We start from the raw sequence: 57,671 nt of genomic DNA, 5'->3' as shown, positions 1-57,671 counted from the left end.
ACCGACTGTAATACCCACGGCGACGGCGCGGCGATGGCGCTGGCGCAGCTTGGTCGTCTTACGGGTGACAATGCCGTCTCGCTGGTGGTTTACGACGGTCTGCCGCAGGACAGCATTGTCGATATCGACGTGGCGGCAGTGATTCAGTCCACCCGTCAGGGCGTCGGGAAACAGATAGCCGACATGGTGCGGCAGCTGATTAACGGCGACGATGTATCTCAGCTCCAGGTTCTCTGGCAGCCAGCGTTTTTCCCAGGCATTACGGCCTGATCGCCTCAATTTTCTAAACCCGATCACAAATCCGAAACGTTTTGGTTCTCATCCGAAACGTTTCGGATCAACACTCAGACCATCCAGATGACAGGAGATGTCTGATGCACGATTCCATTTTACGACTTGAAAGCAAAACGGTTGATGTGGTGATAAAAACCCACCCATTCGCCGAAATTCTCTACTGGGGGCCGCATCTTCAGTACTTTTCGCCGCAGGATGTACACAGCCTCTCCCGGCCGATAGCCAACGGCAGGCTGGATGTTGATTCCCCGATCACGCTGATGGCTGAGCTGGGTCACGGGCTGTTTGGCTCACCGGGGATAGAGGGCCATCGTCAGGGACAAGACGGCTCGCCGGTATTCAAAACGATAAACGTGCAGCATCAAGGGCAAGCAGTGACGGTAACGGCGGAAGATGAGCTGGCCGGATTACGGCTGACCAGCGAAATGACGCTTGATCAGAGCGGGGTGCTGGTGGTTCGTCATGGTTTAACCAACCTTAGGGCGCTGGCATGGCAGGTTGACCGCTTTGCCGTGACGCTACCGATCGCTGAGCGAGCACATGAAGTGATGGCCTTTCATGGCCGTTGGATCCATGAATTCCAGCCGCACCGCGTGAAGCTTGAACACGACAGCTTTGTGATTGAAAACCGCCGCGGCAAAACGTCCCACGAACACTTTCCAGCGCTTATCGCTGGCACGCCGGCGTTTGGTGAAATGCAGGGCGACGTGTGGGGCGCGCATCTCGGCTGGAGTGGTAACCATCGCCTGCGCGCGGAAGCCAAAACCGATGGCCGTCGTTATCTGCAGGCCGAAGCGCTCTATCTGCCAGGAGAGATGGCGATTGAAGAAGGCGACACCCTGTGGACGCCGCGCCTGTATGCGAGTTACTCCCCGTGCGGGCTGAACGGTATGAGCCAACAGTACCACCGCTATCTGCGCGATAACATTATCCGCTTCCCGGAAAACAAACCGCGCCCGGTTCACCTCAATACCTGGGAAGGCATCTACTTCAACCACGATCCGGACTACATCATGCGCATGGCCGATGAGGCTGCGGCGCTGGGCGTGGAGCGCTTTATCATTGATGACGGCTGGTACAAGGGCCGCAGCGACGATTGCCGTGCGCTGGGCGACTGGTATCTCGATGAGGAAAAATATCCGCAAGGCCTGACGCCGGTCATCAATCACGTTAAATCCCTGGCCATGGAGTTTGGGATCTGGGTCGAGCCAGAAATGATAAGCCCTGACTCCGATTTGTATCGCGCGCACCCCGACTGGGTGCTGGCGCTGCCGGGCTACAAACAGGCGACCGGGCGTCATCAGCTGGTGCTCAACCTGAACATTCCACAAGCCTTTGATTATCTTGTGGAGCGCATGAGCTGGCTGTTGGGGGAGCACGCGGTCGACTATGTGAAATGGGATATGAACCGCGAGCTGGTGCAGCCAGGGCACAACGGCAAAGCTGCCGCCGATGCGCAAACTCGCCAGTTTTATCGCCTTTTAGACGTGCTGGGCGAGCGTTTTCCGCACATTGAGTTTGAATCCTGCTCCTCCGGCGGCGGGCGAATCGATTATGAAGTGCTGACCCGCAGCCACCGCTTTTGGGCTTCCGACAACAACGACGCGCTGGAGCGCAACACCATTCAGCGCGGTATGAGCTATTTCTTCCCGCCAGAGGTGATGGGCGCACATATCGGTCATCATAAATGCCATGCTACTTTCCGCCAGCACGCCATCGAATTCCGCGGCCTGACCGCGCTGTTCGGTCATATGGGACTGGAGTTAGACCCGCTAACCGTGGATGCCGATGAGCGCGAAGGCTACCGTCGCTATGCGGCGTTACATAAGCAGTGGCGGGAGGTTATTCATCATGGTACCCAGTGGCGTGTGGACATGCCTGATGCCAGCACTCTGGCGCAGGGCATCGTCAGTCAGGACAAAAAGCAGGGGCTCTATATCGTCAGCCAGCTGGCGATGCCGGACTACACCCTGATGATGCCGCTGCGGATGCCAGGGCTGGAGCCGGGGGCACAGTACCGTATCACGTTGCTCGATCACCCGAATATCCGCTTAACGGGCAAGGGCGGGCATACCATGCGTAAGTTGCCGGAATGGATGGAGACATCGCAAACGGCAAGCGGCGAATGGCTGATGCAGGCGGGCATTGCGCTGCCGATTCTGGATCCGGAAACCGCCATTCTGATTGGCGTGGAACGCGTGTAAAGGTGACGGGCCGGGAAACCGGCCCGAGTTGAGGATAACAATAATGAACACGACAACCTGTACTCACAAAGACAACCCTAACTTCTGGATCTTCGGGCTGTTCTTCTTTCTCTACTTTTTCATCATGGCCACCTGCTTTCCGTTCCTGCCTATCTGGCTGTCGGACATCATCGGCCTGAACAAAACCCATACCGGGATTGTGTTCTCCTGCATCTCGCTTTCCGCCATTGCTTTCCAGCCTGTACTGGGGGTGATTTCGGACAAGCTGGGGCTGAAAAAGCACCTGCTGTGGATTATCGCCGTACTTCTGTTTTTGTTCGCACCGTTCTTTCTGTACGTCTTCGCGCCTTTGCTCAAAACCAATATCTGGCTTGGCGCACTGAGCGGGGGTTTTTATATCGGGTTTGTGTTCTCGGCGGGGTCGGGGGCGATTGAGGCCTACATTGAACGCGTGAGCCGCAACAGCTTCTTCGAATACGGTAAAGCGCGCATGTTCGGCTGTCTTGGCTGGGGCTTATGCGCTTCAACAGGCGGGATTCTGTTCAGCATCGATCCTTCTTATGTGTTCTGGATGGGGTCGGCGGCCGCACTGTTGCTGATGCTGTTGCTGGTGGTCGCGAAGCCTAAACCTAACCAGACGGCACAGGTGATGAATGCGCTTGGCGCAAACCAGCCGCAAATCACGGCGAAAACCGTTTTCAATCTTTTCCGCCAACGCAGAATGTGGATGTTTATCCTTTACGTGATTGGCGTGGCCTGCGTCTATGACGTCTTCGATCAGCAGTTTGCCACCTTCTTTAAAACGTTCTTCGCGACGCCAGAAGAAGGGACGCGTGCCTTTGGTTTTGCCACCACGGCCGGGGAAATCTGTAACGCGATCATCATGTTCTGCTCGCCGTGGATTATTAACCGCATCGGTGCCAAAAACACATTGCTCATTGCCGGGCTGATTATGGCGACGCGCATCATCGGCTCGTCGTTTGCTACCACGGCGGTGGAAGTGGTTGCCCTGAAGATGCTGCACGCGCTGGAAGTGCCTTTCCTGCTGGTCGGTGCTTTCAAGTACATCACGGGCGTATTCGATACCCGTCTTTCCGCCACTATCTATCTGATTGGCTTCCAGTTTGCCAAGCAGTCCGCGGCGATATTCCTCTCCGCCTTTGCCGGCAATATGTATGACCGGATTGGTTTCCAGGAAACCTATCTGATGCTGGGCTGTTTTGTCCTGGCGATTACGGCGGTGTCGGCATTTACGCTGAGCAGCAGGAAAGAAATTGCGGCGCGCAGCAACACGGTTGAAGTGAGTTAACTCAGAACGCTGCCGCATTCGCGGCAGCGTCATCATATCAGGCCAGGTAAAACACCTCTTTCAGCGCCGAACTCAGCGGGCTGTTGTCCGGGTTCGACGGCATCACTTCCCCCATATATTTCCACCAGCGCTGGCAGACGTCGGTGCTGGCAACCGCATTCCAGCGCTCCTCCGACTCGATTTCGACCGTCGCGAACAGCAGGTTGCGGGTCTTGTCGAGGTAGATAGCGTAGTGGTGTGCGCCATGATCTTTCAGCACGGCTTCCAGCTCCGGCCAGATAGGGTTGTGGCGGCGTTCATACTCTTCATGGGTGTGCGGATGTACCTGCATCACAAAAGCTTTGCGGATCATAAGGCCTCCAGGTAGAGCTCGCGCACTTCGTCGCGGCTGGCGGTGCGCGGGTTACAGGGCGCGCATGGGTCGGCGAGGGCTTTGTCCAGCCAGCCTTCGATATCGGCTTTGGTGACGCCGAGCTGGCTGAAACCGGCAGGAATGCCGACGCGGGCGCTGAGATCGCGAATGGCCTGAATCGCGGCCATGCTGGCGGCTTCATCGCTCATGCCGCGCGTGTCGACGCCCATCGCATGTGCCACGCGAGCAAAGCGGGCCACGGCGTTCGGACGGTTAAAGTTTTCGATGATCGGCAGCAGGATGGCGTTGCAGACGCCGTGCGGCAGGTTATGCGTGGCGCCGGGCTGATGCGCCAGCGCGTGCACCAGGCCGAGTCCGGCGCTGTTAAAGGCCATGCCCGCCAGATACTGACCGAAGGCCATCTGCTCGCGGGCTTCGAGGTTGTGACCGTTATCGACCGCTTTTGGCAGCCACAGCGTAATCAGGCGAATCGCTTCCAGGGCGTTAGCGTCGGTGAGCGGGTGCGCGCCGACGGAAACGTAGGCTTCAACGGCGTGCGTCAGCGCATCCATGCCAGTGGCTGCGGTCACGGCAGCCGGAATGTCGAGCATCACGCTGGCATCATCCACGGCGATATCTGGGATAATGTTTGAGTCGATGATCACTTCTTTGACCTGACGCTCGCTGTCAATAATCACCGCGTTGCTGGTCATCTCCGCCGCCGTACCGGCGGTGGTATTGATGGCGACCAGCGGCACGCCCGCGTTTTTGACTTTGCCGACGCCGGAGTAGTTTGTAGACGGGCCAGGGTTCGCGGTGAGGATTTTCACCGCCTTGGCGGTGTCTATCGGGCTGCCGCCGCCGAAGGCGATAATGTAATCGCAGCCTGCATCCCGGTAGGCGCGAAAACCTTTCTGCACCAGCGCTTCCGTCGGGTTCGGGAACACTTCATCGAAGAGGTGATAAGACATCTGATGCTCGTCCAGCGCAGCAAAAAGGGCATTGAGCAGGCCCATTTTTACCAGCTGGCCGTCGGTGACAATCAGCGCTTTACCCCACTGCTTGCCCGCCACCAGATTCACCATATCGCCAATTGCGCCCGCGCCGTGCAGGCTGATTTTCGGCAGTGCCAACATAAAGCTCATGTTTATTCTCCTTAATTACGATGATTTTTATGCCCGGCGGCGCGGCGCTTGCACGGGCCTACGTTCAGGTAGGCCGGGTAAACGAAGTGCCACCCGGCAGTTAAATCCTTCTCCGTTGTAAAATCCGCCGCGCAATAATCGGCAGCGAAATCACCACGATCAGCATCGCGCCGATGATGATTGACATCACGATGCCCGGCACGTTGAGCAGGCTCAGGCCGAAGGTCACCAGTCCCATCAGGAAGGCGGCGATGATCACACCGACCATGCTGCCGGAGCCGCCTAAAATATTGATGCCGCCGAGCACCGCCATCGTCACCACGGCTAGCTCCCAGCCCATGGCAATGGTGGGGCGCGTGCTGCCTAAACGTGACGTCAAAAGCACCGCGGCAAGGCCGGACATCAACCCGACCAGCACGAACAGAATCAGGTTGTGACGCTTAACGTTGATCCCCGAAAACCACGCGCCGGTCGGGTTATTGCCGATGGCAAAGGTACGGCGGCCAAAGTTGGTTCGGTGCAGCACGAAGGTGAACACCGCCGCGAGCACGATAAACAGCGCAAACTCGAACGACAGCGCGCCCCACACGTAACCCTGACCAAACCAGGCGAAGCTTGCCGGGTACTGGTTCAGGGCCTGATCGCCGAGCAGGATGTAGGAGATGCCGCGGAACAGACTCATGGTGCCGATGGTTATCACGATGGACGAAAGATTCAGCCGGGTGACCAGCAGCCCGTTCACCAGCCCGCACGCCACGCCAACCCCAAGCCCGACGCACACCAGCAGCGGCGTATCCATTCCCGCAGCCGCGCAGAAGCCCATCGCCGTGGAGCTGAGCGCGATGATCGCCGCCACCGAGAGATCAATTTCGCGGGCGATGATCAGCATCGCCATCGGCAGCACGATGATCGCCTTTTCGGTGAAGTTGAAGGTGGCATCCGACAGGTTCCAGATGTTGAGGAAGTAGGGCGACGCAAAGGCGTTGCCCACAAACACGGCCAGGGTCACCGCCAGCAAAAAACCTTCCCAGCACGCCAGGCGCTGGAAAAGCGTTGGTGTTTGCGGTACTGGCTGGACTTCTTCGTTTGTCAGCATTTTGCTCATGATTTCACCGCCAGTTTTTGCCGCGCCATTGCGGCATCACGCAGGATAAGTCGCCCTTTGCGCTTGTTGCCGCGCTCGTTGAGGACCACCGCAATCACGATAACCGCGCCGGAAATCGCCATCTGCCAGAATGGCGAGACGCCAATCACCGGCAGTGCATTGTTGATGACGCCGAGGAACAGTGCCCCGAGCATGCAGCCGAGCACGCGCCCGGTGCCGCCCATGGTGCTGATCCCGCCAATCACGCAGGCGGCAACGACCTGTAATTCAAAGCCGTTGGCGACGTCGACGTAGGCCACCGCAAAGCGGGAAATCCACAGATAGCCGCAGAACCCGGCCAGCGCGCCGGAGAGGCAGAAGCTGACAAACTGCATTTTCCCGGCGTTGATCCCTGTGTAGTACGCCGCCGTGGCGTTGCCGCCTGCGGTGTAGAGCGCCCGCCCGGTGCGGCTGTAACGCAGGAAATACCCGACGACGAAGAGGGCGGCAATGGCAAACCAGCTCAGCACCGGCAGCCCCAGCAGCGAGGCGCGCGGCAGGCCGAGAAAATCAGCGCTCATCTGATTGGCGTTCACCCAGCCGCCGTTTGAAAGCAGAAAGACAATGCCGCGGTAAATGCTCATGGTGCCAAGCGTCACCACGATTGCCGGAATGCCGAGTTTCCACACCAGTAGCCCGTTGATGATGCCCATCAGCAGGCCAAGCACCGTCGCCAGCGCCAGCAAGGCCACGACCGGAATGGCGGGGTAATGGAAATTAAGCAGGGCAACAATCATGCCGGTGAGCGCGAGGTTGGCCGCCATCGACAGGTCGATGCCTTTGGTCAGCAGCACCATCATCTGGCCGAGTGCCAGAATGATGAGAATCGCCGTGTCGTTGAACATCTCAACCAGGTTGCCCGGCGCGATAAACGACGGCGTACGGCTGCCGATCGCCACAATCAGCAGCACGATCACCGCGGCCAGCAGCGCTTCACGATGTTTCAGGAACTGTTGCATCACGCTGCCTCCCTGCCTGCACCGCTGGCGGCGCTGACGATCACTTCCGCCGACGCTTCGCCCGCCCGGTATTCCGCCACCATCAGCCCTTCGTGCATCACAATGATGCGATCGGCCATGCCCATCACCTCCGGCAGCTCCGACGACACCATGATCACCGCGAGGCCCAGCCCGACCAGCTCGGACATAAACTGGTGTACTGCGGCTTTCGAGCCGATATCAATGCCCTTGGTCGGCTCATCCAGAATGATCACGTCCGGGTGCGTGGCGAGCCATTTGCCGATCACCACTTTCTGCTGATTGCCGCCGGAGAGCGTTTCGACCGGCTGCCGCCAGCTGGCCGCTTTGACCTGCAAACGGCGGGCGTAGTTATCTGCAAGTTTCCATTCGCGGTCGTCATGCAGGATGCCGTTCGGGTTGAGTTTGCGCAGCTGCGGCAGGCTGATGTTCTGCGCGATGGGCAGCTCGATAATCGCCCCCTGCTTTTGCCGCTCTTCCGGCACGCAAACAATCCCGGCGCTTATCGCATCGGCTGGCTGGTGGAAATGGACAGTCCTGCCGTTGAGCACGATCTCCCCGGCAGAGGGTTGGGTGACGCCGGAAAGCGCCTGCATCAGCTCCGTTCGCCCGGCGCCGACGAGGCCATAAAAACCGAGAATTTCGCCTTTGCGCAGCGTGAAGTTGATATGGGCAAACTCGGTGGGATGGCACAGGCCTTTCACTTCCAGCACCGTCTCGCCCGGTTCGCAGGCCACTTTCGGGAAGGTCTGGGTGATGGCGCGCCCGACCATCATCGCCACCATTTTCTCCTCGGTGATGTCGTGGATGTTCCCTTCGGCGACAAACACGCCGTCGCGCAAAATGGTGTAGTGATCGGCCAGTTCGAAGATTTCATCGAACTTGTGAGAGATAAACAGAATGGCTTTGCCGTCCTGCTTGAGTCGCTCAACAATCTGATAAAACTCCAGAATCTCATGCTGGGAAAGGGCGGCGGTAGGCTCATCAAGGATCACCACCTGCGCATCAAACGACAGCGCCCGGGCAATGGCCACCATATGGCGCTGGGCGATGCTCAGGGTTTTCAGCGTCGCGCGCGGATCAATCTGCACTTCCAGACGCGCCAGCAGGGCCTGTGCCCGGCGGTGCATCTCAGGCCAGTCGAGCTTTTTCAGCCAGCCTTTGTGCAGGTACTGGCCGGCAAAAATGTTCTCGGTGACGGAAAGTTCGTCGAACAGGACAGTTTCCTGATGAATGGCGGTGATCCCGACCTTGTGCGCCGATTCCGGCGTCGGGAGCTGAATGGGGATCGCTTTATAAAGGATTTCGCCCTCGTCGGGCTGATAAATGCCGGTCATCACTTTGACCAGCGTCGATTTACCGGCACCGTTTTCGCCAATCAGCGCGGTGACTTTGCCGGGCCACAGGCTGAGCTGCACGTTCTCCAGCGCGCGAACGCCCGGGAAGAACTTGCTGATGCCTGTGAGTTGGAGCAGTGGGGTCATGATGGTTCTCCAGCGTTGGATTCATTCATGTCCCCTCTCCCTAACCCTCTCCCAGAGGGAGAGGGAACTGCTACGGAGCACGATCTTCTCCCTCTCCCAGAGGAGAGGGAACTGCTACGGAGCACAATCTTCTCCCTCTCCCTTTGGGAGAGGGCAGGGGAGAGGGGAACACTCAAATCAGAAAATTTTGGAGAACTTATCAATGTTGCTGGCATCGTAAACGAACGGCTTCGCCATCGCGCCGTTGCCGTCGGCATCGAGCGTGACCTTGCCGAGTTTACCCATGCTGGCTTCGGTTTTCGTGGCGCTGCCTTTCACCAGATCGTCCGCTAAATACGTTGCCGCATAGCCGAGATCGATAGGGTTCCAGATAGCGAAGCTTTTACTGGCGCCGGACTTAATCGCCCCGGCCATTTCAGACGGCAGCCCAAGACCGGTCACGTAAACTTTGCCGATTTTGCCCTGGTCTTTGACCGCCTGCGCCGCGGCGACGATGCCGACGGAGGATGGAGAAACAATCACCTTCAGGTCCGGGTAGGTTTTCAGCAGGCCGACCGCTTCGCGGTAGCTTTTGTCAGAGAGGTCGTCGCCGTAGGCCACCGTCACCAGGTTGATGGACGGATACTGCGGTAGCACCTTTTTCATCTCCGCAATCCAGATGTTCTGGTTGGTGGAGGTTGGCGTGGCGCTGAGCACCGCGACGTCGCCTTTCTCCACGTTCAGCGCTTTCAGCGCATCGGCGGCAAGCTTGACGTTGGTCTCGCCAATCAGGGCGTTATTGGAAGGATTCAGGTGGATCTGACGGCCCGCCAGCGCCACGCCGGAATCCCAGGAAACCACTTTGATTCCGCGCTGCATGGCTTTTTTCAGCACCGGCACCAGCGCATCAGGATCGTTAGCGGAAATGGCGATCGCATCCACGCCCTGGGCGATCAGACCGTTCAGCACTTCGATCTGCGCTTCTGCGGTTGTGGTGGTGGGGCCGGTATAAATGACTTTGACGTCACCTAACTCTTTTGCCGCTTCCTGAGCGCCGACGTTGGCTGCCTCAAAAAATCCATTTCCCAGCGATTTGGCCACCAGGGCGATTTTGACTTCAGCTAATGCGGAACCGGACAGCGCCAGTGCGGCAACGGTGAGGATCAAGCTTGCTTTTATTTTCATTGCTTTTACTCCACTTCGAGTTAGTTGTAGGGATTGCAGGTGTGTATTCGCCCCGTCTCGGTGAGCGGGGCGCGATGTTTTTATGGATACAAATCTAAAGCCGACTGCATCGGCGTGACGCCAAAACGCTTGCCGAGCGCAATCAGTTCTTCCCGGGTGATGGTCTGTTTCATGCCGCCCATCGAGTAAACTTTGACGAGCACCTCTGCTGATTTTTCGGCGGTGTCGATCAGGCCAAAAGCCTCATCGAGCGTCGGGCCGCTGCCGAAGACGCCGTGGAACGGCCACAGCACCAGCGAATGTTTCTGCATATCTTTCGCCGTCGCTTCACCAATTTCATCGGTGCCCGGCACCATCCACGGCAGAATGCCGACGCCGTCCGGGAACACCACCAGGCACTCGGTGCTGCCTTCCCACAGTTTGCGGGTGATGAAGTCGGTGTTGTTGTCCAGCACGTAGGTCAGGGCGATCAGGTTGGTGGCGTGGCAGTGCATGATCACGCGGTCTTTGCCCTGGGTCGCCTTGATGCGCTCGCAGTGGGAAAGGAAGTGCGCTGGCAGCTCAGAGGTTGGTACCGCTTCGTGCGTCAGCCCCCAAAGAATGTGGTAGCCCGCGCCGTCGCTGTCCACTTTCACGATGCCTAAATTTGCCGCCGGGTCGAGCTGCACGTTGCGGAAGAATTTGCCGGAACCGGTGACGATAAACGGCGTGTTGGCGAGCAGCGGCATCGGTTGGCTCAGAGCTATATAGCGTGGCTTCGCGTGGAAATCTGCTTCGAATGGCGCGATGTCGGCGTCGTCCAGGCGTAGCGTCAAGTTGCCTCCGTTGCGCTCATCCCAGCCTTTCAGCCAGGCATCGGTGGTGGCTTTGATCATGCCCTGGACGAACCAGGAATCGGTAATGGTCTGCATAGTCTTTTGTTTCCTTTGAAATAATCATTCCCTCTCCCCGGCCCTCTCCCACAGGGAGAGGGAGAATACCGACTACGGTTGAGGGAGAGCGCTCAACAGTCCCCTCTCCCTGTGGGAGAGGGTTAGGGAGAGGGCGGTTTTTATCCGCGCTTCGTTAAAACGTCTTTCTCATAGCTCCGCACGCTGTCGAGCCACTGGCTGCCCGCTGGCGTATCGTTACGCTGGCAGTACATCTCCCAGACGGCCTGCCACGGCAGGCATTTTTGCTCTTCGAGCAGCGCCAGGCGCGCGGTGTAGTCGCCGTCCAGCTCCAGCTGACGCAGCTCTGCCGTAGGTTCCAGCAGCGCGCGCAGCAGCGCTTTCTTCATGTTGCGGGTGCCGATAACCCACGCCGCGACGCGGTTGATGGAAGCATCGAAGAAGTCGAGGCCGATGTGCACGCGGTCGAACAGGTCGTGGCGGATGATTTCACTGGCGATGGCCTGGGTTTCGTCATCCAGCAGCACCACGTGGTCGCTGTCCCAGCGCACCGGACGGCTCACGTGCAACAGCAGGCGCGGCACGAACAGCATGGCGGCGGAGATTTTGTCGGAAATCACTTCTGTCGGGTGGAAGTGGCCCGCATCGAGGCACAGCGCGGTCTGGCGGCTGGTGGCGTAACCCATATAGAACTCGTTGGAGCCGACGGTGTAGCTCTCTGCGCCGATGCCGAACAGCTTGCTCTCCACGGCGTCGATGTGGTGCGCCGGGCTCAGTTTTTCGCTGATGATCTCATCCAGGGCGTTCATCAGGCGCTGGCGCGGGGCGAAGCGGTCGACGGTCAGGTCCTTCATGCCATCTGGGATCCAGATATTCATCACCGACGGCGTGCCGAGCTGTTCGCCGAAGTACGCCGACACGCGGCGGCTGGCCTTGCAGTGGTCAATCCAGAACTGGCGGATTTCGTCGTTGGCGCTCGCCAGGGTGAAACCGTCGGCGCTGTTCGGGTGCGAGAAGCAGGAAGGGTTGAAGTCCAGCCCCAGCTTGTTGTCCTTCGCCCACTGCACCCAGTTTTTGAAATGCTCGGGTTTGATTTCGTTGCGGCCAACCGGCGTCTCAGATTCCAGGTAGATGGCGTGCAGGTTCAGGCGTTTCGGGCCCGGGATCAGGCTCAGCGCCTGCTCGAGGTCTGCGCGCAACTCCGTGGCGTTACGTGCTTTGCCAGGATAGTTGCCCGTTGCCTGAATGCCCCCGGTCAGTGCGCCGCCCGGATTTTCAAACCCGGCGACGTCGTCGCCCTGCCAGCAGTGCATCGAGACGGGCAGACGGTCGAGCTGACGCAGCGCCTCTTCGACATCGACACCGACGGCGGCATAACGCTGTTTTGCCAGTTCCCAGGCTTGTTCAAGTTGAGTGGTCATGCGCAAAGCTCCTTGGTCTGTTGTGGCTGAAACTGCGCGACGTAGCGGGCAATTTCACTGTTCGGATCCGGATTGAAGGTCGTGAGGGCGTGGTTGCCGCGCACCACCTTGCGAAAATCATCAACGTCTTTCAGCTCATCGAGCGTCATCAGCTGCACGCCGATATTGCCGAGCGTGGAGGCCTCAACTGGCCCGGCAATCACTGCAATTCCGCAGGCGTCGGCGCAAAGCTGATTGAGCAGTTCGTTCTGGCAGCCGCCGCCGACGATGTGCAGCTGTGAAAAGGCGTGGCCGTGAAGCGAGGCGAGTTCGTTCAGTACGCGGGCATAGAGCAGGGCGAGGCTGTCGAAAATGCAGCGTGCCAGTTCCGCCGGGCTTTGCGGCGCGGGCTGGTGGTTCTCACGGCAGGCGGCCTGAATTTCGGCGCTCATGTTGTCCGGGTTGATAAAGCGGTCATCGTTCGGGTTGATGACGAACTTACAGGCCGGAATGCTGCGGGTCTGAGCGATGAGCGCCGCGATATCGCAGACGTTCTGCTCCTTCAGCACGCGCTGCAGCAGCCACAGCCCCATGATGTTTTTCAGCACCCGATAGCGGCCTTCCGCGCCGCCTTCGTTGGTAATGTTGTTGGCGAGCGCCACATCGCTGGTGGCCGGGGTTTTGCTTTCGTAGCCCATCAGCGACCAGGTGCCGGAAGAGAGGTAAGCCGCGTGCTTGCCTTTCAGCGGCGAGGCGATGACCGCGCTGGCGGTGTCGTGGCTGGCGACGGCGACGACAGGGATTTGATTACCCAGCGGGCAAATCCAGTGACCGATCACGTTGCCCGGATGCGTTGGCGTGCCGAACCAGCTGCGCGGTGCGCCTGTCCAGCTGAGCAGGGCTTCGTCCCAGTTATCGGTGCCGATATTCACCATCTGAGTGGTAGTGGCGTTGGTGTATTCCCAGTTCATCTTGCCGGTCAGGCGGAAGCTGAAATAGTCCGGGATCAGCAGGGCGTGGGCGGCTTTTGCCACAGCCTCCGGCTGCTGTTCCGCCAGGGCGCGGAACTGGTAAAGGGTGTTGAACGGTAAAAACTGAATGCCGCTGCGGCGGTAAATTTCAGCGCGCCCGAGCTGCTGTTCGGCGCGCTGCATCACGCCCTGAGTGCGGCTGTCGCGGTAGGAGACAGGCAGGCCGACGCGCTGGCCCTCTTTATCCAGCAGCACGTAGTCCACGCCCCAGGTGTCGATGCCGATGCTGTCGATAAGAATGCCGTTGTCGCACACTTTCTTCAGGCCGAGGCGGATTTCCGCTTCCAGGCTGTCGATATCCCAGCAGTCGGTGCCGTCCACTTTCTGCAACGTATTCATAAAGCGGTGGATTTCCCGCAGCGCCAGGGACTGTTTTTGGCGGTCGTAGCTGGCGAGCATGACGCGTCCGCTGGAGGCGCCTAAATCTACTGCCACACAATGGCGAAAACTCATGGGAGAGGTCCTTCTGATAGTCAATGCCATCAGTCTGGCGTACCCCTTGTCAGCCTACCTTCTTACTACTGACAGCCCTAAAACGGGGCTGGCAAGAAAGCAAAGGTGAACGTGAGAGGCTTCACACTTTCCAGTAATGATGCCGTTTCATGCGGGTGTGACGCTGATTGCATTTCCTGATTTTTCCCGTCGTTTCTTGAAAAACGGACAGGGTTTGCGCGCTTTGGCGTCAAAAATTCAAGGTGAGATTGGCGGGGCCTGCTTATTATCCTGATAACTTTTCTCATCTGGTGAGGCCGTTATGACCGTATTGCACAGCGTGGATTTTTTTCCCTCAGGGCATGCGCCTGTCGCTATTGAGCCACGGCTTCCCCAGGCGGAATTCCCTGAACATCATCATGATTTTCATGAAATTGTAATTGTCGAACACGGCACAGGCATTCACGTTTTTAACGGCCAGCCCTACACGATTACCGGTGGCACCATCTGCTTTGTACGCGATCACGACCGACACCTGTACGAGCACACCGACAACCTGTGCCTGACCAACGTCCTGTACCGCTCCCCGGATGCATTTCAGTTTCTCTCTGGGCTGCAAAAGCTGCTGCCGCAGGAGCAGGACGGCGTTTATCCGTCGCACTGGCGAGTGAATCAGGCGGTGTTGCAACAGGTGCGCGGGATTGTGCAGCAGATGGAAACGCTGGATGACGACGGCGACATGCACGCCATCGCCAACCGCGAAATTCTGTTTATGCAGCTGCTGGTTCAGCTGCGCAAGGGCAGCCTGGCGGCGGAGGCCACCAATAACGATGCTCGCCTGAATCTGATGATGGCCTGGCTGGAAGATCATTTCACCGAGGAGGTGTGCTGGGAAGCGGTCGCCGAACGCTTTTCGCTGTCGCTGCGCACTCTGCATCGTCAGCTGAAGCAGCACACCGGGCTGACGCCCCAGCGCTACCTCAACCGCATCCGTTTGACGAAAGCGCGGCATTTGCTTCGCCATAGCGATGAAAGTGTCACCGATATCGCATTTCGCTGCGGTTTTGGCGACAGTAACCACTTTTCGACGCTGTTTCGCCGCGAGTTTCAGTGGTCACCGCGCGATATTCGCCAGGGACGCGACACCCTGCTTCAGTAACGCGAGTCCAGTCACCGTTTTTGCCTGCAAAACGGCGAATAATAAGCAGTTATTCGCCGTTTGAGGTTCTCCGTGTCAGCCCAGCTTATTCTCCGTAAAGCCGATTTTTTTGCCTCCTCGCAGCAGGCGGTGGCGGTGGCCGATCGCTACCCGCAAAACGTGTTTGCGGAGCACACGCACGAGTTTTGTGAACTGGTGCTGGTATGGCGCGGCAACGGGCTGCATATCCTCAACGACAGGCCGTACCGCATCACACGCGGCGATCTGTTTTATATCCGTGCGGAAGACAAGCACTCCTACGCGTCCGTTAACGATCTGGTTTTGCAGAATATTATTTACTGCCCGGAGCGGCTGAGGCTGAACCTCGACTGGGCGGCGCACATTCCAGGCCTTGAGGGAACGCCCTGGACGCCGCACTGGCGCATTGGCAGCAGCGGTATGGCGCAGGCGCGTCAGACGATTGCCGCGCTGGAGCAGGAGAGCAGTAAAGCCAGCAGTCACTCAAACGACATGGCGGAGCTGCTGTTTGCCCAGCTGGTGGTGACGTTGCGCCGCCACCGCTATGCCACCGACAACCTCGCCGCCACCGAAAGCGAAGCGTTGCTCGACAAGCTGCTGACTGCCCTGGCGGGCAGCCTCAACAAACCCTTTATGCTGGATAAGTTTTGCGAACAGCAGGCCTGTAGCGAGAGAACGCTGCGCCAGCAGTTTCGTAGCCAGACGGGGATGACCATCAACCACTATCTGCGCCAGCTGCGCATCTGCCACGCGCAGTACCTGCTTCAGCACTCAGATTTGATGATCGGGGAGATTGCGATGCACTGTGGCTTTGAGGACAGTAACTACTTTTCGGTGGTGTTTAACCGGGAAGTGGGGATGACGCCGGGGCAGTGGCGTCATCGCAATAAAACCGCAGCTTAATCAGTTCGCCATACCCAGACCGACAATGTTGGCGGCGATGATGATCACCACGCAGCCGAGGCTCAGCACGCCGACCGGGCGACGGCCTGCCGCATTCCACTCTTTCAGGATAAGCCCAACCAGGCCGCCGCACAGGACGTAGAAGCTCATGTGCAGCATCCAGCTCATATAGTCGTACTGTGCCGGAATGCTGGCGTGGCCCCAGGCGTAGAAGAAGAACTGCAGATACCACATCAGCCCGGCAAGGGCGGAAAACAGGATATTGCCGATGATCATGGGTTTTGCCAGCGCGAAGTCTGCTTTTACCGACAAGTTTGCTTTCGTTGCCAGACGGATAAAGCAGAAACCGAGGTTGATCACCGCACCGCCGCCCATAATCACGACATAGCTTGGCAGCGCCACGTACAGCGGATCAACGCCGAGAGCCGCCGCCGCTTCGTGCATCGGTTTGGCCGCGTTCATGGCAAACGACATCCCGGCAGAGAAAATGCCGCACATAACCGCCAGCACCAGGCCTTTTTTCAGGTTGAACTCTTCGGCCTTAATGCCCATTTTGCGCTCTTTCAGCTGCCCTGCGCGAGTCACAATGCCCACGCCCACGACGGCAACAAGCACGCCGAGCAACGTCATGCGTCCGCCTTCGGTACCCACCAGAACGTGAAACTCACCGTTCAGGATCGGCGTCATCAGCGTGCCGACGATAAGCGTGATGCCGATGGCAATACCGATGCCCATCGACATGCCGAGGTAGCGCATGGTCAGGCCGTAGTTGATGTTGCCGATGCCCCACATTGCGCCAAACAGGAACACGGGCAGCAGGGTGGAGGCGCTGAACGAACCGTAGTAGGCCCAAAAGTCTGGTAGCAGCATGGCGCTGATCGCCCAGGGCAGGATAAGCCAGGAGACGATACCGCCAATCGACCACATCGTTTCCCAGGACCAATTTCTCACTTTTTTGAACGGGGCATAGAAACAGGCTGCACTGGCCGCACCTATCAAATGCCAAAAAATACCCATCGTAATCGCGTGACTCATTTTTTTATCCTCAACGTGTTACGTCGATGAATCTTTCATCTGACATGATGAGTGTAAAAATCAGTCAATGGATTAACCTTCAGGCCGTTGCCGTCCAACACTCATATCTGGCAAAAAGCGCGTGTTCACGTTGAGCAGCCTCACAAAATCAGCCACATAACCAAATGTTATAACCTTATTAAAACTACGGCATTGATAAACATTTTCAATATCATTTAAATAACTATAATGAACCAACTGCTTACGCGGCGTTAACACCTCTGCCGCCCGATAATAAATGGAGATGAATATGAGTTATACCCTGCCATCCCTGCCGTACGCGTACGACGCCCTTGAGCCGCACTTCGACAAGCAGACGATGGAAATCCATCACTCTAAACACCACCAGGCCTATGTGAACAACGCCAACGCGGCGCTGGAAAGCCTGCCGGAATTCGCGAACCTGCCTGTTGAAGAGCTGATTACCAAACTGGATCAGCTGCCAGCAGACAAAAAAGGCCCACTGCGTAACAACGCCGGCGGCCACGCTAACCACAGCCTGTTCTGGAAAGGCCTGAAAACCGGTACCACCCTGCAGGGCGACCTGAAAGCGGCTATCGAGCGCGATTTCGGCTCCGTGGACAACTTCAAAGCGGAATTCGAAAAAGCGGCTGCTACCCGTTTCGGCTCCGGCTGGGCGTGGCTGGTGCTGAAAGGCGACAAGCTGGCAGTGGTTTCTACCGCAAACCAGGACTCCCCGCTGATGGGTGAAGCGATTTCTGGCGCATCCGGTTTCCCAATCCTGGGTCTGGACGTGTGGGAACACGCTTACTACCTGAAATTCCAGAACCGTCGCCCGGACTACATCAAAGCATTCTGGGATGTGGTGAACTGGGACGAAGCAGCAGCGCGTTTTGCTGCTAAGAAATAAGGCGATTTAGCGCCTCCTGCCTGCGGGCAGAAAGCAAAACCCTGCTGTTTCAGCAGGGTTTTTTTATGCCTGAAGAGGTTTTAGCCGATGCTGAACTGGCTGTCGGCCTGCTGTAGCTGTGATGCATTCAGCTCGCCACCCGCATTGCGGGAAACCGGCGTACTGTAGCCAAATTTACGCGAAACCACCGTTTTGATGGTCGTGACAAAATCATCGCCGATGGCGTAGATAGCCATGCCGCGGCCAATGTCGCGCTGGATTTCGGTAAGTGCTGATAAATCCCCTTTTTGCCAGGCCTCTCGTGCCTTAACGAACAGCTCCGGCATGACGTTATTCAGCCCTGAGATTACGCCCGCGCCGCCTGCCATAAGGTTTGGAATGAAATATTCGTCATAACCCGAAAGCACCGCAAAATCAGGGCGCACGGCCTGAGTCGCGAGGATCATATTGCGCGTATGCGACTGGCAATCGACCGTGTCTTTGATACCCGCGAAATCAGGAAATTCAGCGGCAAGCGTGGCGGCAATCTCAGGTGTGATATCGCAGCCGGTGCGCGCCGGGAAGTTATAGGCGAACCATTTCCCCTTCAGCTTCTGACCCATCTGGCGGAAGTAGCTCAGTACCTGATTTGCCGTCTGGCCATAGTAGTAGGGCGGTAGCACCATCACCGCGTCATAGCCGCTTTGATATGCGGCCTCTGCCATCTGATGGACATCGCTCAGGCAAGGCGAAGAGACGTTGGCGACCATCTTCAGGGACGACATCGCACGCGCTTTGCGGATGAGGCCGAGGCGTTCTTCCAGCGAAAGCGAAGCGAACTCGCCGATGCTGCCCATCAGCAGAATGACGTCAATACGGGCGTCAGTCAGGCGGGCAAGATGCTTTGAGAGCCCCGCGTAATCAATGCTTCCTTCACTGTCCATCGGCGTGATGGAGGGGCACCATACGCCGGTAAATTCAGAATGACGGGTCATGCCGTGAACTCCTTTTAGTGAAATGGTGTTTCATTTTAACTAATGGATAACATGAATCCTTTGCCCATGGCTTTACGCATGTCGCATTTTGTGCAGTTAACGTGCAAAAATAGCGGTATTGAGTGGCCGGAATCAGGAGAGGGAAGATGCACTATCCGCTGGAAGTGTTTACAGGCAGCGTGCGGGAGTACGAGGGCAGCCGTCCAAGTGCGATTGCGAAATTACAGGTTGAGGGCGAACTGGAGCTCAGCGAACTGGGCCTGGCAGGCGATGAGCAGGCTGAAAAGAAAATTCACGGCGGTCCGGACCGCGCGCTGTGCCACTATCCGCGAGAACATTACGCCGACTGGGCACGTGAGTTTCCTGAACAGGCCGATCTGTTCTGCGCGCCCGCCTTTGGCGAGAACCTTTCCACAGAAGGGCTCACGGAGAAGAACGTTTTTATCGGCGATATCTTCCGCTGGGGCAATGCCCTGATTCAGGTGACGCAGCCACGCTCGCCGTGCTTTAAGCTCAACTATCACTTTGGCATCAGCGATTTCGCCTCTCTGATGCAGAGCAGCGGCAAAATGGGCTGGCTGTATCGGGTGATTGTGGCGGGTGAGGTGTCCACAGAGCAGCCGCTGGAGCTGGTTTCCCGCCTGAGTGACGTATCCGTCCATGATGCCGCTGCTATTGCGTGGTACACGCCATATGATGACGAACAATATCACCGCCTGCTTTCGGCTGCGGGGCTTTCCGTGAGCTGGACTCGAACGATGCAGAAGCGCCGTCTGAACGGGCAGATCGAGGATAATTCGCGGAGATTGTGGGGGAAGTAGGGTAATTTCCCCTCTCCCTAACCCTCTCCCCAAAGGGGCGAGGGAACCGATCGAGCTGAATTGGCATTGAGCGCATCGGTTTTCTCCCTCTCCCTTTCAGGGAGAGGGCCGGGGTGAGGGTGATTCGTTAATCCCGCTTATAAAGCGGCAGCCACATGGTGAGACGCAAACCGCCGAGCGGGCTGTCGTCTGCTTTCACCCAGCCGCGATGCTGCTGAATGGCGGTTTCGACAATGGCCAGCCCCAACCCGGTGCCGCCGGATTCGCGATCGCGTGCTTCGTCGGTGCGGTAGAACGGACGGAAAATTTGCTCTCTGTCCTCCGGGCTGACGCCCGGACCGTCATCGTCCACGTTAATGGTGATGCCGTCTTTATCGACCGCGAAACTGACTGAGATTTTGGTGTGCGAGTAGCGCAGAGCATTGCGCACGATATTCTCAAAGGCGCTTTCCAGCGCGTTCGGGTTACCGTACAGCGGCCACGGGCCCGGCGGGTACTCGACGGTGAACGATTTCCCCACCTGTTCCGCTTCGAACGCCGCGTTGTCCAGCACTTCCCCCCACAGTTGATTAGCCTTGAGGTTCTCGCTGACCAGCGCGTTTTTCGCCTGATTGCGCGACATGACCAGAAGGTCGTTGATCATGCTGTCCAGACGATGCGCTTCCGTTTCAATACGCTCCAGCTCCTTGCTTTCCCCGGCCCGACGACGCAGCAGGGCAGTGCCCAGCTGCAGGCGCGTGAGCGGCGTGCGCAGTTCGTGGGAGATATCCGACAGCAGGCGCTGGTTGGCGGTCATCATCCTTTCCAGCGCGGTCACCATCTGGTTGAAACTGGACCCGGCAGCAAGGAATTCCTGCGGCCCGGATTCCAGCTCCGGATGCTGGCGCAGGTTACCCTGAGCGACCTCATCAGCGGCGTTTTTCAGCTTACGCGCTGGCTTGGCGAGACTCCACGCCAGCCACAACAGCAGCGGCGAACTCACCAGCATGGTGACAATCAGCAGCAGCAGCGGGCGGTCAAACAGCAGGTTGATAAAATCAGATTGCGAGGTGCTTGCCGGGCGAATCAAATAAAGTTGGTAGTTGTCTTCCCCGTCTCTGACCGAGAAGGGACCTACCATTTCCAGACGCCCGTAGCGTTTTTTCTGCGGATGATCGGCGTTATCGGACTGGCCGATAAAGTTACGAATGATCTGCATTTCGTTGCGTTCTGCGCCGATCACGCGGCCTTCACTGGTAACCAGTAAAAGGCGTTGCCCCGGAGGCGCCCATTTGTCGATGGCGCGAAACAGGCGGCGCCACCACATCAAATCATTCGGCGGATCGTTTGCCAGTTCGACTTCAACGTGCTGCTCTATCATCAGCCCTTGGCGCTGCTCGCTGTCCAGCAGTTCGGTCATCTGGCGCGAGTCGAGCTTGGGCAACATCAGTACCAGCATCAGCACCAGTGCCAGGGTTAACCAGAAAATGGCAAAGATGCGAGCGGTCAAACTTCCTATCATGAAGCGGACACCATCAGATAACCGCGGCCACGCAAGGTTTTAAACCACGGATGACCGTCTTTCCGCTCCGGCAATTTACGGCGCAGGTTGGAAATGTGCATATCAATGGCGCGGTCAAACGGCGTCAGGCGTTTGCCCAGCACTTCCTGACTCAGATGCTCACGAGAAACGACCTGGCCGAGATGCTGCGCCAGCAGATACAGCAGCGTGAATTCGGTGCCGGTTAGCTCAAGGGTTTCGCCGTCGAAGCTCGCTTCCTGACGGCCCGGGTTCAGGCTCAGGGAATCGACCTCAAGATTTGGCGAGCTGTTATCGCTGGTTTGCTGCTGCTCGCTCCAGTGGGAACGGCGCAGAATGGCGCGAATACGGGCGACCAGTTCGCGATCGTTAAACGGTTTTGGCAGGTAGTCGTCTGCGCCCAGCTCAAGGCCGAGCACGCGATCCAGCTCGCTGCCGCGTGCGGTCAACATAATGACCGGTGTCTGGTGTGTCTGTCGTAGCTCTTTAAGGGTGTCGATACCGTTCTTTTTCGGCATCATCACGTCGAGCAAAAGCAGGTCGATGCTGTCATCCAGAAGCGCCAGTGCCTGTTCCCCATCATGGGCAACCTGCACATTGAAGCCTTCCATGTCGAGCAGCTCCTTTAACAGGGAGGTGAGCTCCCGGTCATCATCAACTAACAGGATTTTATTCATTGGTTAAATACCTCCGAGGCAGAAATTACGTCATCAAGGCTTGCTAATCCATGACTTTACGTTGTTTTACACCCCCTGACGCATGTTTGCAGCCTGAATCGTAGACTGTCTCTCGTTGAATCGCGAAACAAAAGTACCTGGGAGCAATTGATGCGCAATGTTATCGCTGCCGTCATGGCCTCAACGCTGGCGCTTAGTGCGAATAGCCAGGCTGCTGAAGTCGTTAACAGCGTTAACTGGACCCCGGGTGACGGGGCGACGCAGAGCAGTCACCAGAGCCATATGTTTGACGGCATAAGTTTAACCGAATATCAGCGCCAACAGTTGCGGGATCTTATGCAACAGGCGAGGCGGCAACAGCCTCCTGTTAATGTTAGCGAAATGGAGACAATGCATAAGCTTGTCACCGCAGAAAAATTTGATGAAACCGCCGTGCACGCTCAGGCAGAAAAGATGGCGCAGGAGCAGGTTGCTCGCCAGGTCGAAATGGCCCGGGTTCGCAACCAGATGTATCGCCTGTTAACGCCGGAGCAGCAAGCGGTTTTGAATGAGAGACACCAGCAGCGTATGGATCAGCTGCGTGAGGTTGCACGGATGCAGCAAGGCTCAGCTTCAATGCTGTTTAGTAGTAGCAATACCCGTAGTAACCAGTAACAAACCCTGTTTTCCTTGCCATAGACACCATCCCTGTCTTCCCCCTCATGATGAGGGGGTTTTTTTTGCCCTTTTTTCCAGCCACTGACTTCTGACACATTCCGCTATACTACCCGCAGATAAGAGTGGGAGTGTTTATGAATCAAACCTATGGCCGACTGGTCAGCCGGGCGGCGATTGCGGCAACGGTGATGGCGTCTGCGTTACTTTTGATCAAGATTTTCGCGTGGTGGTACACCGGTTCTGTCAGTATTCTGGCCGCACTGGTGGATTCGCTGGTGGATATTGCCGCCTCGCTGACCAACCTGCTGGTGGTGCGCTATTCTCTGCAACCTGCCGATGAAGAACATACGTTCGGGCACGGCAAAGCGGAATCGCTGGCGGCACTTGCCCAAAGCATGTTTATTTCGGGCTCCGCTCTGTTCCTGTTTTTAACCGGCATTCAGAGTTTGATTAAGCCTGAGCCCATGCATGAGCCAGGCGTCGGCATGATCGTCACGGTAATTGCGCTCATCAGCACTCTGATACTGGTGACCTTCCAGCGCTGGGTGGTGCGTAAGACCCAAAGCCAGGCGGTGCGTGCGGATATGCTTCATTATCAGTCTGATGTTATGATGAACGGAGCCATTCTGGTGGCGCTGGCGCTCGCCTGGTACGGCTGGCATCGCGCAGATGCGTTGTTTGCATTGGGGATTGGCATCTATATTTTATATAGTGCGTTACGCATGGGGTACGAAGCCGTTCAGTCGCTGCTCGACAGAGCGCTGCCCGATGAGGAACGACAAGAAATTATTAACATCGTGAGCGCCTGGCCGGGCGTCAGCGGTGCGCATGACCTTCGAACGCGGCAGTCAGGGCCGACCCGCTTTATTCAGATTCATTTAGAAATGGAAGACAATCTACCCTTGGTTCAGGCGCATTTAGTGGCTGAGCAGGTGGAGCAGGCTATTTTGCTTCGTTTTCCGGGTTCGGATGTCATCATTCATCAGGATCCGTGCTCGGTGGTTCCTTTGGGACGACAGGGCTTTTTGGACTTTCGCAATTCGTAGTAAAAATGTGGGACAGATCGGCATTATTTGCCCAAATTACCGCCATTTGGTCTGACCTGAATCAATTCAGCACGAAGCGCCTGATATACTATCACTCATAGAGTCGATCTCTCCCGTGATGTGGGGGCGCTTCGGGCAACAGAATAATTTTTAGCATTCCTAAGTTCAGAGGTAGTCATGATTAAGAAAATCGGTGTGTTGACAAGCGGCGGTGATGCGCCGGGCATGAACGCAGCCATCCGTGGCGTGGTACGTGCCGCGCTGACGGAAGGTCTGGAAGTAATGGGTATTTATGATGGCTACCTGGGTCTGTACGAAGACCGCATGGTTCAGCTCGACCGTTACAGCGTGTCCGATATGATTAACCGCGGCGGCACCTTCCTGGGGTCTGCGCGTTTCCCGGAATTCCGCGAAGAGCACATCCGTGCCGTGGCTATCGAGAACATGAAAAAACGCGGCCTGGATGCGCTGGTTGTTATCGGCGGTGACGGCTCCTACATGGGTGCAAAACGCCTGACTGAAATGGGCTTCCCGTGCGTGGGCCTGCCGGGCACCATCGACAACGATATCAAAGGCACTGACTACACTATCGGTTACTTCACCGCGCTGGGTACCGTCGTGGAAGCCATCGACCGCCTGCGTGACACCTCCTCTTCTCACCAGCGTATCTCCATCGTTGAAGTGATGGGCCGTTACTGCGGCGACCTGACCCTGGCGGCAGCCATCGCGGGCGGCTGTGAGTTTGTGGTGGTGCCGGAAGTTGAATTTAACCGTGACGATCTGGTTGCAGAGATCAAAGCCGGTATCGCGAAGGGCAAGAAACACGCCATCGTGGCTATCACTGAGCACATGTGCGACGTGGACGAGCTGGCGAAGTTCATCGAAACCGAAACCAAGCGTGAAACCCGCGCGACCGTCCTGGGCCACATCCAGCGCGGCGGTTCTCCGGTGCCTTACGACCGTATCCTCGCTTCCCGCATGGGCGCCTATGCGATTGAAGTGCTGCTGGAAGGCTTCGGCGGTCGCTGCGTGGGTATCCAGAACGAAAAACTGGTTCACCACGACATCATCGACGCCATTGAAAACATGAAGCGTCCGTTCAAAGACGATCTGCTGGACTGCGCGAAAAAGCTGTACTGATCGCCATCCGCAAACGTGCTTTGTCAGAATCCGTAACCCTTCGGGGCTACGGATTTTTTTATATCTCAGGCCCGACGCTTTGGCGCACATTTCGCGCTACTCTTCGTTATGCCCTGAGTTTATTCTCGACGGGTTTATCACTTTTAAGGAAGCTGAAAATGTCACTGTATAGCGAAACGAAAGCGCAGTTTATTCACGGGCTGGTGAGCCTGGATGCCGTTCTGGCAAAGAGTGCGGCCTGGGCAAAAGAGCAGGGCGTTCAGGAAGCCACGCTGCTGGAAGCGAAGCTTGCGGAGGATATGTTCCCGCTGAAGCGTCAGGTTCAGGTTGCCTGCGACATGGCTAAGCGTGCGGTAGCGCGCCTGGCGGATGTCGACGCGCCGGTGATGGAAGATGACGAAGCGACGTTTGCAGAGCTTCAGGCACGCATTGCTGCGACCGTGGCCTATATGAAAAGCGTCAGCGACGAGCAGCTGGCAGGGGACGACGAGCGTGCGATCCTGGTTCAGGCCCGCGAGCATCAGCTGCATTTCACCGCCCGCAGCTACGTCTGGCAGTTCGCCCTGCCGAACTTCTTTTTCCATACCACCACGGCCTACGGCATTCTACGTCAGGCGGGTGTGCCGCTCGGCAAGCGCGATTTTTTAGGTAAGATTCAGTAAACAAAAAGGCCTTCTCGCTGAGAAGGCCTTTTTACAGAAGAAGCGTTTACTCAATATCGAGTGCGTCTTCCGACAGGATGATGCCGGTGTTGTCGGCATAGAGATGGTCGCCCGAGAAGAAGGTCACGCCGCCGAAGTTCACGCGCACGTCGCTTTCACCAACGCCTTCTCCTGCGGCACCCACTGGAATGGCGGCCATCGCCTGAATGCCGATGTCCAGCTCCTCCAGGTCATCGACCTGACGGACGGCACCGTAAACCACCATGCCTTCCCACTCGTTTTGCACGGCCAGACGCGCGAGGTCGGCATCAACCAGTGCCCGACGCACTGAGCCGCCACCGTCCACCAACAAGATGCGGCCACGGCCGTTCTGTTCGAGCATATCGTACAGAAGCCCGTTATCCTCGAAACACTTCACCGTGATGATTTGTCCACCAAACGACGACCGTCCCCCAAAGTTGGAGAACAGCGGTTCAACGACATTGACATCTTCCTGGTAGATGTCGCAAAGCTCGGATGTATCGTATTTCATAGGCTTAACGTTCAGAAGCTGTGAGTGTTTTCAGTATATCGCGCGAATCGCATTGTTGGCAAAATCATCAATTGTTAATTGATATTTGTCAGTTAAGCGAACGAACGGCTCAGGATTATTCCCAAAACAAACAGCAGGTTAGTCAGTAATGCGGCTTTAACTGTGCGTTCCAGCATCGGACGCATATCCACCGGGTCGTGATGGCTCAGCACAAAGCGAGCCTGTTTGACCAACAGCGGCAGGGCGAGAATAAACAGCCAGCCCCACAGGCTGTGCAGCGCCAGCAGGTTAAACAGCGCCAGGCACAGCGGCGCGCCCAGCAGCAGCACAGTGTGATAGCGGCGAGCGTTCACTGGCCCCAGGCGCACGGCAAGCGTGTTTTTTCCGTTCTCACTGTCGCTGTTGATATCGCGCAGGTTGTTGATGTTCAGTACGGCAGTGGCCAGCAGTCCGCAGGCGGTGGCCGGCAGGAAGGTGACAATCTCAAGCGTATGAGCCTGGAGGTACCAGCTGCCCATCACGCTGAGCCAGCCAAAGAACATCAGGACGGAAATATCGCCGAGCCCGATGTAGCCGTAGGGGCGCGTGCCGACGGTATAGGTGATGGCGGCAATGATCGACACCCCTCCGAGCACCAGGAAACCGATGAAATCCTGCATCGTCTGGTACGAAGCGACCAGCAGCGCAATACCCGAAAGGCAAATCAGCGCCACGGTGATAATCAGCGCCCGCTTCATCTGCTCTTTGGTGATCACCCCTTTCTGCATGCCGCGCAGCGGCCCAATACGGTCTGGCTTATCGCTGCCCTTCACCGCATCGCCATAGTCATTTGCCAGGTTCGACAGAATTTGCAGCAGCCCGGCGGTGATCAGCGCCAGCAGCGCGACCAGTGAATTGAAATGGCCCTGCCACCAGGCAAGCGTCGTGCCGACGACAATGGCGGCAAACGCCAGCGGTAATGTTTTCGGGCGCAGGCTTTCCAGCCATGCCTGGGTACGACTCAGAGATTGTTCAGTCATTATTCCGGCCAATAAAAATGGGGGCCAGAGCCCCCATCAACAGTGATGAAAATGCAGTTACCGCGATTATAGGATAAAACGGCTCAGATCTTCATCTGCCACTAACGCATCCAGATGTTTGCTCACATATTCTGCATCAATGGTGAAGGATTCGCCCTGACGCTCGCTGGCGTCGTAGGAAATGTCTTCCATCAGGCGTTCCAGTACGGTGTGCAGGCGGCGGGCACCGATATTCTCGGTGGTTTCGTTGACCTGCCAGGCCGCTTCGGCAATGCGTTTAATGCCGTCTTCGGTGAACTCGATGTTCACCCCTTCGGTGCCCATCAGCGCTTTGTACTGCACGGTTACGGACGCATTTGGCTCGGTCAGGATGCGCTCGAAATCGTGGGTGGTCAGCGCTTTCAGCTCAACGCGAATCGGCAGACGACCCTGCAGCTCCGGGATCAGATCGGACGGGCTTGCCACCTGGAAAGCGCCAGAGGCGATAAACAGGATGTGGTCGGTTTTGACCATGCCGTGCTTGGTGGAGACGGTGCAGCCTTCAACCAGCGGCAGCAGGTCGCGCTGAACGCCTTCGCGGGAGACATCCGGTCCGGAGGAGTTGCCGCCGCGCTTACAGATTTTATCGATTTCATCGATGAACACGATGCCGTGCTGTTCAACGGCATCAATTGCCGCCTGCTTCAGCTCTTCCGGGTTCACCAACTTCGCCGCTTCTTCTTCAATCAGCAGCTTCATGGCGTCTTTGATTTTCACCTTGCGCGGCTTCTGCTTCTGGCCGCCCAGGTTCTGGAACATTGACTGCAGCTGGCTGGTCATCTCTTCCATGCCCGGCGGGGTCATGATTTCGACGTTCATCGGTGCGGCGGCGAGATCGATTTCGATTTCTTTATCGTCAAGCTGGCCTTCACGCAGTTTTTTGCGGAACGCCTGGCGCGCAGCGGAAGGTTCCTGCGGCTGCTCAGACTGACCCCAGTTGTTTTTGGCGGGTGGGATCAGCACGTCGAGAATGCGTTCTTCCGCCATCTCTTCTGCGCGATAGCGGTTTTTGTCGATGGACTGCATGCGCACCATTTTGACGGCAGCATCGGTCAGATCGCGGATGATAGAGTCCACTTCTTTACCAACATAGCCCACTTCGGTGAACTTAGTCGCTTCAACTTTGATGAACGGCGCGTTGGCGAGTTTTGCCAGACGACGGGCGATTTCGGTTTTACCGACGCCGGTCGGGCCAATCATCAGAATGTTTTTCGGGGTCACTTCATGGCGCAGCTCTTCGTCGAGCTGCATGCGGCGCCAGCGGTTACGCAGGGCGATAGCCACGGAACGCTTGGCGGCGTCCTGGCCAATAATGTGTTTGTCGAGTTCGCTGACAATTTCGCGTGGGGTCATTTCAGACATGGGAGATCCTTACGCTTTAGAAGGTAATTCTTCGATAGTGTGGAAATGGTTGGTGTAGATGCAGATATCGCCCGCAATCCCCAACGCTTTTTCCGCAATGTCACGAGCGCTGAGCTCGGTATTTTCCAGCAGCGCACGGGCTGCGGCCTGGGCATACGGGCCGCCAGAGCCAATGGCAATCAAATCGTTTTCTGGCTGAACAACGTCGCCGTTGCCGGTAATGATGAGCGATGCTGTTTCATCAGCAACGGCCAGCAGCGCCTCGAGCTTGCGCAGCATGCGGTCGGTTCGCCAGTCTTTGGCAAGTTCCACCGCCGCTTTCACCAGATGGCCCTGATGCATTTCCAGCTTACGTTCGAACAGTTCAAACAGCGTGAAGGCATCCGCAGTGCCGCCTGCAAAACCGGCGATCACTTTGTCGTTGTATAAACGGCGAACTTTCTTCACGTTGCCTTTCATGACGGTGTTACCAAGCGTAGCCTGGCCATCACCGGCGATAACGACATGACCGTTACGGCGAACACTAACTATTGTTGTCACGAGAGGACCCCCTGGGTGTAAAGCACAATACAGGCCCCGCACGTCGTACGGGGCAGAATGTATTTATAAGTGGGGGGGATTTTGGGGGTTTCAACCCCCGGCGGCGAGACGAATGCAGTTTGCGTGTCCGGCGACCTTCAGGCGGGAGATCGTGCCGTCGGCATTTTCCTTACCTTTCAGTGGGCCAATGACCACGCGGTTCCAGCCGTTGTTGGTGGTGATGCGAGAGTCGAACCCTTCGAATGCCAGCTGGGCGCGAACGGTTTCGGCCTGATCGGCCCCTTTGAACGAACCGCACTGGATCATCCAGCGGCGATCGTCTTTCTTCTCGGCCGTTTGTTTTGCAGGCTCAGGTTCACGCGTCACTGGAGCAGCCTGCTGTGTTTTAGGCTGGCTCGCCGTGGTGTGCGTTGGCGTTTGCAGCAGATCCTGATACGGCTGCTGTGCTGTTTGCTTCGGCTGAGTCTGGCGTGGCTGCTGCGCAGGCTGGCTCTGAACCGTGCGCGGAGCCTGATACGGCTGTTCTGCCGCGCGAGTCTGCGTGCGCGGAGCCTGCACTGGCTGAGTCTGTGACCACTGCTGTTGGGTTTGCTGCTGCTGTGCCTGCTGCTGGAGGCGTTGGCGCTGCAGCGTTTGCTGGCGCTGGGCTGGGGTTTGCTCGTTCCACGGCACTTCGGTCAGCTGAGTGGGCTGTTGACGCATATCGGCCTGCATCTGGGCCAGCAGCTGGCGCTGTTCGTCGGTCAGCTGCTCGGCATTTTTTACTTCACCGCCCGCAGAAGGCTCCGTTGGCGCACGCACGCCTGGCTGGCGGCTTTCCAATTCTTTGATGTAGCGCCAGCGCTCTTCCGGCTTCGGCGGCAGGCCGTTGCCCGTCGCCTGACGGCCCTGAAGGGCTTCAGCTTCTTCTTTTTTGTGATGGGTGATGAAGTACAGGCCACCGATAAAGGCAACCAGCACAGCCGCAGCAATAGCGACCATGGCTGGTGAGACAGCAGGAAGGCTACTTTGCTTTTTCCGTAAGTTCCCAGATGGACTCTTTTTTCGCCGCGAAGCAGCAGGTTTGCTGCGGCTGACATAATCTCGTTGTGCCACTGTCGTTTCGCTGTATTTAATCGTTCGTCAGCCCGCCATGTTACTTAAGCGGCGGGGCTTTGACCAGAACCGCAAGTCCGAAAGCCGTTTAGTTTAAGGCTTATTTTTTGTGGTACTACCGCGAACAATGAGTTCGCAGTCCAGCAGGCGGGAACCGCTGCTGACATTCTGACCGCTGATCTGATCGAGCAACAGCAGCATGGCCTCGCGGCCAATAGCAAAACGCGGCTGAGAAACCGTGGTGAGCGGCGGATCGCAGAACTCAGACAGAGAAATGTTATCGAAGCCGATAATCGACAGATCGTCCGGCACCTTCAGCCCACGGCGTTTCGCCAGAGATAGCGCGCCGAGCGCCATGATATCGCTGTGACAGAACACGGCGGTTGGCGGCTCCGGCAGGGCCAGCAGCTGCTCGAGGGCGTTAGCACCGGCCTCGTAGGTAAAGTTTCCGCGAGCGATGTAATGCGGGTCGACGGCCAGCCCGCTGCGGCGGAGTGCCTGAACGTAACCCTGTAAACGATAGTGACACAGCGGCATCTCTTCCGGCCCGGCGATGCAGCCGATGCGCTGATGACCCAGCTCATGCAGGAAATTGACGGCGTTAAAGGCGGCGGTCAGGTTATCAATGTGAACCGTTGGCAGCTCAAGCTCAGGCGCAAACTCATTGGCCATCACCATCGGCGGCAGGTTGCGCTGTTCCTCGATGCTGGCATCAAACGGCAGGCGTGAGCCCAGCAGCAGCATCCCGTCGATTTGTTTGGTGATAATGAGATCGATGAAGGTTTTTTCCTGCTGATTCTGATGAGCGCAGTCGCCAATCAGCACCAGATAGCCTTGTTCAGCAGCGGTGACTTCAATGCCGCGGATGATTTCGCTAAAGAAGGGATCGCAGATGTCCGGCACAATCACCAGAATGGTTTTCGACTCGTTACGCTTTGAGTTGCGGCCCAGCGCCTGAGGAAAATAGCCCACTTCCAGTGCGGCCTTTTCTACTTTGTTGCGCGTGGACTGCGAGACTTTATCGGGGTTCATCAACGCCCGGGAAACCGTTGCGGTTGAGACATTCGCTTTCTCTGCAACATCCTTCATGGTTGCTGCAATAACCTCTTTATTGGACTTCACCTGGGTTCTCCTCGGGGCCGGGGGCAGAGACGTCCGCTGTCTCTGACAACTCTCTCTTTTGTATCAGAGAGTCACACGAGGGAGTTACACAAATTTCATGAAAATTGTGACGGAAGCGTAATTTTTCGATCTGCCTCGCAGCACAAGGGGTTAGCCCTCGATGGGGTCCACGTCGAGCACCCATTTCACCTTCCGCGAGGCGGGAAGGGTGTTTATCAGCGCCATCGCGCCGCCGACAATATGCTGTAAACGCAGGCGTGACGGATGTTGCAGCACAATCTGCCAGCGCCAGCGGCCGCCGCGTTTTGGCGCTAAGGCAGGCACCGGGCCGAGCAGCCAAAGCTTATCGTCGGCAAGCGGGCTGGCCTGCAGCAGGTTTCGCAACTGCTGAAGAAACAGCGGTGCCTGCTGATTGTCGTGATCTTCAGCACGAATCAGTACATGACTGGTCCACGGCGGCAGTTGAAGAGACTGGCGTTCTGCCAGCGCCTGCTGGGCGAAGGCGTCATAACCCTGATGCAGCAGGGTTTGCAGCAGCGGATGCTCCGGGTGATGGGTCTGCAAAATCACTTCGCCCTGCTTGCCCGCCCGCCCTGCACGGCCTGACACCTGGGTGTAAAGCTGCGCAAAACGCTCGGCCGAACGAAAATCGGCGGAGAACAGCGCGCCGTCCACGTCGAGCAGCGCGACCAGCGTCACGTCGGGGAAGTGGTGGCCCTTCGCCAGCATCTGCGTGCCAATCAGAATGCGCGCACCGCCGCGATGTACTTCGGCAAGGTACTGTTCCAGCGCGCCTTTTCTGCTGGTGGTGTCGCGATCGATACGCGAAATCGGCACGTTCGCAAAAAGGGGCGTCAGCGCTTCTTCGAGCTGTTCCGTGCCTAATCCAACTGGAACAAGGTGCGTGGAGCCGCACGACGGGCACTGGCGCGGGATTGGGCGCTGGCTGTCGCAGTGGTGGCAGCGCAGATGGCGATGACCCTGGTGCAGGGTGTAATAGCTGTCGCAGCGCGGACACTCGGCAATCCAGCCGCACTCGTGACACAGCAGCGCCGGGGCGTAGCCGCGCCGGTTGAGGAATAAAATGACCTGGTTATCGGCCTGCAAATGCTGGCGCATTCTGCTTATCAATGCCGGGGAAAGTCCGGCCTGCAGCTGCTGGCTTTTCAAATCCAGCACGTGCTGATTTGCCGGGCGCGCGTTTCCGGCTCGTTTGGTCAGCTTCAGCTGATGGTATTTCCCTTGCCGCACGTTGTGCAGCGTTTCCAGCGCCGGGGTCGCTGAGCCCAAAATGATCGGGATTTGCTCATTATGCGCCCGCCACACGGCCAGATCGCGGGCGTGATAGCGCCAGCCTTCCTGCTGCTTGTAGGAGCTGTCGTGCTCTTCGTCGATGACGATCACGCCGAGGTTCTTAAAAGGGGTAAATAAGGAAGAGCGCGTACCGATGACGATGGCCGCTTCGCCATTTTTGGCTTTCAGCCAGACCGAAAGACGTTCGCTGTCGTTGAGGGCGGAGTGCAGCACTTCGACCGGGGCGTTGAAACGTTCGCGAAAGCGGGCGATGGTTTGCGGCGTCAGGCCGATTTCTGGCACCATCACCAGCGCCTGCTTGCCCTGGGCCAGCACGTTTTCCAGCACGCTCAGATAGACTTCCGTCTTGCCGGACCCCGTCACGCCCGCCAGTAGCCAGGCGGAGAATTTGTCCGAAGCGCTGTGAATTGCGCCTACGGCGGTGGCCTGCTCCGTGTTAAGACGCAGGCGCTCGCCGGTGACCGCGTAGTGGGTTCGCCAGTCCGTCAGCGCGGGCGCTTCACTTGCCAGATCGCAGTAACCTTTTTTACGCAGGCCCTGAAGCGCGGCGTCGTTAAATTCCAGATCGGCGACCTGATGGCGCCAGATTTTACCCTGGCGTAGTGCCGCTAAAGCCTGCTGTTGCTTTACAGAACGTTTAAGCGTGCTGATATCAACGGCCTGACCCTGTTCTGTTACATACCAGTACCACATTGGCGCGGCGCTGGCAGGTTTGCCCTGACGCAGCAGTATTGGCAGCGCGTGAAACAGCACATCGCCTACGGGATGATGGTAATAGTCGGCGGCCCACTGAAGCATGCGCCAGACGGCAGGGGAATAGACCGGTTCGTCATCCAGCACTTCCACCACGTTTTTCAGCTCGCTGAGCGCCAATTCGCTGCTATCGCTGACGGACACCACAATGCCCACACGGTCCTGCTGCTTGCCAAACGGCACGCGCACGCGACACCCGGCCTGAGCGTTAACGCCATCGGGCAACAGATAATCAAAGGTGCGGGGAAGCGGAACGGGCAGGGCAACCTGGGCGACGGGCATCGACTCTTCCTGGCTTGAAAAAGGGGAAGTTAGTATACACATTGTTATTCAGGGAGCGCGGATCAGATTGCAACCCCTGGTTAAATTCTGTATGATTCGCCGCCTTTGATGCGCATTAATGCGGTATCAAAGCAACTATACTATTAACTTCGCGTGGTGTCTGGCGTTAGGGCTGGAAGAGCGACGCGGCCTTCACTGAGGTTTCCCATGAAAAAAGGTATTCACCCAAATTACGCAGAAGTTACTGCAAACTGCTCTTGCGGTAACGTAATGGTCATCCGTTCTACCGTTGGCCACGATCTGAACCTGGACGTGTGCGGCAAATGCCACCCGTTCTACACTGGCAAGCAGCGTGACGTTGCTACCGGTGGCCGTGTTGACCGCTTCAACAAGCGTTTCAGCATCCCGGGCGCGAAATAAGCGAACCGAAAAAAGGCGCCGAAAGGCGCCTTTTTTGTCTCTGCAACTCAGTATTCCCACGTATCCGGGTCGATACCCAGTTCACGCATAATAATCTTCGCCGCTTCCGGAATTTCATCACTGCGCTCTTTACGCAGATCTTCATCGTTCGGCAACGGTTGGCCGGTAAACGCATGCAGGAATGCTTCACACAGCAGTTCGCTGTTGGTGGCGTGGCGCAGGTTGTTCACCTGGCGACGGGTGCGTTCATCAGTGAGGATCTTCAGGACCTTCAGCGGAATGGACACCGTAATTTTTTTGACCTGCTCACTCTTCTTACCGTGCTCAGCGTAGGGGCTGATATATTCGCCGCTCCATTCAGCCATGAGACTCTAATCCTCTAATCATGAATAAAAGGTTCAGGCGCTTGCCCGAACAGAATGCCGCACAGTTTACCCCAGAGGTGTGACCATGACATCAGCAAAGCCTCGGTGGATGTGCGCTAATGCATATAATTTTAACGGCTATTTCCCGATTGCTCAATCTATACGCAAAGAAGTTTAGATGTCCAGATGTATTGACGTCTATTGTGGCAGTGGTTACTCTGAGGCCTGACTTTTCATCGCTAAAGCCAGGAACTGATTCACCATGACGCGTAAACAAGCCACCATCGCAGTGCGTAGCGGGTTAAATGATGACGAGCAATATGGCTGCGTTGTCCCCCCGATTCACCTTTCCAGCACTTACAACTTCACCGGATTCAATGAGCCCCGTGCCCATGACTATTCCCGTCGCGGCAACCCGACGCGTGATGTCGTCCAACGCGCGCTGGCCGAACTCGAAGGCGGTGCGGGCGCGGTGCTGACCAACACCGGCATGTCTGCCATTCATCTGGTGACCACCGTTTACCTGAAGCCGGGCGATCTGCTTGTTGCCCCGCACGACTGCTACGGCGGCAGCTACCGTCTGTTCGACAGCCTCGCAAAACGTGGCTGCTACCGCGTGCTGTTTGTCGATCAGGGTGATGAACAGGCGTTGCAAGCGGCGCTGGCGGAAAAACCTAAACTGGTGCTGGTCGAAAGCCCAAGCAACCCGCTGCTGCGCGTCGTGGATATTGCGAAAATTTGCGAGCTGGCGCGTGCGGCTGGTGCAGTGAGCGTGGTGGATAACACCTTCCTGAGCCCGGCACTGCAAAACCCGCTGGCGCTGGGGGCCGATCTGGTGCTGCACTCCTGTACCAAATATCTCAACGGTCACTCCGATGTGGTCGCGGGCGTGGTGATTGCAAAAGATCCTGAAACTGTCACCGAGCTGGCATGGTGGGCGAATAACATTGGCGTCACAGGCAGTGCATTCGACAGCTACCTGCTACTGCGAGGTTTGCGCACGCTGAGCCCACGTATGGAAGTGGCGCAGCGCAACGCCACGGCGATTGTTGAGTTCCTGAAGCAGCAACCGCTGGTGAAAAAGCTGTATCATCCTTCCCTGCCGGAAAACCAGGGGCACGAAATTGCCTCCCGTCAGCAGAAGGGCTTTGGCGCGATGCTCAGCTTTGAACTGGACGGCGATGAAAATACGCTGCGTCGTTTCCTGAGCGGGCTCTCTTTGTTCACGCTGGCGGAATCGCTGGGCGGCGTGGAAAGCCTGATTTCCCACGCGGCAACCATGACCCACGCGGGCATGGCGCCAGAAGCCCGCGCGGCGGCTGGCATCTCGGAAACGCTACTGCGTATTTCAACCGGTATTGAAGATAGCGAAGATTTAATTGCCGACCTGGAAAATGGGTTCCGGGCAGCAAACGAGGGGTAAACATGAGTGTGATAGCGCAGGCAGGGATGAAGGGTCGTCAACTGCACAAGTTTGGTGGCAGTAGTCTGGCGGATGTGAAATGTTACCTGCGCGTGGCAGGCATTATGGCTGAGCACTCGCAGCCTGACGACATGATGGTCGTTTCCGCCGCCGGCAGCACCACCAACCAGTTGATTAGCTGGCTGAAGCTCAGCCAGACCGATCGCCTCTCCGCGCATCAGGTTCAACAATCGCTGCGGCGTTATCAAATAGAGCTGATGACCGGCCTCTTGCCTGCTGAAGTGGCCGACGTGATGATCGCTGAGTTTATTCGCGATCTTGAATGTCTGGCCGTATTGCTCGATGGCGGCGTGAATGACGCTGTATATGCCGAAGTGGTGGGCCACGGCGAAGTGTGGTCCGCGCGCTTAATGGCTGCTGTTTTGCAACAGCAAGGTCTGGATGCAGCCTGGCTCGACGCTCGTTCATTTTTACGTGCTGAGCGCGCAGCGCAGCCGCAGGTTGATGAGGGCCTCTCCTTCCCGCTGCTTCAGCAGCTGCTGGCGCAGCATCCGAATAAACGTCTGGTGGTGACAGGTTTTATCAGCCGCGATAACGCGGGTGAAACCGTGCTGTTGGGCCGTAATGGCTCTGACTATTCCGCCACGCAGATTGGTGCCCTGGCGGGCGTTTCCCGCGTGACCATCTGGAGCGATGTGGCCGGGGTTTATAGCGCTGACCCGCGCAAAGTCAAAGACGCGTGCCTGCTGCCTCTGCTGCGCCTCGACGAAGCAAGCGAGCTGGCGCGCCTGGCCGCACCGGTGCTTCACGCCCGCACTTTACAGCCGGTTTCCGGCAGCGACATCGATCTGCAACTGCGCTGCAGCTACACGCCGGATCAGGGTTCCACCCGAATTGAACGCGTGCTGGCTTCTGGCACCGGGGCACGTATTGTCACCAGCCATGACGACGTTTGCCTGATTGAGTTCCTGGTGCCTGCGGGCCAGGACTTCAAACTGGCGCATAAAGAAATTGATGTGATCCTGAAGCGTGCGCAGGTGCGCCCGCTGGCCGTTGGCGTGCATACCGACCGCCATCTGCTGCAGTTCTGTTATACCGCCGAAGTGGCCGACAGCGCCCTGAAACTGCTCGATGAGGCAGGCCTGCCGGGCGAGCTGCGTTTACGTCAGGGCCTGGCGCTTATCGCCATGGTTGGCGCAGGCGTCACCCGCAACCCGCTGCACTGCCACCGTTTCTGGCAGCAGCTCAAGGGCCAGCCGGTGGAGTTTACCTGGCAGTCGGAAGAGGGTATCAGCCTCGTTGCCGTGTTGCGTACCGGTCCTACGGAAAGCCTGATTCAGGGCCTGCATCAGTCCATTTTCCGTGCGGAAAAACGTATCGGCCTGGTGCTGTTTGGGAAAGGCAATATTGGTTCCCGCTGGCTGGAGCTGTTCGCTCGCGAGCAAACCACGCTTTCGGCGCGTACCGGGTTTGAATTTGTGCTGGCGGGTGTGGTCGACAGCAGCCGCAGCCTGCTGAACTATGAAGGGCTGGACGCCAGCCGCGCACTCGCCTTCTTTAATGATGAAGCGGTGGCGCAGGATGAAGAGTCGCTGTTCCTGTGGATGCGTGCGCACCCGTATGATGACCTGGTGGTGCTGGACGTGACCGCCAGCGCACAGCTTGCCGATCAATATCTGGATTTTGCCAGCCACGGCTTCCATGTGATCAGCGCCAATAAACTTGCAGGCGCCAGCAGCAGCGATAAATATCGCCAAATCCACGACGCATTCGAAAAGACCGGACGTCACTGGTTGTATAACGCCACCGTTGGCGCAGGCCTTCCGGTTAACCATACCGTGCGAGACCTGCGTGAAAGCGGCGATTCCATTCTCGCCATCAGCGGTATTTTCTCCGGCACGCTCTCCTGGCTGTTCCTGCAGTTTGACGGCACCGTGCCGTTTACCGACCTGGTGGATCAGGCGTGGCAGCAAGGGCTGACCGAGCCCGATCCGCGCGTGGATTTGTCCGGCAAAGACGTCATGCGCAAACTGGTGATCCTCGCCCGTGAAGCAGGTTATGACATCGAGCCCGATCAGGTTCGCGTGGAGTCTCTGGTGCCGTCGCACTGCGAAGAAGGCTCCATCGATCACTTCTTTGAGAATGGCGATGAGTTGAACGAGCAGATGGTTCAGCGTCTGGAAGCGGCGCAGGAGATGGGGCTGGTGCTGCGCTATGTGGCACGGTTCGATGCTAATGGCAAAGCACGCGTTGGCGTGGAAGCCGTGCGTCAGGAGCATCCGCTGGCGGCGCTGCTGCCGTGCGATAACGTCTTCGCCATTGAAAGCCGCTGGTATCGCGACAACCCACTGGTGATTCGTGGCCCGGGTGCGGGTCGTGACGTCACCGCAGGCGCGATTCAGTCTGATATTAATCGTCTGGCGCAGCTGCTGTAATTTTTATGCCGGGAGGCGGCTTCGTCTGACCCGGCCTAATGAGCAGGTCGCTGCAGGCCCGGCAGGCTTACGCCGCCGGGCATTTCCTTCTGAACATGCGCTTTTTTCACCTTCGCTGAACAATCCTCACTCCTTGTACGTTTTTTTTAGTTGACGTGCCGTCGCTTTTCAGTCATTTTTGACTTCTGGACGTCTAAACGTATAGATGCTCATAACACAACTGACAACATATAAGATTGAAGAGGTAAGGTATGAGCTTTTTTCACGCCAACCAGCGGGAAGCCCTGAATCAGAGTCTGGCCGAAGTACAGGGTCAGATTAATGTTTCCTTCGAGTTTTTCCCGCCGCGCACCAGTGAAATGGAGCAGACCTTGTGGGCCTCTATCGACAGGCTGAGCAGCCTGAAGCCGAAATTCGTTTCCGTGACCTATGGCGCGAACTCCGGCGAGCGCGACCGCACGCACAGCATCATAAAAGGCATCAAGGACAGAACCGGCCTGGAAGCGGCCCCGCATCTGACCTGCATCGACGCTACGCGTGACGAGCTGCGGGCCATCGCCCAGGATTACTGGAACAACGGCATTCGCCACATCGTGGCCCTGCGTGGTGACCTCCCGCCGGGCAGCGGAAAGCCGGACATGTATGCCGCCGATTTGGTTGGCCTGCTGAAGGGCGTTGGCGATTTTGATATCTCTGTTGCCGCTTACCCGGAAGTGCACCCGGAAGCGAAAAGCGCCCAGGCCGATCTGCTGAACCTGAAACGTAAAGTGGATGCGGGTGCCAACCGCGCGATTACCCAGTTCTTCTTCGACGTTGAAAGCTACCTGCGTTTCCGTGACCGCTGCGCCTCAACCGGCATCGACGTGGAAATCATTCCGGGCATCCTGCCTGTCTCGAACTTCAAACAGGCGAAGAAGTTTGCCGACATGACCAACGTCCGCATCCCGACATGGATGGCGAAAATGTTTGAAGGGCTGGATGATGACGCCGAAACCCGCAAGCTGGTGGGCGCGAATATTGCCATGGACATGGTCAAAATCCTCAGCCGTGAAGGCGTGAAGGACTTCCACTTCTACACTCTGAACCGTGCTGAAATGAGCTACGCCATTTGTCACACGTTGGGCGTGCGCCCGGCTTAAAAAAGGGCCTCTTCGGAGGCCTTTTTTTTAGCGCTTCTTTCCCGCCTTCAAATCCGCATAAATTACGAAGAAACGCTGACAGATCATTGGCTTCATTTCCCTTCATAATCCAGGCTTATTGTCGAAAGTTTACGGACGCGTCGACATTTCTATGAAGAACTTTTGTTATGGTGTGGATGGCCAGAAGGAAACAACTATCAAATCTGTAGATTTTATCATCTATAACTAATCTGCAGAGCTGTATATCCTGGTATTAAAACACTGAAGGGAGCAGGACGATGAGCAATCAAGAAAACGATCAGAACGCAATGTCAGCAGGGAAATGCCCGTTCCATCAGGGCGGTCATGATGAAAGCGCAGGGGCCGGAACCAGCAGCCGCGACTGGTGGCCGAAGCAACTCCGGGTCGATCTCCTCAACCAACACTCAAATCGCTCGAACCCACTGGGCGAAGATTTTGATTACCGCAAAGAATTCAGCAAGCTCGATTACTCCGCGCTGAAAGGCGACCTCAAAGCTCTGTTAACCGATTCTCAACCCTGGTGGCCAGCCGACTGGGGTAACTACGCGGGCCTGTTCATCCGTATGGCGTGGCACGGTGCCGGGACTTACCGCTCCGTTGACGGCCGCGGTGGTGCAGGTCGCGGCCAGCAACGCTTTGCGCCGCTAAACTCCTGGCCGGATAACGTGAGCCTCGATAAGGCCCGCCGTCTGCTGTGGCCAATCAAACAAAAATACGGCCAGAAAATCTCCTGGGCCGACCTGTTCATTCTGGCCGGTAACGTCGCGCTGGAAAACTCCGGCTTCCGTACTTTCGGCTTTGGTGCCGGGCGTGAAGACGTCTGGGAACCGGACATGGACGTGAACTGGGGCGATGAAACCACATGGCTCAAGCACCGCGACCCGGAAGAGCTGGCGAAGCGTCCACTCGCGGCCACGGAAATGGGCCTGATTTACGTTAACCCGGAAGGGCCAAACGCCAGCGGTGAACCGCTTTCTGCGGCATCTGCCATTCGCGCCACCTTCGGCAACATGGGCATGAACGATGAAGAAACCGTCGCGCTGATTGCCGGGGGCCATACTCTCGGGAAAACTCACGGTGCGGGTTCCGCAACGAATGTAGGGGCCGATCCAGAAGCTGCCTCGATTGAATCTCAGGGCCTGGGCTGGGCCAGCACCCACGGTAGCGGCGTTGGTGCAGATGCTATCACCTCTGGTCTGGAAGTGGTCTGGACGCAGACCCCAACCCAGTGGAGCAACTACTTCTTCGAAAACCTCTACAAATACGAGTGGGTTCAGACCCGCAGCCCGGCTGGGGCTATTCAGTTTGAAGCGGTTGATGCGCCAGAAATCATTCCTGACCCGTTCGACCCATCGAAGAAACGCAAACCGACCATGCTGGTCACCGACCTGACGCTGCGTTTCGATCCCGATTTCGATAAAATTTCCCGCCGTTTCCTCAACGATCCACAGGCGTTTAACGAAGCCTTTGCCCGGGCGTGGTTCAAACTGACCCACCGTGATATGGGGCCAAAAGCGCGTTACATCGGCCCGGAAGTGCCGAAAGAAGATCTGATTTGGCAGGATCCGCTGCCGAAAGCGACTCTCAGCCCGACACCTGCGGATATCGACAAGCTGAAGGCAGAGATTGCCCATGCAGGTCTGTCCGTCAGCGAACTGGTATCCGTTGCCTGGGCGTCTGCTTCCACCTTCCGCGGCGGTGATAAGCGCGGTGGGGCGAACGGTGCGCGTCTGGCGCTGGCGCCTCAGCGTGACTGGGACGTGAACGCCGTAGCGGCAAAAGCGCTGCCTGCACTGGAAGCTATCCAGAAAGCATCCGGCAAAGCGTCACTGGCCGATATCATCGTGCTGGCGGGCATTGTTGGCGTTGAACAAGCTGCCGAAGCGGCGGGGATCAGCGTGCGCGTGCCGTTTATTCCAGGCCGTGTGGATGCAAGTCAGGATCAGACCGATGTAGAAATGTTCAGCCTGATGGAACCGGCCGCTGATGGCTTCCGTAACTACCGCGCCCGAGTGGATGCGGCCACTACGGAATCCCTGCTGATCGATAAAGCTCAGCAGCTGACGCTGACTGCGCCGGAACTGACAGTCCTGGTCGGCGGCCTGCGCGTGCTGGGGGCGAACTTCGATGGCGGTAACGCGGGCGTGTTCACCGATCGTCCGGGCGTGCTGAGCAATGACTTCTTCGTCAATCTGCTGGATATGCGCCAGGAGTGGAAAGCGACCGATGAGTCTGCAGAGCTGTTCGAAGGTCGCTGCCGTCAGAGCGGGGAAGTGAAGCACACTGCAACCCGCGCGGACCTGGTGTTTGGCTCCAACGCGGTGCTGCGTGCGCTGGCGGAAGTCTACGCCTGCGGCGATGCCAAAGAGAAGTTCGTCAAAGACTTCGTCGCGGCCTGGGTGAAAGTGATGAACCTGGATCGCTTCGACCTGCAGTAATGCTGCGTCTGGTATAAAAAAATCCCCGCTCAAGAGCGGGGATTTTTATTTGGATGCCTGGCTGAGTTAGCCCGTATTACGCATCCCGGCAGCAACGCCCGCGATGGTGACCATCAGCGCTTGTTCAACGCGTGGGTCCGGCTCTTTGCCTTCTTCTTCTGCCAGACGCGAACGGTGCAGCAGCTCAGCCTGAAGCACGTTCAACGGGTCAGTGTAGATGTTACGCAGCTGAATTGACTCGGCAATCCACGGCAGGTCAGCCATCAGGTGCGAATCGTTGGCAATGTCGAGCACCACTTTGATGTCCGCGTCCAGCAGCTGGCGCAGTTCTGCGCCGAGCGGCCACAGCTCTTTCTTCACCAGGCGCTGATCGTAGTATTCCGCCAGCCACAGGTCGGCTTTGGCGAACACCATTTCCAGCATGCCCAGACGGGTGGAGAAGAACGGCCAGTCGCGGCACATCACTTCCAGCTCGCTCTGCTTGCCGTCTTCCACGACTTTTTGCAGCGCGGCACCGGCACCGAGCCAGGCGGGCAGCATCAGGCGGTTCTGGGTCCAGGCGAAGATCCACGGGATGGCGCGCAGCGATTCCACGCCGCCGGTTGGGCGACGTTTTGCCGGACGTGAGCCGAGCGGCAGTTTGCCCAATTCCTGTTCCGGGGTGGCGGAACGGAAGTACGGCACGAAATCTTTGTTTTCACGCACGTAGCCGCGGTACATCTCGCAGGAGATATCTGACAGCTGAGCCATGATGTGACGCCACTCCGGCTTCGGCTCCGGCGGTGGCAGCAGGTTAGCTTCCAGAATCGCGCTGGTGTAGAGCGACAGGCTGCTGATGGTGACTTCCGGTAAACCGTACTTGAAGCGAATCATCTCGCCCTGTTCGGTGACGCGCAGGCCGCCTTTAAGGCTGCCCGGCGGCTGGGAAAGCAGTGCGGCGTGGGCTGGTGCGCCGCCACGGCCGATAGAACCACCGCGACCGTGGAACAGCGTCAGCTCGATGCCCGCTTTTTCACAGGTTTTGATCAGCGCATCCTGAGCCTGATACTGCGCCCAGGAGGCGGCCATCACGCCCGCGTCTTTTGCGGAATCGGAATAGCCAATCATCACCATCTGCTTGCCAGAGATGAAGCCGCGATACCAGTCGATGTTCAGCAGCTGCGTCATCACATCGTTGGCATTGTTGAGGTCGTCGAGGGTTTCAAACAGCGGGGCAACCGGCAGCGCAAAACCGATACCCGCTTCTTTCAGCAGCAGATGCACGGCCAGCACGTCGGAAGGGGTTTTCGCCATCGAAATCACGTACGCGGCAACGGAGCCTTTCGGCGCTTCGGCAATGACCTTGCAGGTGTCGAGCACTTCGCGAGTTTCTTCGCTTGGCTCCCACTGGCGCGGCAGCAGCGGACGCTTGGAGTTCAGTTCGCGGATCAGAAACGCCTGCTTGTCGGCTTCGGACCAGCTTTCGTAGTCGCCAATGCCGAGATAGCGGGTCAGTTCGCCCAGCGCTTCAGTGTGGCGGGTGCTTTCCTGACGCACATCAATACGCACCAGCGGCACGCCAAAACACTTCACGCGGCGCAGGGTGTCGAGCAGCTCGCCGTTGGCGATGATGCCCATCCCACAGGCCTGAAGAGATTTGTAACATGCGTAAAGCGGTTCCCAAAGTTGTTCATTCTGGGTCAGCAGGCCTGCTGGTTTCGGCAGCTTCTCGCCCTTCAGGCGTGCTTCCAGCCAGGCCTGTGTCGCAATCAGCTGGCTGCGAATTGTTTTCAGCAAGTAGCGATACGGTTCGGCTTCACCTGCTTCGCCTACGTAGGCTCGCAGCTCATCGGTACACTCGACCATCGACAGCTCGGAGATCAGCAACTGAATATCTTTCAGGAACAGATCGGTGGCTTTCCAGCGGCCCAGCAGCAGCACGGTGCGGGTGATATCGGCGGTCACGTTCGGGTTGCCGTCGCGGTCGCCGCCCATCCAGGAGGTGAAGCGAACGGGCACGAAATCGACCGGCAGCTGATAGCCAAGATTATCTTCCAGCTGTTCGTTCAGCTCGCGCAGATAATTCGGCACGCCTTCCCACAGGCTGTTTTCCACAACCGCAAAGCCCCATTTGGCTTCATCCACCGGGCTCGGGCGGTGCTTACGAATTTCATCGGTGTGCCATGACTGGGCAATCAGCTGGCGCAGGCGGCGCATCAGTGCGTGGCGTTCGTAATCGGCGATGTCTTTGTTATCCAGCTGCTTCAGGCAGTTGTTGATTTCGCCCATTTTGTGGATCAGCGTCCGGCGAGTGATTTCCGTCGGGTGTGCGGTCAGCACCAGCTCCAGCGACAGCGCTTCCACCGCTTTTTTAATGGTGGCTTCGTTCAGGTTTGGCTGATCTTTGAGTTTACGCAGGGTGCGGGCAATCACTTCCGGGTTGCTGGCCGCTTCGCCGTTGGGCGAAATGCTGTGGTATTGCTCGGCGGTATTCGCCAGATTCAGAAACTGGCTGAAGGCGCGGGCGACCGGCAGCAGCTCGTCGTTGGAGAGATTCTGCAACGTGGTGAGCAGCTCCTGGCGGTTGGCTTCATTGCCCGCACGGGAGGATTTTGACAACTTACGAATGGTTTCAACGCGATCAAGAATGTTCTCGCCAAGGGCATCCTTGATGGTTTCCCCTAACACCTTACCGAGCATACTGACATTACTACGCAAAGCGGAATATTGTTCGTTCATTACCCCAGACACCCCATCTCATTTATGTATGTCCCTGGATTTCGCACAGCCGCAGTGGAGCCGCGGGTGGTGAGTCAAAATCGTCCGGACAAGGTATTCAGTTTTTTTCTCGTGTTCACTTTATAAAGCCACGTAAAAACCCCCACGTCAATTGCTGCGAAATCGCTTCAGCAAACGAAAAAATGGCGGAAATTTGCCAAAGTTAACTCAGCGGCAGTGAGATAAGCGCTACTTATGGAAATGTGAGGAGAATCACCCTCTGAGGGACAGAGGGTGAAGACAGAATCAGTGCCAGCAAAAATGATGCACAACCTGAGTAATCAGTTCGCGCGTAGGTTTGATAAAGCGGGTTTCGAGATACTCATCCGGCTGGTGCGCCTGATTGATGGAGCCCGGGCCGAGCACCAGCGTTGGACACAGCGTCTGAATGTACGGCGCTTCGGTGCAGTAGTTCACCACTTCGGTTTTCGTGCCGAGCAGTTTTTCCACAACCTGCACCAGTTGGTGATCCGGCGGGCAAGCGTAACCCGGAATTGGCGGATGCAGCTCAGACACCGTCAGGCGGCCTGGCCATTTTTCACTGACCGGGGCCAGCGCATCGTTTAACAGCCCTTCGAGATCGTCGAGCGTCATGCCCGGCAGTGGGCGAATGTCCATATGCAGTTCACAGCAGGCACAGATGCGGTTGGAAGCATCGCCACCATGAATCGCCCCCAGGTTTAGCGTTGGGTACGGCACCGCAAAGGCGTCGTAGTGATAGCGCTCTTTCAGCGAGTCGCGCAATTGCATAATTCTGCCAATCGCGTCGTGCATCAGTTCGATGGCGTTCACGCCGCGATCCGGATCGCTCGAGTGGCCTGACTGCCCAAGCACGCGAATGGCGCTGGAGATATGGCCTTTATGGGCGCGAACGGGCTGTAAGGAGGTTGGCTCGCCGATGATGGCGCAGTCCGGACGGAGGCTTGTGGACTCAGAGAAATAGCGCGCGCCTGCCATGCTGGTTTCTTCATCGGCGGTTGCCAGGATATAGAGCGGCTTTTTCAGCTGTGTCACATCCACATCGCGCAATGCATCCAGGATGAACGCAAAGAAGCCTTTCATGTCAGCGGTGCCGAGGCCGTAAAGCTTGTTGTCGTGCTCGGTCAGCGTGAAGGGATCGCGCGTCCAGCGCCCATCGTCAAAGGGTACGGTATCGGTATGGCCGGTCAGCAGCAGACCGCCTGCACCTTCGCCGGTGCTGGCGAGCATATTGAATTTATGGCGGGTTCCGGGCACGGGCTGAATCTCTACCTTAAAGCCCAGCGTGGAGAACCACTCGGCCAGCAGATTGATTAAACCTTCATTACTTTGATCGAGGGATTCTTCGGTGGCGCTGATGGACGGTGTGGCGATCAATGCGCGGTAAATCTCGATAAATGGCGGTAAATTGTTTTTCATTGTTGACACACCTCAGGTCGTGATAGTATCAATATTCATGCAGTATTTGTGAATAAAAATACATTATCGTTGAGCATAAAGGAACCCGATGTTAAATACGCTGATTGTAGGCGCAAGCGGTTATGCTGGCGCTGAGCTGGTGAGCTACGTTAATCGCCATCCGCACATGAACATAACCGCTTTGACGGTCTCAGCGCAAAGCAATGATGCCGGAAAGTTAATCTCCGACCTGCATCCGCAGCTGAAAGGTCTGGTCGATCTGCCGCTTCAGCCGATGTCCGATATTCGCGAATTCAGCGCGGGTGTGGATGTGGTGTTCCTCGCCACGGCGCATGAAGTGAGCCACGATCTGGCGCCGCAGTTCCTCGATGCAGGCTGCGTCGTGTTCGACCTTTCCGGCGCGTTCCGCGTCAACGATGCTGATTTTTATCAGAAATATTATGGCTTCACCCACCAATATCCGGCGCTGCTGAAGCAGGCTGTATACGGTCTGGCGGAGTGGAGCAGCGACAAAATTAAAGAAGCCAATCTGATTGCGGTGCCGGGCTGTTACCCGACGGCGGCGCAGCTCTCCCTGAAGCCACTGATCGACGCCGGTCTGCTGGATCTTTCCCAGTGGCCGGTGATCAACGCCACCAGTGGCGTAAGCGGCGCGGGGCGCAAAGCGGCGATTTCCAACAGCTTCTGCGAAGTCAGCCTTCAGCCTTACGGCATATTCAACCACCGCCATCATCCGGAAATTACCACTCACTTAGGCGCAGAGGTGATTTTTACCCCACATCTGGGTAACTTTAAGCGCGGTATTCTGGAAACCATTACCTGTCGCCTGAAACCGGGTGTGACCCGTGAGCAGGTGGCGGATACCTTCGCTCAGGCGTATGCCGATAAACCGCTGGTGCGCCTGTATGACAAAGGTGTTCCAGCGCTGAAGAATGTTGTCGGCCTGCCGTTCTGCGATATCGGCTTTGCCGTGCAGGGCGAGCATCTGATTGTGGTTGCCGCTGAGGATAACCTGCTGAAAGGCGCGGCGGCGCAGGCGATGCAGTGCGCTAATATTCGTTTCGGCTTTGCTGAAACCCAGTCTCTTCTTTAATGGATACGTGACGATGAATCCTTTGATTATCAAACTCGGTGGTGTGCTGCTGGACAGTGAAGAAGCGCTGGAGCGTCTGTTCAGCGCGCTGGTGAACTACCGGGCGGAGCACAAACGTCCGCTGGTGATTGTGCACGGCGGCGGCTGCGTGGTGGATGAGCTGATGAAAGGCCTCAACCTGCCAGTGAAGAAGAAAAATGGCCTGCGCGTTACGCCTGCCGATCAGATTGACATTATTACCGGTGCGCTGGCGGGTACGGCGAACAAAACGCTGCTGGCGTGGGCGAAGAAGCACCACATTGCTTCTGTCGGCCTGTATCTTGGCGATGGCGACAGCGTGAAGGTGACGCAGCTCGATGAAGAGCTGGGCCACGTGGGGCTGGCAAAACCAGGTTCGCCAAAACTGATTAACACGCTGCTGGAAGGCGGTTTCCTGCCGGTGGTGAGCTCCATTGGCGTGACCGAAGAAGGTCAGCTGATGAACGTCAACGCCGACCAGGCGGCAACGGCGCTGGCGGCAACCCTGGGCGCAGATCTGATTCTGCTCTCTGACGTGAGCGGAATTCTTGATGGCAAAGGCCAGCGCATCGCGGAAATGACGGCGGCGAAGGCAGAACAGCTGATTGACCAGGGCATCATCACCGACGGCATGATCGTCAAAGTGAATGCGGCGCTGGATGCAGCCCGCACGCTGGGTCGTCCGGTGGATATCGCCTCATGGCGTCACGCCGAGCAGCTGCCGTCGCTGTTCAACGGCACGCCAATTGGTACTCGTATTCTGGCTTAATACTTTCCCCTCACCCTAACCCTCTCCCCAAAGAGGCGAGGGAACTGGCTGGAGCCGGTTTTCTCCCTCTCCCTCAGGGAGAGGGCAGGGGTGAGGGTTGTTTTCTGGCTGGATCCATTCCGGCAATACTCAATGAATCTTAAGGAAAATGGTTATGGCACTTTGGGGCGGGCGTTTTACTCAGGCAGCAGATCAGCGGTTCAAACAGTTCAACGACTCTTTGCGCTTTGACTATCGCCTGGCGGAGCAGGATATCGTTGGCTCTGTGGCCTGGTCTAAAGCGCTGGTGACGGTGAACGTACTCACCGCTGCGGAACAACAGCAGCTTGAAGAAGCGCTGAACGTTCTGCTCGAAGAGGTTCGCGCCAATCCGCAGCAAATCCTTGAAAGCGATGCCGAAGACATTCACAGCTGGGTTGAAGGCAAACTCATCGATAAAGTCGGCCAGTTGGGCAAAAAGTTGCACACCGGCCGTAGCCGTAACGACCAGGTCGCCACCGACCTGAAGCTGTGGTGCAAAGACACCATCACCGAACTGTTGAGCGCCAGCCGCCAGCTGCAAACCGCGCTGGTGGAAACGGCGAAGAATAATCAGGACGCGGTCATGCCGGGCTACACGCATTTGCAGCGTGCCCAGCCGGTGACTTTTGCCCACTGGTGCCTGGCGTATGTTGAAATGCTGGCCCGCGATGAAAGCCGTTTGCAGGATACGCTAAGACGTCTTGATGTCAGCCCACTCGGCAGCGGCGCGCTGGCGGGCACGGCCTATGAAATCGATCGTGAGCAGCTGGCGGGCTGGTTAGGTTTTGCCTCGGCGACCCGTAACAGTCTCGATAGCGTCTCTGACCGCGACCACGTGCTGGAACTGCTGTCGAATGCATCCATCGGCATGGTGCATTTATCACGCTTTGCAGAAGACCTGATTTTCTTCAACTCTGGCGAAGCGGGCTTCGTGGAGCTTTCCGACCGCGTGACGTCTGGTTCTTCCCTGATGCCACAGAAGAAAAACCCGGATGCGCTGGAGCTGATTCGCGGCAAATGCGGCCGCGTGCAGGGCGCCCTGACGGGCATGATGATGACCCTGAAAGGTCTGCCGCTGGCGTACAACAAAGATATGCAGGAAGACAAAGAGGGGCTGTTCGACGCGCTCGACACCTGGCTCGACTGTCTGCATATGGGCGCATTGGTGCTCGACGGCATTCAGGTGAAGCGCCCGCGCTGCCAGGAAGCGGCACAGCAGGGCTACGCCAACTCAACTGAACTGGCGGATTACCTGGTCGCCAAAGGTGTTCCATTCCGTGAAGCGCACCATATCGTCGGTGAAGCGGTGGTGGAAGCCATTCGTCAGGGCAAACCGCTGGAAGATCTGCCCTTGTCCGATCTGCAAAAATTCAGCGCAGTGATTGGCGAAGATGTTTATCCGATTCTGTTGCTGCAGTCCTGCCTTGATAAACGTGCCGCCAAAGGTGGCGTGTCGCCGAAGCAGGTGGCACAGGCGATTGCTGATGCGAAGACGCGGTTGGGTTAAGTCCTCTGCGATCTGATGCCCTCTCTCCAACCCCTCTCCCACGTGGAGAGGGGCCAGATTGGTTCCCTCTCCCTTTGGGAGAGGGTTAGGGAGAGGGGGAAAATACTAAGCCTGGCTAACCGCCGGGCTTTTTTACGCAAAAAAAAAGCGGACCACGGGGTCCGCAAAGTTCACGTTGGCTTTCGTTTTTCATATCAGAGAGAAACTTTGAACGGGTCGGTGGCTTCAAGGGTTAAATGAGATACCGCCTCGTTTCTGTGGAGTATTATTGACCACAAGGCTTGATAGGGATAATCGTTCATTGCTATGCTATCTATCGCCACGAACTATCGTGGCGACGGAGGATGAAGAATGAATATTCGTGATCTTGAATACCTGGTGGCGCTTGCCGAACATCGTCATTTTCGCCGTGCGGCGGATTCCTGCCACGTAAGCCAGCCGACGCTGAGCGGGCAGATTCGCAAGCTGGAAGATGAGCTCGGCGTGATGCTGCTGGAGCGCACCAGCCGTAAAGTGCTGTTCACTCAGGCAGGTTTGCTGCTGGTGGACCAGGCGCGTACCGTGCTGCGCGAGGTAAAAGTGCTCAAGGAGATGGCGAGCCAGCAGGGCGAAACGATGTCCGGGCCGCTGCATATCGGCCTTATCCCGACCGTTGGGCCTTATCTGCTGCCGCAGATTATCCCGATGCTGCACCAGACGTTCCCGAAACTCGAAATGTATCTGCATGAAGCGCAAACGCATCAGCTGCTGGCGCAGCTCGACAGCGGTAAGCTGGACTGCGCGATCCTCGCCCTGGTCAAAGAGAGTGAGGCCTTTATTGAGGTTCCGCTGTTTGATGAGCCGATGATGCTGGCGATTTACGAAGATCACCCTTGGGCGAATCGCGACGTCGTGCCGATGGCCGATCTGGCCGGAGAAAAGCTGCTAATGCTGGAAGACGGCCACTGCCTGCGCGACCAGGCGATGGGCTTCTGCTTCGAGGCGGGCGCAGACGAAGACACCCATTTCCGCGCCACGAGCCTGGAAACGCTGCGCAACATGGTGGCTGCTGGCAGCGGAATTACGCTGTTACCTGCGCTCTCCGTGCCGCCTGAACGCAAACGCGATGGCGTGATTTATCTGCCGTGCATTAAGCCGGAGCCGCGTCGTACGGTGGGGCTGGTGTATCGTCCGGGTTCACCGCTGCGCAGCCGCTATGAGCAGCTGGCAGAGGCCATCCGCACGCAGATGGATGGCCATTTCGATAAGCCGTTAAAAAAGGCGGTTTAAGCCATTCAGCGCCGCTACCCGATAGGCTTCCGCCATCGTCGGGTAGTTAAAGGTGGTGTTAACGAAGTACTCGATGGTGTTGCCACCGCCTTTTTGCTCCATTATCGCCTGGCCGATGTGAATGATTTCGGCCGCGCGCTCACCAAAGCAGTGAATGCCCAGAATCTCCTTGGTTTCCCGATGGAAAAGGATTTTCAGGGTGCCCACGTTCATGCCGACGATCTGCGCTCGCGCCAGGTGCTTAAACTGCGCCCGGCCTACTTCGTAAGGCACCTTCATCGCCGTCAACTGCTGCTCGGTTTTGCCGACGGAGCTGATTTCCGGAATGGTGTAAATGCCTGTCGGAATGTCCTCAATCAGGTGCGCTGTCGCTTCACCTTTCACCACTGCCTGTGCCGCAATTCGGCCCTGATCGTAGGCCGCAGAAGCGAGGCTCGGGTAGCCGATCACGTCGCCGACCGCATAAATGTGCGGAATGGCTGTCTGATACATGCTGTTTACCTTCAGCTGACCGCGGCTGTCGGTTTGCAGGCCGATGTGTTCCAGCGCCAGTGAGTCTGTGTTCCCGGTGCGTCCGTTGGCGTAAAGCAGGCAGTCGGCTTTCAGCTTCTTGCCGGACTTCAGGTGCATGATCACCCCATCGTCCATGCCTTCGATTTTCTCGTACTCTTCGTTGTGGCGAATCACCACGCCGCTGTTCCAGAAGTGATACGAGAGGGAATCTGACATCTCCTGATCGAGGAAGGCCAGCAGGCGATCGCGGGTGTTGATCAGGTCGACTTTGACCTCCATTCCACGGAAGATCGAGGCATATTCACAACCGATCACCCCGGCACCGTAGATGATCACGTGACGTGGTTCATGGTGCAGGCTAAGGATTGAGTCGCTGTCGTACACGCGCGGATGGCTGAAATCAACGTCGTCCGGGCGATACGGGCGCGAGCCGCAGGCAATCACGAATTTTTCGGCGGTGATCGTTTCAACGGAGCCGTCGTGGCACTCCAGCGCAATGGTGTGCTCATCAATAAAGTGCGCGTTGCCTTGCAGAATTTCGCAGTGGTTACGCTCGTAGAATCCCTGGCGCATCCGCGTCTGCTGATTAATCACGCTGTCGGCATGATTGAGGATGTCGGCAAAGGAAGAACGAAGAAGTCGGGAGTGGTCGCTGTAGAGAGGGTTCTGGTTAAATTCGATGATACGGCTGACGGCGTGGCGGAGCGCTTTCGACGGGATGGTGCCCCAGTGGGTGCAACCGCCGCCGACGTTATGGTAGCGCTCAATCACGGCGACTCGGGCGCCGAGTTTCACCAGCCCCATTGCGGCACCTTCGCCGCCCGGGCCAGAACCAATTACTATTGCATCATAATCGTAGGTGTGTGGCATGGTAAGGCTTACCTGTTCTTATACATAAAAGCAACAGAATAGTAACATCATCGGCAGGATAACCCAATTATCGTTGTGCTTTTTTGAGGTGTTAAAGCACAAACCGCCCGTAAACATTCATTCACAAAGCGCCTGAAACAGATTAGTTTTAATCTCTGGTATAGTGCCAGCAAGGCAGATGGAAGGATTCAGACATCGTGATGGGCGTCAGAGCACAACAAAAAGAAAAAACCCGGCGTTCGCTGGTGGAAGCCGCATTCAGTCAACTGAGTGCAGAACGCAGTTTTGCCAGCCTCAGCCTGCGTGAAGTGGCGCGCGAGGCGGGTATTGCGCCGACCTCCTTCTATCGTCATTTTCGCGATGTGGATGAACTGGGTTTAACCATGGTCGATGAAAGCGGGCTGATGCTGCGCCAGCTGATGCGCCAGGCGCGCCAGCGCATCGCCAAAGGCGGCAGCGTGATCCGCACCTCCGTGTCGACCTTTATGGAGTTTATCGGCAACAATCCCAACGCATTTCGTTTATTACTCCGCGAACGTTCCGGAACCTCGGCGGCGTTTCGTGCCGCCGTTGCCCGCGAAATTCAGCACTTCATTGCGGAACTTGCGGACTATCTCGAAATCGAAAACCACATGCCCCGTGCTTTCACTGAAGCGCAGGCGGAAGCGATGGTGACCATCGTGTTCAGTGCGGGCGCGGAAGCGCTGGATGTCAGCCCTGAACAGCGCCGGCAACTAGAAGAGCGACTGGTACTGCAGCTGCGGATGATCTCCAAAGGCGCGTATTACTGGTATCGCCGCGAACAAGAGAAAACGACACTCATTTCCGAATAACGAAGGACGAGCAATGAAACAGACAGGTCAAGACCGAGGTACGTTGTTGCTGGCGCTGGTGGCTGGCTTATCCATTAACGGCACATTTGCAGCCCTCTTCAGCTCGATTGTACCTTTCTCACTCTTTCCTTTGATTGCGCTGGTTCTGACGGTTTACTGCCTGCATCAGCGTTATCAGAACCGCACCATGCCAGTGGGTTTGCCTGGTCTTGCCGCGGCGTGTTTCATCCTTGGCGTACTGGTCTACAGCACAGTGGTGCGTGCGGAATACCCGGATATCGGCTCTAACTTCTTCCCGGCGGTGCTGTCGGTGATGATGGTGTTCTGGATTGGTTTCCGCATGCGTAACCGCAAAGCGGAGATTGCAGAGTAACTGAAAAGTCGGCCGGGTAAGGCGTGGCCGCCACCCGGCATCTCTGGCAGGTGGCGCGTTGCTCACCTGGCCTACAAAAACATTATTTCTTCGTCAGCCAGACGCCGCATTCCATATGATGCGTGTACGGGAACTGATCGAACAGCGCCAGGCGCTCAACTTTGTGCGTCTGGCCTAAAGTTTCCAGGTTCTTACACAGCGTTTCCGGATTACAGGAAATGTACAGAATACGCGGGTAAGCCTGCACCATCTTCTCGGTTTCGCTGTCCAGCCCGCTGCGCGGTGGATCGACGAAAATCGTCTCGCACTGATAGCTCTTCAGATCGATACCCTGCAAACGGTTAAATTCACGCACGCCGTTCATCGCCTGGGTAAACTCTTCCGCTGACATACGAATAATCTGCACATTATCAATGTGGTTCGCCGCAATGTTGTACTGGGCGGCGGCAACTGAAGGCTTGGCGATTTCAGTGGCCAGCACGCGATCGAAGTTGCGCGCCAGCGCCAGGGAGAAATTACCGTTGCCGCAATACAGCTCCAGCAGATCCCCTTTCGAGCCTTGCGTGGCATTCAACGCCCATTCCAGCATCTGCACGTTCATTGCCGCATTTGGCTGGGTGAAGCTGTTTTCGACCTGGCGATAAATCATTTCACGGCCACCGACGGGCAGGCGCTCGTCGATAAAGTCCTGATCCAGCATGATTTTAGTTTTTGTCGCACGGCCAATCAGGTGCACGTTCAGGTTTGCCGCACGCAGCGCATCCCGCAGCGCTGTTGCCGCAGCCTGCCATTCATCGTCCAGCTTTTTATGGTACAGCAGCGAGACGATGGCCTGGTTGCTGACGGTGGTCAGGTAATCAATCTGGAACAGCTTGTGGCGCAGCGTTTTCTCTGCCTTCACGCCATCCAGCACGGCTTTCATCAGCGCATTGATAAGCTCGCTGGCGGCCGGGAAGCTATCCACGCGAATACGCTGCTTCGTTTCCTGATCGAAAATGATGTGGTACAGGTCATCGCCGTCGTGCCACATACGGAATTCTGCGCGCATGCGGTAGTGGCTGACAGGTGAGCGGAACACCTCCGGAACCGGCGCATTATGCGGCGCCATCATGCTTTGCAGACGGACGACTTTCTCCGCCAGTTGGGCCTCGTACTGTTCTGTCGGCAGGTGTTCAGGGGTCATGATGCTTCCTGTAAGAGAGAAATAACGCGGCGATTGTAGGGAATGCTCACAGGATGTCCAGCCTTCGATAGCCTGAGTGCCGTGAATAGCAGTCTGGACATCTGCATGTTTCTGAATGTAGCATCCTGTTTCCGGTCTTGTGAGTTAAATGGGAATCCAGTGCAAATCTGGAGCTGACGCGCAGCGGTAAAGTAAGGCGAAATGAGAGCGTAAGCAGACACTGCCAGCTGGCGGGAAGTCATCATTTCTCTGCCCCGAACTTTCGGGGGCCTTCAAGCCCGAAGACCTGCCGGAGTACGTCGCAACGGATCCTCATGCTCGCGAATAGCCATGAGACCAGCGGCATCCTTCCTATTTACTGGATGCTTTTAACAATGATTAAAAAAGCTTCGCTGCTGACGGCGCTCTCCGTCACAGCTTTTTCTGGCTGGGCGCAGGACAACGGCTCAGACACGATGGTCGTTTCGGCAAATCGTTTTGAACAACCTCTCAATACGGTGCTGGCCCCGGTCAGCGTTGTGACTCGTCAGGATATCGACCGCTGGCAGTCTCAGTCTGTTGTCGATGTGATGCGCCGTCTGCCGGGCGTGAATATTGCGCAAAACGGCGGCCTGGGCCAACAGTCTTCTTTATTTATCCGCGGCACCAATTCAAGCCATGTTCTGATTCTGGTGGACGGCGTGCGCCTGAATCAGGCGGGTGTCAGCGGTTCTTCTGATTTAAGTCAGTTCCCGATTAGCCTCGTGCAACGCATCGAATATATCCGCGGACCGCGTTCGGCGGTGTACGGTTCCGACGCGATTGGCGGCGTGGTCAACATCATTACCACGCGCGATAAAGACGGCACTACGCTGAATGCGGGCGTGGGCTCCAACGGCTATCAGAATTACGGCGGCAGCACGCAGCAGACGTTGGGCGATAGCACGCGTGTGACGCTTTCGGGAGATTACACCTACAGCAAAGGTTATGACGTTGTGGCGGATGGAAACACCGGTGGCGTGGCGCAGCCGGATCGCGACGGCTTTATGAGTAAAACGCTGTACGGCGCGCTGGAGCACAATTTCTCCGATGAGTGGAGCGCTTTTGTTCGCGGCTATGGTTACGACAACCGTACGGCCTACGACGGTTACTACAGCGCTTACGGCACGCTGGATACGCGTCAGCTCTACAGCCAGACGTGGGATGCGGGCGTTCGCTTCAATAACGACATTTTCCATTCCCAACTGCTCTCAAGCTACAGCCACAGCAAAGACTACAACTACGATCCGAACTTCGGCCGCTACGATTCGTCGGCAACGCTGGATGAAGTGCAGCAGTACAATCTGCAATGGGCTAACTCGGTCGACGTGGGTCATGGCAACATCGGCGCGGGTGTGGACTGGCAGAAGCAGACGACTGAGCCAGGTACCAGTTACGTTACGGACGGCTATGAGATCCGTAACACCGGCCTTTATCTGACCGGCCTGCAGCAGTTCGGCGACTTCACCTTTGAAGGCGCGGCACGCAGCGATGACAACTCGCAGTTTGGCACTCATGGCACCTGGCAGGGCAGCGCGGCATGGGAGTTTGTCGAAGGCTATCGCTTCGTCGCCTCCTACGGCACAGCGTTCAAAGCGCCGAATCTTGGTCAGCTTTATGGCTTCTACGGCAATAAAGATCTCGACCCGGAAGAGAGCAAGCAGTGGGAAGGGGCATTTGAGGGCTTAACGGCGGGCGTGAACTGGCGTCTGTCGGGTTACCGCAATGACGTGGACAACCTGATTGATTATGACAGCCATCTCCAGCAGTACTACAACGTGGGCAAAGCGCGCATCAAAGGCATTGAAGCGACAGCATCCTTCGATACAGGGCCTCTGGCGCACACGGTAAGCTATGACTATCTGGATGCCCGCGATGCACAGACCAACGAACTGTTACTGCGTCGCGCTAAGCAGCAGGTGAAGTATCAGCTCGACTGGCAGGTCTATGATTTTGACTGGGGTGTGACTTATCACTACCTCGGCAGCCGCTACGATACGGATTTCAATACCTATCAGACCGTCAAAATGGGCGGTGTCAGCCTGTGGGATCTCGCCGTTTCATATCCGGTCACCTCTCACCTCACTGTTCGTGGTAAAATCGCCAACCTGTTCGATAAAGATTACGAGACAGTTTATGGCTACGAAACTGCAGGACGGGAATACACCTTGTCTGGCAGCTACACCTTCTGATCCACGTCCCACCGTCCTGGTTTTTGATTCCGGAGTCGGTGGGTTGTCGGTTTATGATGAGATTCGGCACCTGCTGCCGGATCTCCATTATATCTACGCCTTCGATAACGTTGCCTTTCCCTACGGCGAAAAGAGTGAAGCGTTTATCGTTGAACGCGTGCTGGAAATCGTTACGGCTGTGCAGGCGCGTTACCCTCTTGCCCTGGCTGTGATTGCCTGTAACACCGCAAGCACCGTTTCCCTCCCCGCATTACGCGAGAAGTTTGCTTTCCCGGTTGTCGGTGTCGTACCGGCGATAAAACCCGCTGCACGGTTGACCGCAAATGGCGTAGTGGGCCTGCTGGCAACACGTGGCACGGTAAAGCGTCCTTATACGCGTGAACTTATCGAGCGTTTCGCCAATGAGTGTCAGATTGAAATGCTGGGTTCGGCGGAGTTGGTGGTCCTGGCGGAAGCGAAGCTGCACGGCGAGCCGGTGCCGCTGGAAGAGCTGCGCAGAATTCTACGTCCGTGGTTGAGAATGCCAGAGCCACCAGACACGGTCGTACTGGGTTGCACGCATTTTCCTCTTTTACAGGACGAGCTGCTTGAAGTCCTGCCGGAGGGTACCCGATTAGTGGATTCCGGGGCGGCAATCGCGCGACGCACGGCCTGGCTGCTTGAACATGAAGCCCCTGATGCAAAATCATCAGAAGAAAATGTGGCCTTCTGTATGGCCCTCACGCCGGAAACTGAGCAACTTTTACCCGTTTTGCAGCGTTATGGCTTCGAAATGCTTGAAAAGCTGTGTGATTAATAGGCATTTGAGTAAAAAAGAGACGGTTGAAAAGTTTTTTGCAAACAGGGCTTGTCAACGTCTCAGAACTCCCTATAATGCGCCTCCACTGACACGGAACAACGGCAAACAAGCCGCCGGCTCAGCAGGGTTTCTCCGGAAATTCTGACAGAGAAAAGCGAAAATAAACGCTTGACTCTGAATGAGGAAAACGTATTATACGGGACCTCGAAACGGCGAGCGAAAGCCGCGTTTCACTGCTCTTTAACAATTTATCAGACAATCTGTGTGGGCACTCAAAGTGACATGGATTCTTAACGTCGCAAGACGAAAAATGAATACCAAGTCTCTGAGTGAACATACGTAATTCATTACGAAGTTTAATTCACGAGCATCAAACTTAAATTGAAGAGTTTGATCATGGCTCAGATTGAAC

General features: G+C 57.0%; 49 protein-coding genes and 1 riboswitch (1 of these 50 running past the window's edge). Of the genes, 24 read left to right on the top strand and 25 right to left on the bottom strand.

The genetic code is table 11. From position 1 onward, the window contains the following. The 3 genes from CRO87_RS18885 to CRO87_RS18875 form a co-directional block, all read left to right on the top strand. Positions 1 to 270: the final stretch of a LacI family DNA-binding transcriptional regulator gene (locus tag CRO87_RS18885; protein ID WP_097164474.1), read on the top strand. 726 nt of this gene lie to the left of the window's left edge; 270 of the gene's 996 nt are visible here — the last part of the coding sequence; its start codon lies off the left edge, out of view; it ends in the stop codon at positions 268 to 270. A gap of 104 nt (positions 271 to 374) precedes the next feature. Next, positions 375 to 2,498, top strand: coding sequence for an alpha-galactosidase (locus CRO87_RS18880; RefSeq protein ID WP_097164473.1), 2,124 nt, complete (start codon positions 375 to 377; stop codon positions 2,496 to 2,498). Between the two features lie 43 nt (positions 2,499 to 2,541). Then, positions 2,542 to 3,807 carry an MFS transporter gene (locus tag CRO87_RS18875; protein WP_097164472.1) on the top strand — a complete coding sequence of 422 codons (1,266 nt, stop codon included), beginning with the start codon at positions 2,542 to 2,544 and terminating at the stop codon, positions 3,805 to 3,807. A 37-nt stretch (positions 3,808 to 3,844) separates the two neighbouring features. On the opposite strand, the gene rhaM is transcribed toward CRO87_RS18875, so the two are convergent. From rhaM to rhaB, 9 genes are all read right to left on the bottom strand, one after another. Next, positions 3,845 to 4,159, bottom strand: a complete 315-nt coding sequence (rhaM, locus tag CRO87_RS18870; protein WP_097164471.1) for an L-rhamnose mutarotase — start codon at positions 4,157 to 4,159, stop codon at positions 3,845 to 3,847. Next, entirely contained in the window at positions 4,156 to 5,304 is a 1,149-nt protein-coding gene (gene fucO / locus CRO87_RS18865) for a lactaldehyde reductase (protein ID WP_097164470.1), read from the bottom strand. The genes rhaM and fucO overlap by 4 nt, the downstream gene beginning before the upstream one ends. A 100-nt stretch (positions 5,305 to 5,404) precedes the next feature. After that, complete coding sequence (locus tag CRO87_RS18860; RefSeq protein WP_097164469.1) at positions 5,405 to 6,409, bottom strand: ABC transporter permease; 1,005 nt, start codon at positions 6,407 to 6,409, stop codon at positions 5,405 to 5,407. After that, positions 6,406 to 7,407, bottom strand: a complete 1,002-nt coding sequence (locus CRO87_RS18855) for an ABC transporter permease (RefSeq protein WP_176504341.1) — start codon at positions 7,405 to 7,407, stop codon at positions 6,406 to 6,408. The genes CRO87_RS18860 and CRO87_RS18855 overlap by 4 nt, the downstream gene beginning before the upstream one ends. Then, positions 7,407 to 8,909 carry a sugar ABC transporter ATP-binding protein gene (locus tag CRO87_RS18850; protein WP_097164467.1) on the bottom strand — a complete coding sequence of 501 codons (1,503 nt, stop codon included), beginning with the start codon at positions 8,907 to 8,909 and terminating at the stop codon, positions 7,407 to 7,409. Before CRO87_RS18850 ends, CRO87_RS18855 begins: the two co-directional genes overlap by 1 nt. Positions 8,910 to 9,086: 177 nt before the next feature. Continuing rightward, the gene (rhaS, locus tag CRO87_RS18845) at positions 9,087 to 10,073 is read right to left on the bottom strand and encodes a rhamnose ABC transporter substrate-binding protein (RefSeq protein ID WP_097164466.1); all 987 of its coding nucleotides are present in this window, start codon (positions 10,071 to 10,073) and stop codon (positions 9,087 to 9,089) included. 80 nt (positions 10,074 to 10,153) lie between these two features. Further along, on the bottom strand, positions 10,154 to 10,984 hold the full coding sequence (gene rhaD, locus CRO87_RS18840; RefSeq protein ID WP_097164465.1) for a rhamnulose-1-phosphate aldolase: 831 nt from the start codon (positions 10,982 to 10,984) through the stop codon (positions 10,154 to 10,156). A 140-nt stretch (positions 10,985 to 11,124) separates the two neighbouring features. Further along, a complete protein-coding gene (gene rhaA, locus CRO87_RS18835; protein ID WP_097164464.1) occupies positions 11,125 to 12,384 on the bottom strand; it encodes an L-rhamnose isomerase in 1,260 nt (419 codons plus the stop codon). Then, positions 12,381 to 13,847, bottom strand: a complete 1,467-nt coding sequence (gene rhaB, locus CRO87_RS18830) for a rhamnulokinase (RefSeq protein WP_097164463.1) — start codon at positions 13,845 to 13,847, stop codon at positions 12,381 to 12,383. Before rhaB ends, rhaA begins: the two co-directional genes overlap by 4 nt. A 301-nt stretch (positions 13,848 to 14,148) precedes the next feature. Between rhaB and rhaS (CRO87_RS18825) the strand changes: the two genes are divergently transcribed. Together rhaS (CRO87_RS18825) and rhaR are read left to right on the top strand one after the other, a co-directional pair. Next, on the top strand, positions 14,149 to 14,985 hold the full coding sequence (gene rhaS, locus CRO87_RS18825; protein WP_097164462.1) for an HTH-type transcriptional activator RhaS: 837 nt from the start codon (positions 14,149 to 14,151) through the stop codon (positions 14,983 to 14,985). 72 nt (positions 14,986 to 15,057) lie between these two features. After that, positions 15,058 to 15,906 carry an HTH-type transcriptional activator RhaR gene (rhaR, locus tag CRO87_RS18820; RefSeq protein ID WP_097164461.1) on the top strand — a complete coding sequence of 283 codons (849 nt, stop codon included), beginning with the start codon at positions 15,058 to 15,060 and terminating at the stop codon, positions 15,904 to 15,906. On the opposite strand, the gene rhaT is transcribed toward rhaR, so the two are convergent. Beyond that, on the bottom strand, positions 15,907 to 16,941 hold the full coding sequence (gene rhaT, locus CRO87_RS18815) for an L-rhamnose/proton symporter RhaT (RefSeq protein WP_097164460.1): 1,035 nt from the start codon (positions 16,939 to 16,941) through the stop codon (positions 15,907 to 15,909). Between the two features lie 289 nt (positions 16,942 to 17,230). On the opposite strand from rhaT, the gene sodA reads away from it, so the two are divergent. Then, the gene (gene sodA, locus CRO87_RS18810) at positions 17,231 to 17,851 is read left to right on the top strand and encodes a superoxide dismutase [Mn] (protein ID WP_097164459.1); all 621 of its coding nucleotides are present in this window, start codon (positions 17,231 to 17,233) and stop codon (positions 17,849 to 17,851) included. Between the two features lie 80 nt (positions 17,852 to 17,931). Here sodA and CRO87_RS18805 read toward each other — a convergent pair whose 3' ends face one another. Then, positions 17,932 to 18,825, bottom strand: a complete 894-nt coding sequence (locus CRO87_RS18805; protein WP_097164458.1) for a dihydrodipicolinate synthase family protein — start codon at positions 18,823 to 18,825, stop codon at positions 17,932 to 17,934. A 146-nt stretch (positions 18,826 to 18,971) separates the two neighbouring features. Between CRO87_RS18805 and yiiM the strand changes: the two genes are divergently transcribed. Beyond that, entirely contained in the window at positions 18,972 to 19,646 is a 675-nt protein-coding gene (gene yiiM, locus CRO87_RS18800; RefSeq protein WP_097164457.1) for a 6-hydroxyaminopurine reductase, read from the top strand. 127 nt (positions 19,647 to 19,773) lie between these two features. Here the strand turns inward: yiiM and cpxA are convergent, their stop codons facing one another. Beyond that, a complete protein-coding gene (gene cpxA, locus CRO87_RS18795; RefSeq protein ID WP_097164456.1) occupies positions 19,774 to 21,147 on the bottom strand; it encodes an envelope stress sensor histidine kinase CpxA in 1,374 nt (457 codons plus the stop codon). Further along, on the bottom strand, positions 21,144 to 21,842 hold the full coding sequence (gene cpxR / locus CRO87_RS18790) for an envelope stress response regulator transcription factor CpxR (RefSeq protein ID WP_097164455.1): 699 nt from the start codon (positions 21,840 to 21,842) through the stop codon (positions 21,144 to 21,146). The genes cpxA and cpxR overlap by 4 nt, the downstream gene beginning before the upstream one ends. 150 nt (positions 21,843 to 21,992) lie before the next feature. Here cpxR and cpxP point away from each other — a divergent pair, with 150 nt between their 5' ends. The 4 genes from cpxP to CRO87_RS18770 all read left to right on the top strand — a co-directional run bounded on the left by cpxP (position 21,993) and on the right by CRO87_RS18770 (position 25,347). Next, positions 21,993 to 22,496: a cell-envelope stress modulator CpxP gene (gene cpxP, locus CRO87_RS18785; RefSeq protein ID WP_097164454.1), complete on the top strand. Its 504-nt coding sequence runs from the start codon at positions 21,993 to 21,995 to the stop codon at positions 22,494 to 22,496. Between the two features lie 137 nt (positions 22,497 to 22,633). Continuing rightward, positions 22,634 to 23,545 (top strand): CDF family cation-efflux transporter FieF, encoded by a 912-nt coding sequence (fieF, locus tag CRO87_RS18780; protein WP_097164453.1) that lies wholly within the window; start codon positions 22,634 to 22,636, stop codon positions 23,543 to 23,545. A 177-nt stretch (positions 23,546 to 23,722) separates the two neighbouring features. Beyond that, positions 23,723 to 24,685: a 6-phosphofructokinase gene (pfkA, locus tag CRO87_RS18775; protein ID WP_097164452.1), complete on the top strand. Its 963-nt coding sequence runs from the start codon at positions 23,723 to 23,725 to the stop codon at positions 24,683 to 24,685. 158 nt (positions 24,686 to 24,843) lie between these two features. After that, on the top strand, positions 24,844 to 25,347 hold the full coding sequence (locus CRO87_RS18770) for a DUF1993 family protein (RefSeq protein ID WP_255252522.1): 504 nt from the start codon (positions 24,844 to 24,846) through the stop codon (positions 25,345 to 25,347). A 46-nt stretch (positions 25,348 to 25,393) separates the two neighbouring features. Here the strand turns inward: CRO87_RS18770 and rraA are convergent, their stop codons facing one another. The 7 genes from rraA to priA all read right to left on the bottom strand — a co-directional run bounded on the left by rraA (position 25,394) and on the right by priA (position 33,405). Further along, positions 25,394 to 25,879 (bottom strand): ribonuclease E activity regulator RraA, encoded by a 486-nt coding sequence (gene rraA, locus CRO87_RS18765; RefSeq protein ID WP_097164451.1) that lies wholly within the window; start codon positions 25,877 to 25,879, stop codon positions 25,394 to 25,396. 92 nt (positions 25,880 to 25,971) lie between these two features. Further along, on the bottom strand, positions 25,972 to 26,898 hold the full coding sequence (gene menA / locus CRO87_RS18760) for a 1,4-dihydroxy-2-naphthoate polyprenyltransferase (RefSeq protein ID WP_097164450.1): 927 nt from the start codon (positions 26,896 to 26,898) through the stop codon (positions 25,972 to 25,974). A gap of 66 nt (positions 26,899 to 26,964) precedes the next feature. Next, positions 26,965 to 28,299, bottom strand: a complete 1,335-nt coding sequence (gene hslU / locus CRO87_RS18755) for an HslU--HslV peptidase ATPase subunit (RefSeq protein ID WP_097164449.1) — start codon at positions 28,297 to 28,299, stop codon at positions 26,965 to 26,967. A gap of 9 nt (positions 28,300 to 28,308) precedes the next feature. After that, a complete protein-coding gene (hslV, locus tag CRO87_RS18750; protein WP_097164448.1) occupies positions 28,309 to 28,839 on the bottom strand; it encodes an ATP-dependent protease subunit HslV in 531 nt (176 codons plus the stop codon). A 90-nt stretch (positions 28,840 to 28,929) separates the two neighbouring features. After that, a complete protein-coding gene (ftsN, locus tag CRO87_RS18745) occupies positions 28,930 to 29,934 on the bottom strand; it encodes a cell division protein FtsN (RefSeq protein ID WP_097164447.1) in 1,005 nt (334 codons plus the stop codon). A gap of 93 nt (positions 29,935 to 30,027) precedes the next feature. Then, complete coding sequence (cytR, locus tag CRO87_RS18740) at positions 30,028 to 31,056, bottom strand: DNA-binding transcriptional regulator CytR (RefSeq protein WP_097164446.1); 1,029 nt, start codon at positions 31,054 to 31,056, stop codon at positions 30,028 to 30,030. A 150-nt stretch (positions 31,057 to 31,206) separates the two neighbouring features. Beyond that, entirely contained in the window at positions 31,207 to 33,405 is a 2,199-nt protein-coding gene (priA, locus tag CRO87_RS18735) for a primosomal protein N' (RefSeq protein WP_097164445.1), read from the bottom strand. A 207-nt stretch (positions 33,406 to 33,612) separates the two neighbouring features. Here priA and rpmE point away from each other — a divergent pair, with 207 nt between their 5' ends. Continuing rightward, on the top strand, positions 33,613 to 33,825 hold the full coding sequence (rpmE, locus tag CRO87_RS18730) for a 50S ribosomal protein L31 (protein ID WP_097164444.1): 213 nt from the start codon (positions 33,613 to 33,615) through the stop codon (positions 33,823 to 33,825). Positions 33,826 to 33,872: 47 nt separating this feature from the next. Here rpmE and metJ read toward each other — a convergent pair whose 3' ends face one another. Further along, on the bottom strand, positions 33,873 to 34,190 hold the full coding sequence (metJ, locus tag CRO87_RS18725) for a met regulon transcriptional regulator MetJ (RefSeq protein WP_072571323.1): 318 nt from the start codon (positions 34,188 to 34,190) through the stop codon (positions 33,873 to 33,875). Positions 34,191 to 34,452: 262 nt separating this feature from the next. Here metJ and metB point away from each other — a divergent pair, with 262 nt between their 5' ends. The 4 genes from metB to katG all read left to right on the top strand — a co-directional run bounded on the left by metB (position 34,453) and on the right by katG (position 41,646). Continuing rightward, positions 34,453 to 35,613 carry a cystathionine gamma-synthase gene (gene metB, locus CRO87_RS18720; RefSeq protein WP_097164443.1) on the top strand — a complete coding sequence of 387 codons (1,161 nt, stop codon included), beginning with the start codon at positions 34,453 to 34,455 and terminating at the stop codon, positions 35,611 to 35,613. Positions 35,614 to 35,615: 2 nt separating this feature from the next. Next, positions 35,616 to 38,048, top strand: a complete 2,433-nt coding sequence (locus tag CRO87_RS18715; RefSeq protein WP_097164442.1) for a bifunctional aspartate kinase/homoserine dehydrogenase II — start codon at positions 35,616 to 35,618, stop codon at positions 38,046 to 38,048. A 251-nt stretch (positions 38,049 to 38,299) separates the two neighbouring features. Further along, positions 38,300 to 39,187, top strand: coding sequence for a methylenetetrahydrofolate reductase (gene metF / locus CRO87_RS18710; RefSeq protein WP_097164441.1), 888 nt, complete (start codon positions 38,300 to 38,302; stop codon positions 39,185 to 39,187). A gap of 278 nt (positions 39,188 to 39,465) precedes the next feature. Beyond that, positions 39,466 to 41,646, top strand: coding sequence for a catalase/peroxidase HPI (gene katG, locus CRO87_RS18705; protein ID WP_097164440.1), 2,181 nt, complete (start codon positions 39,466 to 39,468; stop codon positions 41,644 to 41,646). A 66-nt stretch (positions 41,647 to 41,712) separates the two neighbouring features. Here katG and ppc read toward each other — a convergent pair whose 3' ends face one another. Continuing rightward, a complete protein-coding gene (gene ppc, locus CRO87_RS18700) occupies positions 41,713 to 44,364 on the bottom strand; it encodes a phosphoenolpyruvate carboxylase (RefSeq protein WP_097164439.1) in 2,652 nt (883 codons plus the stop codon). 285 nt (positions 44,365 to 44,649) lie between these two features. Next, on the bottom strand, positions 44,650 to 45,801 hold the full coding sequence (gene argE / locus CRO87_RS18695) for an acetylornithine deacetylase (protein WP_097164438.1): 1,152 nt from the start codon (positions 45,799 to 45,801) through the stop codon (positions 44,650 to 44,652). An 88-nt stretch (positions 45,802 to 45,889) separates the two neighbouring features. Here argE and argC point away from each other — a divergent pair, with 88 nt between their 5' ends. The 4 genes from argC to oxyR all read left to right on the top strand — a co-directional run bounded on the left by argC (position 45,890) and on the right by oxyR (position 50,478). Then, positions 45,890 to 46,894 carry an N-acetyl-gamma-glutamyl-phosphate reductase gene (gene argC / locus CRO87_RS18690; RefSeq protein ID WP_097164437.1) on the top strand — a complete coding sequence of 335 codons (1,005 nt, stop codon included), beginning with the start codon at positions 45,890 to 45,892 and terminating at the stop codon, positions 46,892 to 46,894. A 13-nt stretch (positions 46,895 to 46,907) separates the two neighbouring features. Beyond that, complete coding sequence (argB, locus tag CRO87_RS18685) at positions 46,908 to 47,681, top strand: acetylglutamate kinase (protein ID WP_097164436.1); 774 nt, start codon at positions 46,908 to 46,910, stop codon at positions 47,679 to 47,681. A 154-nt stretch (positions 47,682 to 47,835) separates the two neighbouring features. After that, complete coding sequence (gene argH / locus CRO87_RS18680) at positions 47,836 to 49,209, top strand: argininosuccinate lyase (protein WP_097164435.1); 1,374 nt, start codon at positions 47,836 to 47,838, stop codon at positions 49,207 to 49,209. Positions 49,210 to 49,560: 351 nt separating this feature from the next. Continuing rightward, on the top strand, positions 49,561 to 50,478 hold the full coding sequence (gene oxyR, locus CRO87_RS18675; protein WP_097164434.1) for a DNA-binding transcriptional regulator OxyR: 918 nt from the start codon (positions 49,561 to 49,563) through the stop codon (positions 50,476 to 50,478). Here oxyR and sthA read toward each other — a convergent pair. Further along, complete coding sequence (gene sthA / locus CRO87_RS18670; RefSeq protein WP_097164433.1) at positions 50,461 to 51,861, bottom strand: Si-specific NAD(P)(+) transhydrogenase; 1,401 nt, start codon at positions 51,859 to 51,861, stop codon at positions 50,461 to 50,463. The genes oxyR and sthA overlap by 18 nt on opposite strands. Positions 51,862 to 52,058: 197 nt before the next feature. Here sthA and fabR point away from each other — a divergent pair, with 197 nt between their 5' ends. Together fabR and CRO87_RS18660 are read left to right on the top strand one after the other, a co-directional pair. Further along, positions 52,059 to 52,694 carry an HTH-type transcriptional repressor FabR gene (gene fabR, locus CRO87_RS18665; protein ID WP_097164432.1) on the top strand — a complete coding sequence of 212 codons (636 nt, stop codon included), beginning with the start codon at positions 52,059 to 52,061 and terminating at the stop codon, positions 52,692 to 52,694. A gap of 13 nt (positions 52,695 to 52,707) precedes the next feature. Beyond that, complete coding sequence (locus CRO87_RS18660) at positions 52,708 to 53,067, top strand: YijD family membrane protein (protein WP_097164431.1); 360 nt, start codon at positions 52,708 to 52,710, stop codon at positions 53,065 to 53,067. Between the two features lie 82 nt (positions 53,068 to 53,149). Here CRO87_RS18660 and trmA read toward each other — a convergent pair whose 3' ends face one another. Further along, positions 53,150 to 54,250 carry a tRNA (uridine(54)-C5)-methyltransferase TrmA gene (gene trmA / locus CRO87_RS18655; RefSeq protein ID WP_097164430.1) on the bottom strand — a complete coding sequence of 367 codons (1,101 nt, stop codon included), beginning with the start codon at positions 54,248 to 54,250 and terminating at the stop codon, positions 53,150 to 53,152. A gap of 115 nt (positions 54,251 to 54,365) precedes the next feature. After that, positions 54,366 to 54,559: riboswitch (cobalamin riboswitch) on the top strand. Between the two features lie 65 nt (positions 54,560 to 54,624). Here trmA and btuB point away from each other — a divergent pair. Continuing rightward, entirely contained in the window at positions 54,625 to 56,460 is a 1,836-nt protein-coding gene (btuB, locus tag CRO87_RS18650) for a TonB-dependent vitamin B12 receptor BtuB (protein WP_097164505.1), read from the top strand. Then, positions 56,405 to 57,256 carry a glutamate racemase gene (gene murI / locus CRO87_RS18645; protein ID WP_097164429.1) on the top strand — a complete coding sequence of 284 codons (852 nt, stop codon included), beginning with the start codon at positions 56,405 to 56,407 and terminating at the stop codon, positions 57,254 to 57,256. Before btuB ends, murI begins: the two co-directional genes overlap by 56 nt. Positions 57,257 to 57,671 lie beyond the last annotated feature (415 nt).

The sequence above is a fragment of the Enterobacter sp. CC120223-11 genome (genome assembly GCF_900215375.1).
GTDB lineage: Bacteria > Pseudomonadota > Gammaproteobacteria > Enterobacterales > Enterobacteriaceae > Scandinavium.
Note: the sequence above shows the minus strand (reverse complement) of the source record. Positions and strands in the feature narration are given on the sequence as shown.

Coding starts and splice junctions, on each gene's coding strand:
- CRO87_RS18880 (WP_097164473.1), top strand. CDS start 375: ATGCACGATTCCATTTTACGACTTGAAAGCAAAACGGTTGATGTGGTG.
- CRO87_RS18875 (WP_097164472.1), top strand. CDS start 2,542: ATGAACACGACAACCTGTACTCACAAAGACAACCCTAACTTCTGGATC.
- rhaM (WP_097164471.1), bottom strand. CDS start 4,159: ATGATCCGCAAAGCTTTTGTGATGCAGGTACATCCGCACACCCATGAA.
- fucO (WP_097164470.1), bottom strand. CDS start 5,304: ATGAGCTTTATGTTGGCACTGCCGAAAATCAGCCTGCACGGCGCGGGC.
- CRO87_RS18860 (WP_097164469.1), bottom strand. CDS start 6,409: ATGAGCAAAATGCTGACAAACGAAGAAGTCCAGCCAGTACCGCAAACA.
- CRO87_RS18855 (WP_176504341.1), bottom strand. CDS start 7,407: ATGCAACAGTTCCTGAAACATCGTGAAGCGCTGCTGGCCGCGGTGATC.
- CRO87_RS18850 (WP_097164467.1), bottom strand. CDS start 8,909: ATGACCCCACTGCTCCAACTCACAGGCATCAGCAAGTTCTTCCCGGGC.
- rhaS (WP_097164466.1), bottom strand. CDS start 10,073: ATGAAAATAAAAGCAAGCTTGATCCTCACCGTTGCCGCACTGGCGCTG.
- rhaD (WP_097164465.1), bottom strand. CDS start 10,984: ATGCAGACCATTACCGATTCCTGGTTCGTCCAGGGCATGATCAAAGCC.
- rhaA (WP_097164464.1), bottom strand. CDS start 12,384: ATGACCACTCAACTTGAACAAGCCTGGGAACTGGCAAAACAGCGTTAT.
- rhaB (WP_097164463.1), bottom strand. CDS start 13,847: ATGAGTTTTCGCCATTGTGTGGCAGTAGATTTAGGCGCCTCCAGCGGA.
- rhaS (WP_097164462.1), top strand. CDS start 14,149: ATGACCGTATTGCACAGCGTGGATTTTTTTCCCTCAGGGCATGCGCCT.
- rhaT (WP_097164460.1), bottom strand. CDS start 16,941: ATGAGTCACGCGATTACGATGGGTATTTTTTGGCATTTGATAGGTGCG.
- sodA (WP_097164459.1), top strand. CDS start 17,231: ATGAGTTATACCCTGCCATCCCTGCCGTACGCGTACGACGCCCTTGAG.
- CRO87_RS18805 (WP_097164458.1), bottom strand. CDS start 18,825: ATGACCCGTCATTCTGAATTTACCGGCGTATGGTGCCCCTCCATCACG.
- yiiM (WP_097164457.1), top strand. CDS start 18,972: ATGCACTATCCGCTGGAAGTGTTTACAGGCAGCGTGCGGGAGTACGAG.
- cpxA (WP_097164456.1), bottom strand. CDS start 21,147: ATGATAGGAAGTTTGACCGCTCGCATCTTTGCCATTTTCTGGTTAACC.
- cpxR (WP_097164455.1), bottom strand. CDS start 21,842: ATGAATAAAATCCTGTTAGTTGATGATGACCGGGAGCTCACCTCCCTG.
- cpxP (WP_097164454.1), top strand. CDS start 21,993: ATGCGCAATGTTATCGCTGCCGTCATGGCCTCAACGCTGGCGCTTAGT.
- fieF (WP_097164453.1), top strand. CDS start 22,634: ATGAATCAAACCTATGGCCGACTGGTCAGCCGGGCGGCGATTGCGGCA.
- pfkA (WP_097164452.1), top strand. CDS start 23,723: ATGATTAAGAAAATCGGTGTGTTGACAAGCGGCGGTGATGCGCCGGGC.
- CRO87_RS18770 (WP_255252522.1), top strand. CDS start 24,844: ATGTCACTGTATAGCGAAACGAAAGCGCAGTTTATTCACGGGCTGGTG.
- rraA (WP_097164451.1), bottom strand. CDS start 25,879: ATGAAATACGATACATCCGAGCTTTGCGACATCTACCAGGAAGATGTC.
- menA (WP_097164450.1), bottom strand. CDS start 26,898: ATGACTGAACAATCTCTGAGTCGTACCCAGGCATGGCTGGAAAGCCTG.
- hslU (WP_097164449.1), bottom strand. CDS start 28,299: ATGTCTGAAATGACCCCACGCGAAATTGTCAGCGAACTCGACAAACAC.
- priA (WP_097164445.1), bottom strand. CDS start 33,405: ATGCCCGTCGCCCAGGTTGCCCTGCCCGTTCCGCTTCCCCGCACCTTT.
- rpmE (WP_097164444.1), top strand. CDS start 33,613: ATGAAAAAAGGTATTCACCCAAATTACGCAGAAGTTACTGCAAACTGC.
- metJ (WP_072571323.1), bottom strand. CDS start 34,190: ATGGCTGAATGGAGCGGCGAATATATCAGCCCCTACGCTGAGCACGGT.
- metB (WP_097164443.1), top strand. CDS start 34,453: ATGACGCGTAAACAAGCCACCATCGCAGTGCGTAGCGGGTTAAATGAT.
- CRO87_RS18715 (WP_097164442.1), top strand. CDS start 35,616: ATGAGTGTGATAGCGCAGGCAGGGATGAAGGGTCGTCAACTGCACAAG.
- metF (WP_097164441.1), top strand. CDS start 38,300: ATGAGCTTTTTTCACGCCAACCAGCGGGAAGCCCTGAATCAGAGTCTG.
- katG (WP_097164440.1), top strand. CDS start 39,466: ATGAGCAATCAAGAAAACGATCAGAACGCAATGTCAGCAGGGAAATGC.
- ppc (WP_097164439.1), bottom strand. CDS start 44,364: ATGAACGAACAATATTCCGCTTTGCGTAGTAATGTCAGTATGCTCGGT.
- argE (WP_097164438.1), bottom strand. CDS start 45,801: ATGAAAAACAATTTACCGCCATTTATCGAGATTTACCGCGCATTGATC.
- argC (WP_097164437.1), top strand. CDS start 45,890: ATGTTAAATACGCTGATTGTAGGCGCAAGCGGTTATGCTGGCGCTGAG.
- argB (WP_097164436.1), top strand. CDS start 46,908: ATGAATCCTTTGATTATCAAACTCGGTGGTGTGCTGCTGGACAGTGAA.
- argH (WP_097164435.1), top strand. CDS start 47,836: ATGGCACTTTGGGGCGGGCGTTTTACTCAGGCAGCAGATCAGCGGTTC.
- oxyR (WP_097164434.1), top strand. CDS start 49,561: ATGAATATTCGTGATCTTGAATACCTGGTGGCGCTTGCCGAACATCGT.
- sthA (WP_097164433.1), bottom strand. CDS start 51,861: ATGCCACACACCTACGATTATGATGCAATAGTAATTGGTTCTGGCCCG.
- CRO87_RS18660 (WP_097164431.1), top strand. CDS start 52,708: ATGAAACAGACAGGTCAAGACCGAGGTACGTTGTTGCTGGCGCTGGTG.
- trmA (WP_097164430.1), bottom strand. CDS start 54,250: ATGACCCCTGAACACCTGCCGACAGAACAGTACGAGGCCCAACTGGCG.
- btuB (WP_097164505.1), top strand. CDS start 54,625: ATGATTAAAAAAGCTTCGCTGCTGACGGCGCTCTCCGTCACAGCTTTT.
- murI (WP_097164429.1), top strand. CDS start 56,405: ATGGCTACGAAACTGCAGGACGGGAATACACCTTGTCTGGCAGCTACA.